Annotated in this window: 59 protein-coding genes (2 of these 59 cut by a window edge); 30 read left to right on the top strand and 29 right to left on the bottom strand. The window is 52.5% G+C overall.

Annotation, left to right across the window (positions count from 1 at the left end):
• From RW65_RS13705 to RW65_RS13645, 13 genes are all read right to left on the bottom strand, one after another.
• Positions 1 to 625, bottom strand: the 5' end (the start) of a protein-coding gene (locus RW65_RS13705) for an MMPL family transporter (RefSeq protein ID WP_039057330.1). Its footprint begins 1,700 nt before the window's first position; only the first 625 of its 2,325 coding nucleotides appear in the window; the start codon lies at positions 623 to 625; the stop codon falls past the left edge of the window.
• Positions 594 to 1,199 (bottom strand): outer membrane lipoprotein carrier protein LolA, encoded by a 606-nt coding sequence (locus RW65_RS13700; protein ID WP_039057328.1) that lies wholly within the window; start codon positions 1,197 to 1,199, stop codon positions 594 to 596. Before RW65_RS13700 ends, RW65_RS13705 begins: the two co-directional genes overlap by 32 nt.
• Positions 1,196 to 1,618 carry an acyl-CoA thioesterase gene (locus tag RW65_RS13695; RefSeq protein WP_014172038.1) on the bottom strand — a complete coding sequence of 141 codons (423 nt, stop codon included), beginning with the start codon at positions 1,616 to 1,618 and terminating at the stop codon, positions 1,196 to 1,198. The genes RW65_RS13700 and RW65_RS13695 overlap by 4 nt, the downstream gene beginning before the upstream one ends.
• A 3-nt stretch (positions 1,619 to 1,621) precedes the next feature.
• On the bottom strand, positions 1,622 to 3,313 hold the full coding sequence (locus RW65_RS13690) for a glycosyltransferase family 2 protein (protein ID WP_039057327.1): 1,692 nt from the start codon (positions 3,311 to 3,313) through the stop codon (positions 1,622 to 1,624).
• Complete coding sequence (locus RW65_RS13685) at positions 3,304 to 3,657, bottom strand: ApeI family dehydratase (RefSeq protein ID WP_039057326.1); 354 nt, start codon at positions 3,655 to 3,657, stop codon at positions 3,304 to 3,306. Before RW65_RS13685 ends, RW65_RS13690 begins: the two co-directional genes overlap by 10 nt.
• Positions 3,644 to 5,005 (bottom strand): class I adenylate-forming enzyme family protein, encoded by a 1,362-nt coding sequence (locus RW65_RS13680; RefSeq protein ID WP_039057325.1) that lies wholly within the window; start codon positions 5,003 to 5,005, stop codon positions 3,644 to 3,646. The genes RW65_RS13685 and RW65_RS13680 overlap by 14 nt, the downstream gene beginning before the upstream one ends.
• Positions 4,998 to 5,537, bottom strand: coding sequence for a COG4648 family protein (locus RW65_RS13675; RefSeq protein ID WP_156124004.1), 540 nt, complete (start codon positions 5,535 to 5,537; stop codon positions 4,998 to 5,000). The genes RW65_RS13680 and RW65_RS13675 overlap by 8 nt, the downstream gene beginning before the upstream one ends.
• A gap of 54 nt (positions 5,538 to 5,591) precedes the next feature.
• Positions 5,592 to 5,843, bottom strand: a complete 252-nt coding sequence (locus tag RW65_RS13670) for an acyl carrier protein (RefSeq protein WP_039057322.1) — start codon at positions 5,841 to 5,843, stop codon at positions 5,592 to 5,594.
• Positions 5,844 to 5,856: 13 nt separating this feature from the next.
• Positions 5,857 to 6,114 (bottom strand): phosphopantetheine-binding protein, encoded by a 258-nt coding sequence (locus RW65_RS13665; protein ID WP_039057321.1) that lies wholly within the window; start codon positions 6,112 to 6,114, stop codon positions 5,857 to 5,859.
• A complete protein-coding gene (locus RW65_RS13660) occupies positions 6,095 to 6,910 on the bottom strand; it encodes a lysophospholipid acyltransferase family protein (RefSeq protein ID WP_039057320.1) in 816 nt (271 codons plus the stop codon). Before RW65_RS13660 ends, RW65_RS13665 begins: the two co-directional genes overlap by 20 nt.
• Positions 6,907 to 7,629: a beta-ketoacyl synthase chain length factor gene (locus tag RW65_RS13655; protein WP_039057319.1), complete on the bottom strand. Its 723-nt coding sequence runs from the start codon at positions 7,627 to 7,629 to the stop codon at positions 6,907 to 6,909. The genes RW65_RS13660 and RW65_RS13655 overlap by 4 nt, the downstream gene beginning before the upstream one ends.
• Before the next feature lie 66 nt (positions 7,630 to 7,695).
• Positions 7,696 to 8,760 (bottom strand): class I SAM-dependent methyltransferase, encoded by a 1,065-nt coding sequence (locus tag RW65_RS13650; protein ID WP_039057318.1) that lies wholly within the window; start codon positions 8,758 to 8,760, stop codon positions 7,696 to 7,698.
• A gap of 66 nt (positions 8,761 to 8,826) precedes the next feature.
• Entirely contained in the window at positions 8,827 to 9,216 is a 390-nt protein-coding gene (locus RW65_RS13645; protein WP_039057317.1) for a hypothetical protein, read from the bottom strand.
• 718 nt (positions 9,217 to 9,934) lie between these two features.
• Between RW65_RS13645 and RW65_RS13640 the strand changes: the two genes are divergently transcribed.
• The 3 genes from RW65_RS13640 to RW65_RS13630 all read left to right on the top strand — a co-directional run bounded on the left by RW65_RS13640 (position 9,935) and on the right by RW65_RS13630 (position 11,019).
• Complete coding sequence (locus tag RW65_RS13640; protein ID WP_039057316.1) at positions 9,935 to 10,429, top strand: P-loop nucleotide/nucleoside kinase family protein; 495 nt, start codon at positions 9,935 to 9,937, stop codon at positions 10,427 to 10,429.
• Between the two features lie 75 nt (positions 10,430 to 10,504).
• The gene (gene yjdI, locus RW65_RS13635) at positions 10,505 to 10,735 is read left to right on the top strand and encodes a 4Fe-4S mono-cluster protein YjdI (RefSeq protein ID WP_039057315.1); all 231 of its coding nucleotides are present in this window, start codon (positions 10,505 to 10,507) and stop codon (positions 10,733 to 10,735) included.
• Positions 10,736 to 10,746: 11 nt separating this feature from the next.
• Positions 10,747 to 11,019: a GNAT family N-acetyltransferase gene (locus RW65_RS13630; RefSeq protein WP_039057314.1), complete on the top strand. Its 273-nt coding sequence runs from the start codon at positions 10,747 to 10,749 to the stop codon at positions 11,017 to 11,019.
• A gap of 55 nt (positions 11,020 to 11,074) precedes the next feature.
• Here the strand turns inward: RW65_RS13630 and uxuA are convergent, their stop codons facing one another.
• The gene (gene uxuA, locus RW65_RS13625) at positions 11,075 to 12,142 is read right to left on the bottom strand and encodes a mannonate dehydratase (protein WP_039057312.1); all 1,068 of its coding nucleotides are present in this window, start codon (positions 12,140 to 12,142) and stop codon (positions 11,075 to 11,077) included.
• 385 nt (positions 12,143 to 12,527) lie between these two features.
• Between uxuA and cspE the strand changes: the two genes are divergently transcribed.
• Positions 12,528 to 12,740: a transcription antiterminator/RNA stability regulator CspE gene (gene cspE / locus RW65_RS13620; protein WP_039057311.1), complete on the top strand. Its 213-nt coding sequence runs from the start codon at positions 12,528 to 12,530 to the stop codon at positions 12,738 to 12,740.
• 9 nt (positions 12,741 to 12,749) lie between these two features.
• Complete coding sequence (gene ymcF, locus RW65_RS23055; protein ID WP_072037759.1) at positions 12,750 to 12,938, top strand: cold shock small protein YmcF; 189 nt, start codon at positions 12,750 to 12,752, stop codon at positions 12,936 to 12,938.
• A gap of 65 nt (positions 12,939 to 13,003) precedes the next feature.
• Here ymcF and RW65_RS13615 read toward each other — a convergent pair whose 3' ends face one another.
• A complete protein-coding gene (locus RW65_RS13615) occupies positions 13,004 to 13,807 on the bottom strand; it encodes a helix-turn-helix transcriptional regulator (RefSeq protein WP_039057310.1) in 804 nt (267 codons plus the stop codon).
• A gap of 107 nt (positions 13,808 to 13,914) precedes the next feature.
• Here RW65_RS13615 and RW65_RS13610 point away from each other — a divergent pair, with 107 nt between their 5' ends.
• Positions 13,915 to 14,676, top strand: coding sequence for a class I SAM-dependent methyltransferase (locus tag RW65_RS13610; RefSeq protein WP_039057309.1), 762 nt, complete (start codon positions 13,915 to 13,917; stop codon positions 14,674 to 14,676).
• Positions 14,669 to 14,806: a hypothetical protein gene (locus RW65_RS22685; protein WP_156124003.1), complete on the top strand. Its 138-nt coding sequence runs from the start codon at positions 14,669 to 14,671 to the stop codon at positions 14,804 to 14,806. The genes RW65_RS13610 and RW65_RS22685 overlap by 8 nt, the downstream gene beginning before the upstream one ends.
• Here RW65_RS22685 and RW65_RS13605 read toward each other — a convergent pair.
• Entirely contained in the window at positions 14,793 to 15,860 is a 1,068-nt protein-coding gene (locus RW65_RS13605) for an SDR family oxidoreductase (protein WP_039057308.1), read from the bottom strand. The two genes, RW65_RS22685 and RW65_RS13605, sit on opposite strands and share 14 nt — an antisense overlap.
• Before the next feature lie 102 nt (positions 15,861 to 15,962).
• Here RW65_RS13605 and RW65_RS13600 point away from each other — a divergent pair, with 102 nt between their 5' ends.
• Both RW65_RS13600 and RW65_RS13595 read left to right on the top strand, forming a co-directional pair.
• A complete protein-coding gene (locus RW65_RS13600; protein ID WP_039057307.1) occupies positions 15,963 to 16,895 on the top strand; it encodes a LysR family transcriptional regulator in 933 nt (310 codons plus the stop codon).
• 64 nt (positions 16,896 to 16,959) lie between these two features.
• A complete protein-coding gene (locus RW65_RS13595) occupies positions 16,960 to 18,081 on the top strand; it encodes a ribosomal protein uL16 3-hydroxylase (RefSeq protein ID WP_039057306.1) in 1,122 nt (373 codons plus the stop codon).
• Between the two features lie 87 nt (positions 18,082 to 18,168).
• Here the strand turns inward: RW65_RS13595 and RW65_RS13590 are convergent, their stop codons facing one another.
• Positions 18,169 to 18,885, bottom strand: coding sequence for a nitroreductase family protein (locus tag RW65_RS13590; RefSeq protein ID WP_082022448.1), 717 nt, complete (start codon positions 18,883 to 18,885; stop codon positions 18,169 to 18,171).
• 1,048 nt (positions 18,886 to 19,933) lie between these two features.
• Between RW65_RS13590 and RW65_RS13585 the strand changes: the two genes are divergently transcribed.
• From RW65_RS13585 to RW65_RS13560, 6 genes are all read left to right on the top strand, one after another.
• Positions 19,934 to 21,262, top strand: coding sequence for a sensor domain-containing diguanylate cyclase (locus tag RW65_RS13585; protein ID WP_039057305.1), 1,329 nt, complete (start codon positions 19,934 to 19,936; stop codon positions 21,260 to 21,262).
• Between the two features lie 351 nt (positions 21,263 to 21,613).
• Entirely contained in the window at positions 21,614 to 22,636 is a 1,023-nt protein-coding gene (locus RW65_RS13580; protein ID WP_039057304.1) for a methionine ABC transporter ATP-binding protein, read from the top strand.
• Positions 22,629 to 23,297 carry a methionine ABC transporter permease gene (locus tag RW65_RS13575; RefSeq protein WP_039057303.1) on the top strand — a complete coding sequence of 223 codons (669 nt, stop codon included), beginning with the start codon at positions 22,629 to 22,631 and terminating at the stop codon, positions 23,295 to 23,297. The genes RW65_RS13580 and RW65_RS13575 overlap by 8 nt, the downstream gene beginning before the upstream one ends.
• Before the next feature lie 18 nt (positions 23,298 to 23,315).
• Positions 23,316 to 24,128, top strand: a complete 813-nt coding sequence (locus RW65_RS13570) for a MetQ/NlpA family ABC transporter substrate-binding protein (protein WP_039057302.1) — start codon at positions 23,316 to 23,318, stop codon at positions 24,126 to 24,128.
• 156 nt (positions 24,129 to 24,284) lie between these two features.
• Positions 24,285 to 25,466, top strand: a complete 1,182-nt coding sequence (locus tag RW65_RS13565; protein ID WP_039057301.1) for an acetyl-CoA C-acetyltransferase — start codon at positions 24,285 to 24,287, stop codon at positions 25,464 to 25,466.
• 476 nt (positions 25,467 to 25,942) lie between these two features.
• A complete protein-coding gene (locus RW65_RS13560; protein ID WP_039057300.1) occupies positions 25,943 to 26,623 on the top strand; it encodes an oligogalacturonate-specific porin KdgM family protein in 681 nt (226 codons plus the stop codon).
• Between the two features lie 218 nt (positions 26,624 to 26,841).
• Here the strand turns inward: RW65_RS13560 and RW65_RS13555 are convergent, their stop codons facing one another.
• Positions 26,842 to 27,867 carry a hypothetical protein gene (locus tag RW65_RS13555; protein WP_039057299.1) on the bottom strand — a complete coding sequence of 342 codons (1,026 nt, stop codon included), beginning with the start codon at positions 27,865 to 27,867 and terminating at the stop codon, positions 26,842 to 26,844.
• Between the two features lie 275 nt (positions 27,868 to 28,142).
• Positions 28,143 to 29,318 carry an oligogalacturonate lyase family protein gene (locus RW65_RS13550; RefSeq protein ID WP_039057298.1) on the bottom strand — a complete coding sequence of 392 codons (1,176 nt, stop codon included), beginning with the start codon at positions 29,316 to 29,318 and terminating at the stop codon, positions 28,143 to 28,145.
• Between the two features lie 496 nt (positions 29,319 to 29,814).
• Here RW65_RS13550 and kduI point away from each other — a divergent pair, with 496 nt between their 5' ends.
• The 7 genes from kduI to RW65_RS13515 all read left to right on the top strand — a co-directional run bounded on the left by kduI (position 29,815) and on the right by RW65_RS13515 (position 36,987).
• On the top strand, positions 29,815 to 30,651 hold the full coding sequence (gene kduI, locus RW65_RS13545; protein ID WP_039057297.1) for a 5-dehydro-4-deoxy-D-glucuronate isomerase: 837 nt from the start codon (positions 29,815 to 29,817) through the stop codon (positions 30,649 to 30,651).
• Between the two features lie 60 nt (positions 30,652 to 30,711).
• Positions 30,712 to 31,473, top strand: coding sequence for a 2-dehydro-3-deoxy-D-gluconate 5-dehydrogenase KduD (kduD, locus tag RW65_RS13540; protein WP_039057296.1), 762 nt, complete (start codon positions 30,712 to 30,714; stop codon positions 31,471 to 31,473).
• A gap of 314 nt (positions 31,474 to 31,787) precedes the next feature.
• Positions 31,788 to 33,206, top strand: coding sequence for an arabinose-proton symporter AraE (araE, locus tag RW65_RS13535; protein ID WP_039057295.1), 1,419 nt, complete (start codon positions 31,788 to 31,790; stop codon positions 33,204 to 33,206).
• 421 nt (positions 33,207 to 33,627) lie between these two features.
• On the top strand, positions 33,628 to 34,101 hold the full coding sequence (locus RW65_RS13530) for a hypothetical protein (RefSeq protein WP_039057294.1): 474 nt from the start codon (positions 33,628 to 33,630) through the stop codon (positions 34,099 to 34,101).
• Positions 34,102 to 34,305: 204 nt separating this feature from the next.
• Positions 34,306 to 34,716 carry an ASCH domain-containing protein gene (locus RW65_RS13525; protein WP_039057293.1) on the top strand — a complete coding sequence of 137 codons (411 nt, stop codon included), beginning with the start codon at positions 34,306 to 34,308 and terminating at the stop codon, positions 34,714 to 34,716.
• Between the two features lie 347 nt (positions 34,717 to 35,063).
• Positions 35,064 to 36,356 (top strand): hypothetical protein, encoded by a 1,293-nt coding sequence (locus tag RW65_RS13520; RefSeq protein ID WP_039057292.1) that lies wholly within the window; start codon positions 35,064 to 35,066, stop codon positions 36,354 to 36,356.
• A gap of 289 nt (positions 36,357 to 36,645) precedes the next feature.
• Positions 36,646 to 36,987 carry a DHCW motif cupin fold protein gene (locus tag RW65_RS13515; RefSeq protein ID WP_039057291.1) on the top strand — a complete coding sequence of 114 codons (342 nt, stop codon included), beginning with the start codon at positions 36,646 to 36,648 and terminating at the stop codon, positions 36,985 to 36,987.
• A gap of 77 nt (positions 36,988 to 37,064) precedes the next feature.
• On the opposite strand, the gene RW65_RS13510 is transcribed toward RW65_RS13515, so the two are convergent.
• From RW65_RS13510 to RW65_RS13480, 7 genes are all read right to left on the bottom strand, one after another.
• Positions 37,065 to 37,841 (bottom strand): C40 family peptidase, encoded by a 777-nt coding sequence (locus RW65_RS13510; RefSeq protein ID WP_039057290.1) that lies wholly within the window; start codon positions 37,839 to 37,841, stop codon positions 37,065 to 37,067.
• A 163-nt stretch (positions 37,842 to 38,004) separates the two neighbouring features.
• Entirely contained in the window at positions 38,005 to 39,135 is a 1,131-nt protein-coding gene (locus RW65_RS13505; protein ID WP_039057288.1) for an oligogalacturonate lyase family protein, read from the bottom strand.
• Positions 39,136 to 39,200: 65 nt separating this feature from the next.
• Positions 39,201 to 40,490 carry an ABC transporter substrate-binding protein gene (locus RW65_RS13500; RefSeq protein WP_039057287.1) on the bottom strand — a complete coding sequence of 430 codons (1,290 nt, stop codon included), beginning with the start codon at positions 40,488 to 40,490 and terminating at the stop codon, positions 39,201 to 39,203.
• 111 nt (positions 40,491 to 40,601) lie between these two features.
• Positions 40,602 to 41,729, bottom strand: a complete 1,128-nt coding sequence (locus RW65_RS13495) for an ABC transporter ATP-binding protein (protein WP_039057286.1) — start codon at positions 41,727 to 41,729, stop codon at positions 40,602 to 40,604.
• A gap of 12 nt (positions 41,730 to 41,741) precedes the next feature.
• Positions 41,742 to 42,644 carry a carbohydrate ABC transporter permease gene (locus RW65_RS13490; RefSeq protein ID WP_039057285.1) on the bottom strand — a complete coding sequence of 301 codons (903 nt, stop codon included), beginning with the start codon at positions 42,642 to 42,644 and terminating at the stop codon, positions 41,742 to 41,744.
• Positions 42,637 to 43,527 (bottom strand): carbohydrate ABC transporter permease, encoded by an 891-nt coding sequence (locus RW65_RS13485; RefSeq protein WP_039057284.1) that lies wholly within the window; start codon positions 43,525 to 43,527, stop codon positions 42,637 to 42,639. Before RW65_RS13485 ends, RW65_RS13490 begins: the two co-directional genes overlap by 8 nt.
• Before the next feature lie 501 nt (positions 43,528 to 44,028).
• Positions 44,029 to 44,355, bottom strand: a complete 327-nt coding sequence (locus tag RW65_RS13480; protein ID WP_039057283.1) for a cupin domain-containing protein — start codon at positions 44,353 to 44,355, stop codon at positions 44,029 to 44,031.
• A 172-nt stretch (positions 44,356 to 44,527) separates the two neighbouring features.
• On the opposite strand from RW65_RS13480, the gene RW65_RS13475 reads away from it, so the two are divergent.
• On the top strand, positions 44,528 to 45,220 hold the full coding sequence (locus RW65_RS13475; protein WP_039057281.1) for an aspartate/glutamate racemase: 693 nt from the start codon (positions 44,528 to 44,530) through the stop codon (positions 45,218 to 45,220).
• Here RW65_RS13475 and RW65_RS13470 read toward each other — a convergent pair.
• Positions 45,217 to 46,143, bottom strand: a complete 927-nt coding sequence (locus tag RW65_RS13470; RefSeq protein ID WP_039057352.1) for a LysR family transcriptional regulator — start codon at positions 46,141 to 46,143, stop codon at positions 45,217 to 45,219. The two genes, RW65_RS13475 and RW65_RS13470, sit on opposite strands and share 4 nt — an antisense overlap.
• Before the next feature lie 120 nt (positions 46,144 to 46,263).
• On the opposite strand from RW65_RS13470, the gene lysA reads away from it, so the two are divergent.
• Positions 46,264 to 47,526, top strand: a complete 1,263-nt coding sequence (lysA, locus tag RW65_RS13465) for a diaminopimelate decarboxylase (RefSeq protein WP_039057280.1) — start codon at positions 46,264 to 46,266, stop codon at positions 47,524 to 47,526.
• Here lysA and RW65_RS13460 read toward each other — a convergent pair.
• On the bottom strand, positions 47,504 to 48,535 hold the full coding sequence (locus RW65_RS13460) for a LacI family DNA-binding transcriptional regulator (RefSeq protein ID WP_039057351.1): 1,032 nt from the start codon (positions 48,533 to 48,535) through the stop codon (positions 47,504 to 47,506). The genes lysA and RW65_RS13460 overlap by 23 nt on opposite strands.
• A gap of 270 nt (positions 48,536 to 48,805) precedes the next feature.
• Between RW65_RS13460 and RW65_RS13455 the strand changes: the two genes are divergently transcribed.
• The 5 genes from RW65_RS13455 to RW65_RS13435 are packed head-to-tail and all read left to right on the top strand — an operon-like array spanning position 48,806 to position 53,186.
• The gene (locus RW65_RS13455; protein WP_039057279.1) at positions 48,806 to 50,134 is read left to right on the top strand and encodes a PTS sugar transporter subunit IIC; all 1,329 of its coding nucleotides are present in this window, start codon (positions 48,806 to 48,808) and stop codon (positions 50,132 to 50,134) included.
• Between the two features lie 7 nt (positions 50,135 to 50,141).
• Entirely contained in the window at positions 50,142 to 51,569 is a 1,428-nt protein-coding gene (locus RW65_RS13450; RefSeq protein ID WP_039057278.1) for a glycoside hydrolase family 1 protein, read from the top strand.
• A gap of 6 nt (positions 51,570 to 51,575) precedes the next feature.
• Complete coding sequence (locus RW65_RS13445; protein WP_039057277.1) at positions 51,576 to 51,893, top strand: PTS sugar transporter subunit IIB; 318 nt, start codon at positions 51,576 to 51,578, stop codon at positions 51,891 to 51,893.
• 58 nt (positions 51,894 to 51,951) lie between these two features.
• Positions 51,952 to 52,725, top strand: a complete 774-nt coding sequence (locus tag RW65_RS13440; RefSeq protein WP_039057276.1) for a GntR family transcriptional regulator — start codon at positions 51,952 to 51,954, stop codon at positions 52,723 to 52,725.
• On the top strand, positions 52,722 to 53,186 hold the full coding sequence (locus tag RW65_RS13435) for a GNAT family N-acetyltransferase (protein ID WP_039057275.1): 465 nt from the start codon (positions 52,722 to 52,724) through the stop codon (positions 53,184 to 53,186). Before RW65_RS13440 ends, RW65_RS13435 begins: the two co-directional genes overlap by 4 nt.
• Here the strand turns inward: RW65_RS13435 and galR are convergent.
• On the bottom strand, positions 53,159 to 54,163 hold the full coding sequence (gene galR, locus RW65_RS13430) for an HTH-type transcriptional regulator GalR (protein WP_039057274.1): 1,005 nt from the start codon (positions 54,161 to 54,163) through the stop codon (positions 53,159 to 53,161). The genes RW65_RS13435 and galR overlap by 28 nt on opposite strands.
• 604 nt (positions 54,164 to 54,767) lie before the next feature.
• Here galR and aas point away from each other — a divergent pair.
• A protein-coding gene (aas, locus tag RW65_RS13425; protein ID WP_039057273.1) for a bifunctional acyl-ACP--phospholipid O-acyltransferase/long-chain-fatty-acid--ACP ligase crosses the window boundary here: on the top strand, positions 54,768 to 56,729 show its 5' portion. 198 nt of this gene lie beyond the right edge of the window; the window shows 1,962 of its 2,160 coding nt (coding positions 1-1,962); its start codon is at positions 54,768 to 54,770; the stop codon falls past the right edge of the window.

Genomic DNA, 56,729 nt, shown 5'->3' with positions numbered 1-56,729 from the left:
CTGCCAGCTCGCCGTGCAGCAAATACCAGTAGTTTCCCTTATCATCCTGAGTAACCAGCCAGCCGTCCATTAGCCGCAGTTTCTGGCTATTTTGTGCCAGCGCCAGCTGCGAGCCGCGCATGAGCATCAGGGGATCGTTTTGTAACTCTTTGCCGCTGACGCCGGAAAAGGCCGAGTAGAGCTGGGATAAAATCCACTGTGCCTGCGCTTCGCCACCGTTTTGCAGACGGGCGCGGGTAGCTGAATCAATCAGACCATTGCGATGCTGCCAGAAGAACTCACCCCAGGCTTTTTGCCCGGCGGCGTCCATCGGGCCTTTCACCTCATTCAGTGCATGACTGTTTGTTAGCAGTTCCAGCCAACGCTGCGCCACGCGCGGATCGGCATCTTTCCCGGGGCTGACCAGCCAGACTAACTGGCGGTCGAGGCGCTGCATAAACGCATCATTAAGTGCCGGAGGGATCGCCCCGAGCGTCTGTTTCGGCAACATAGCCAGGACGCTGCTGTTCAGGCGCGCGCCGGGCAGCAGAGACAGCAGCACGCCCAGCATGATCAAGCATACCGTAGCCCATAGCAGCGCCGGGCGCAGGGATTTACGGTGCGGCAAAGCGTTGGCGTTCGTCATCGGTCAGGCTGGCGGGCGTCAGTTGGTGGTGGGAAAGGGCAATATCGGTGCGATCGCCCTGTTTGTCATTCAGACGAATCGACTCCAGGTACGTTGCGCCGCCTAAATCGAGCGTGGTGAAAATCTTATCCAGCGGTGTCGTCGTCGGCGTAAGTACCAGCGACCAGCGGCCTTCTCCCAAATCTTTAAAATCGATGCGGAAGTTCTCTTCCAGTACCTTGCGGTCGGCCTGGAACAGCGCCCGCAGCAGGTGGTTGAACTGGAACATCTGCGGATTATTTTCAGCGGTAATGGTCTGCGGCGGCTGGCTGTTGATGGTCTGCACCATCCGCTTGTCATCCAGTAACAACAACATCGGGAAAGGCGCCTTTTGATCCCACAGCAGGCCGCTATCCCGTGCGATCAGCATTTCGCCCTGGGAACGCAGCGGCTGCGGCAGATCCTTAATGGTGCGTATCTGTTCGAAATGCGCGCGCACGACAGGTTGTTCCGTGAACCGCTGCTGTAGCTCATCCAGCGTCACAGCACTCACCAGCGGGCTGAACATCAGCGCCAGTAAAGGCAACCATTTCATGGCGTAACTCCCATACGTTCAAATAAAATTGCCGGGCTGACAAAGCACATTTCGCGGCTGGCTTCTTCAACCGCGACCTGAATGGTGTAGCCAGTGGTGGTGCGTTTACCGGTTTGCGCGTCGAAAATTTGATAGGCAATCCGCAGGCGGTTTTCATACTCTTCAATGTGTGCACGCACGCGAATGCGCTGCTCGAAGGTCACCGCATCACGGTACTTCACCCGGGTATCGACCACCGGCCAGACATAGCCTGACGCCTTCATCTGGCGATAGCCGTAATTGAACTGATTAAGCAGCGCCTCGCGGGCGATTTCAAAGTAGCGAAAATAGTTGCCGTGCCAGACCACGCCCATCATATCGACATCGTGGAACGGAACGGTGATCTCTACTTCGGTCGTAAAGCGGGGATCGGTCAGCACCCTTTACTCCTTCTCTTTGGCATCCGGCAGATGCCAGAAATCGAAAAAATTAAACCAGTCCAGCGGCGACATTAAGGCGTAATGCTCCAGCCGCTGCGCATAGCGATCGACAGCCTCTTGCAGCGCCTGCTGGCGCTCCCCGCGTGGCAGCAGCAGCGGATCGGCAAAAGGCTCGCAGTGCAACGTAAGCGCGCCTTGCTGACGCAGGGCATAAATCAGCACCACCGGGCAGCGCAAAATGGAGGCCAGGATAAAAGGCCCTTGTGGGAACGGCGCGGGCTGCCCCATAAATGAACTCCAGATCACTCGCCAGTCGCCGCCGCGTTGCGGAGTGACGGCAATGCGATCGCCGACAATGGCGACCCATTCACCGCGATCCAGCTTCTCTTTGATGGCAATGGCGGTTTCTGGCCCGATGTCATTCACCGGCATCAGGTTTACGCCAGCCTCGGGTGCCATCTCGGTCATAATCTGTTTAAAGCGCTGAGCGTTATCGTTAAACACCAGCGCGTTGATGACTTTACCGCCTTCAAGCTGCGCCAGCGCCCGGCAGGCCTCGACATCGCCAAGGTGCGAAGCCAGCAGCAGTTTGCCTGGCGAGGCATCGAGATTGAGTGCGTCCTGAGCGCCGGGGGCAAAAACCACATCACGATGCAATTTTAATTCACCGCGCCAACCGGCGACTTTATCCAGCATGGCGTTGCCGAAGCGCATAAAGTGGAAAAAGCTATTAAGGCGCGCGGGAACAGGCTGGTTCCGTCGCGTCAGCTCCTGCTTCACGTTGCGAATCCATTGCTGCGAGGCCTGACGCGCCGGGCGGGCGGTCAGCCAGTAGACACCAATCACTGGCCACAGCAGCAGGGTAAATGTTTGGCGGCCAAACAGTTGCCAGACCCGCAGCATCAGGCGCATGCCCCAAAGACCTTTGACCTCGTCCTGCTGCGCCCAGTGCTGGCGACCACGGCGCAGCAGCAGCGTGGGAATGCGCGGCAGCATGCCGAAGAACAGCCGGGTGTGCATAAGCGAGATGCGTACATTGTCTTTTAATGCGTCGAAATGGGATAAACCATCCAGCGGATAGGTCACGCGGGTCGGCAGAAAATAGCTGGTGTTGCCCTGCCAGTAGAGACGGACCATCACTTCGGTATCAAAGTCCATCCGTTTACCCAGCGGCACGCGTTCGGCCAACTGCAGGGTGGGGGAAACCGGGTAGACGCGAAAACCACACATGCTGTCTTTCAGCTGCAGGGATAAGGTTTCAATCCATACCCAGACGTGCGTTATCCAGCGGCCATACAGGCGCGAGCGCGGAATGGAGTCATCGTAAATGGGCTGGCCGGAGATCAATGCCTCCGGGTGACGCTCAGCCAGCGCCAGCATGTGAGGGATATCTTCAATAGCATGCTGACCATCGGCATCCACCTGTACGGCGTGGGTATAACCCGCGCGCGCCGACTCTTGCAGCCCTTTGATTACCGCAGCACCTTTACCGGTGTTATTCACCAGACGCACCAGCGTGACCTGCGGTTGCTCTGCCGCCAGACGCTCAAGCTCCAGGCGTGTACTCTCCTCACTGCCGTCATCCACAACCAGACAAGGCAAGCCGAACGGCGCCAGGCGCGCTAATACACTGGCCATCATCGCGCCGTGGTTGTAGCACGGGATCAGTACGCAGGGGCGGAACGTTACGGACATAGGCGAATCTTCCCGCTGCTCGCCGTATGGCGCTCTGACCCGGCATGACGCTGATAGCTAAAGGTCAAGATCTGGCGTTCAGCCTGCCAGTTAAGATGCAGCGTCACCGTGGTCTCTGGTAGCAGAGGGGCCTGGAATTTCACATTTTGAATGCTGTGAAAACGGTAGCCTGGTGCCAGCAGCGTAGTGGCGTAGTGCATCACCCAGTCCAGCTGTGCAACGCCCGGCAATAACGGCTGTACGGCAAAATGCCCCTCGAACCAGAACAGGGAGGGGTCAAGGTGCAAAATAATTTCCAGCGTATCCGGCTGTGCCTGGTGGCGCTCGATTTCATGAATTTTCATGAAACAACTCCTGTAACTGCGCATAGACACGCTTATTCATACTGTTTACCGGCATTTCATCAATAACACGCCAGTAGCGGGGAACCGCGACCGGCTCAAGCCAGGGCAGCAGGGCGCGGCGCCAGGCTAATTGCTGGGCTTTTTTACCTTGCTGATGCCAGCGCTGGCGGGTCTTCTCATCAAGCACCAGCAATACACCAATCCCCTGGCGACCGCCACGGGTGATCGGTAGCGCTGCCGCTTCGCAAATACCTTCTAACTCGAGCAGGCGACGTTCGATCTCATTCAGGGATATTCGCTTCTCTTCAATTTTCACCACCCGTCCACGACGCCCGGCAATAGTAAAAAAACCGTCGCTGTCGAAGTGCAGAATATCATCCAGCTGTAACCCTTCCGCTTCATGAATGAGCGGGGAGGTCACACGGCAGAGTTCCCCTTCGCGATGGAACGCCACGCCGGGGAAGGATAGCCAGTAAACGCTCTCTTCCTGGCGATGTCGCCAGGCGAGAATTCCGGTTTCGGTGCTGCCGTAGATCTCATCCGGCCAGACCTTAAGCCAGTCATGGGTCGCAGTGACATCGCACCAGGGTAACATTCCGCCTGCGGAGATGAGCATTGCGACGGGCGGCGCAGCCAGTTCGGTATCCAGCCGTTTCAGAAACGCCGGGCTGCTAATAAAAAGGTACTTCCTGTCATCAGGGAGCGCCGCCAGCTGTTCTGCGTAATAGAGCATTGGCGCGTGCAGGGGCAGGCCCATCGCCATTGGCAACATGATGCGAAACGTCAGGCCATAAAGATGCTGTGGTACGACCGAAGCCACAACGCTGACGCCAGCCAGACGTTCGCCGAAGCGGTTCGCCAGCATGCACGCTTCACGGTCCAGGCTGGCGATGTGCTTAATCACCCGACGTGGGGTTCCTGTGGAACCCGAGGTAAAGAGTTCAACAACGCGCGTGCCGTCAATAAAGGGCAGGGGGGACCACTGGCGTTCTGTCTGCCGGGATGAGGAGACGACGATGACCCTCCCCTGAAAGCCGAGCGTTTTATCGCTCAGCACGCCGCTGAATAGTGATTGCTGTTCTTCCAGCAGCGAGACCCGGATATGGCCTGGAATGACCGGCGTTTTACCGGCATGCAGCGAGGCAAGTAGCGCCACAATAAACAGGTAGCTGTTTTCAAAGCACAGTGCCCAACGCTCACCCTCCTGCTGACGCAACACCTGTACCAGTAAGGTGACATCGTGACGCAACTGGCCAAGGGTCCAGCTGCGATCGTCAAGCCAGGCGACTGGCGTGTCGTCAGGGCGCGGAGCATTTAGCCATTGGCTTAGAGGAAGGGGGTTATTCATTGTGCTTCTCTTTTTTTATCACCCGTTGACGCACCAGCCACTCTGTCGCCATCAGTGTCCCCATCAGCAGGTAAGACACCATACCGTTCCACAGTGTCCACAGCTGCATATCGCCGTGGAACACGGTAAACAGGGCTATTGCACCGTTGCCGATGAAAAATCCGCACCACACAAGCGTCACCTTGCGAGTATAACGCACACCGGCGGGGGGCAAATTCGGCTCACGCAGACGTGCCAATCGTTCGACCAGCGGCATCGCTGTCCACAGTGAACCGCCGAACACCGCCAGCATCACAATATTGACAACTACCGGATAGAGCAGCAGCCACTGATGGGCTTTCAGCAGATAGCTTGCAGCGCAGAGCGCGATGCCTGCCAGCGCGATGCACTGCACCACATAGCGCATCGGTCCTGCATTTCGCCGTACCTGATGCAGACGCAGCACCAGCAGCAGAGCCATCAGCGGTAACAACCAATGTAGGCTGTTATGCGTCAGCCCAAATCCAATCAGGAATGGCCACGCCAGCAGCATTAATCCCGTCAGTAGTGGGATCGCCGGAAATTTTCGGCCACCACGCACGCTCTTTTACTCTTCGCGCAAAAGCTGAGCGACAGCGTCGACCACATCCTGAACGGTACGGACCGATTTGAAGGTTTCCGGTTTGATTTTTTTACCGGTTTTCTTCTGCAGGTGAACAATCATGTCAACCGCATCGATGCTGTCGAGTTCAAGATCTTCATACAGCCGAGCCTGAGGAGAGATCTCCTGCGGGTCGATTTCAAACAGTTTGGTTAGAAGCCCGCAGACTTCCTGGTAAATCGTTTCGTGTTCTGTCATAGCGGATCGCGTCTCAGGCGCGTTGAGCGTTAATAAAAGAAGCCAGCGTGGCGACGGAAAAGAAGTGTTGACGCATCTCTTCGCTTTCGGCGGAAAGCACAACGCCGTACTGATTTTTTACGGCCAGCCCAAGTTCCAGCGCGTCGATGGAGTCAAGACCCAGGCCATCGCCAAAGAGCGCGGCTTCGGTATCGATATCCCCGGCGGTTAGCTCGTCCAGATTCAGCGTACTGATAATGAGATTTTTAATTTCAAGATGAAGCGCTTGCATCATTAATTCCTGACAAAGATTGAAGGCCTGATGTAAATCGATGCTGCAGATGCCGGTTTAACTGCCTTGCAGCCAGTGCCGGTTCTTGTCTCGTTGCATCGTAAAATTCACGGATGTTCACGCGTTCGCGAACATCTACGGTGAAGAGGGGTTTTTCTGCGGGTACGTCGTACCAATGGCTTTTTTTATCCAGCAGATGTTCGCTGCAGTGGATCAATACCATCCGCAAATCGCTGTTACAGCGCACGGCGATATTCGCCGCACCGCGTTGCAAAGAGAGGGGCGCACCGAAGGTTGTCCGCGTCCCTTCCGGGAAGATTAAAAGCGTGTCGCCCTGTGCCAGACGCTGCTGGCTTGCATTGAGTAGCGTTTCGGCTTCGCTATTTATCAGGTAATCCGCTGCACGAATCACGCCGCTGACAAAGGGATTACGCAGCAGAGCGCTTTTCACCAGACAGTCGGTTTCGGGCATCACCGAGGCCAGGATCACGTAATCAATCAGCGTGGGGTGATTGGCCACTACCAGACAGCCACGATCGCGTTGCAGGGCGTCAAGATTTTCAATGCGATAGTTCAGCACCCCTGTGCCACGGGCGACGAACAAGAAAAAGCGGAAGCTGGCCGCAATACTGTGACGCGCCAGACGGCGGCGTTTGGCGCGATCGCGCTGGACAACCAGCAGCAGATTGAACCATACCAGCGACAGCAGCAGGCCGCCTACGCCAAAGAGCGCGAAGCAAAAACCGGTCATTACCAGACGCCATAACCAGTTGAGTTGGGCAGACAGGCGACTCATTCGCGTGTCCATTGCCACAGCAACCGTTCGCCAGGAACTACAAACTGCCGGTCATTGTTGAGATAACGTTGCAGGAACATCAGGCTTTGCGGCAATGCAGGTTCTTCACCGATGCTGCCGGCACGGGTTTCGCAACGCCAGGCGCTACCGGCTTCAATAACCAGCGCCAGCGCGTACGGCCAGGTGGGCATTTGCGGCGGTAAGCCAGGATGGTAAAAGTCGGGGAGCGCGCCGTCGAAATCGACCAGTAACACCCGGGAATAGCCAGCATGAAGCAGGCTTAACACTTCGCATAACGCCTGCTGGAAAGTGTCCAGCCCGGCTGAGACAGAAGACGAGACGATGGGCTGACGCGCAGAGATGGTCAGATTGCCGACCGCCGAATTGTGCACCGACATGGCAAAGTCGGTTGGCGAGACGGACTGCCCGGTCGCCAGCGCATGCAATATGCGGAAATTACGCTCAAGTTCGCCATGACGACTGGAATAGACCACGGCATCTACGGCGTGGTCGCGAAGCATGGTCAGGCCAATATCTACCGCCAGTTTGCTGCCTGAATTGAGGCGACGCGCCGTCATCATCGACAGTTCGGTCAGTTTAGCCAGCGGCGCGGCTGGGTCGATGCTAAGCGGCTGGCGTGACCACGCCTGCCACTCTGCGGCATCGCTTAGGCCTGGCGCTCTTGCCTGCCAGTCAATAATGTTAAGTGAAAATTTCATCTACGCGCGTCCGCGGAAAAACCGTAATCAAATGGCAGGCATGCCTGTGCGGGCAGTTAAACTGCTCTATAGTTCAATTTTTTGGCACATCAATAAGGTATGACCTACCCCAAGGTTGTCCAGCCGCTGTTCTACATGGAAGCCGGCCCTTTCCAGGTAGTGATAAAACTTCTCGACGCTGTAAAACCGGCTATTACCGTTCGCCATACAGGTGAAATAAAGCGAGGTAGCATTCAGACTAAACGATGCGGCTTCAAATTTTTGTGCATCCCAGAACAGTTCCATAATGCACAACCGCGCGCCAGGTTTCATAACCCGTGCAATGCGAGTCAACATGGCGACAATCTGCTCAGGAGAGAAACAATCCAGGAACTGGCTCATCCACCAGATATCAGCATCACCCGGCAATGTCGCATGGCTAAGCATATCGACAGCATGGAAGCCAATGCGATGAGATAAACCTGCTTTTTCGATATTTTCCCGCGACAGCGCTATCTGCTGAGGCAGGTCAAGGATCGTGACGGCAACATTTTCGTCATAGCGGCAGCAGCGTAGCGCCCATTTCCCCGTATTGCCGCCCACATCGTACAATTTTGTCGGCGAGGTTGCGAATACATATGGCAGCGCAGCGTCAAAAGCGGCATCAGAATAGTAATGATCAAAGGCAAACCAGCTCTCTTTTGCCGGCCCTGGTAATTGTGATAACGCGGGATAGATCGTTGGCCAGTCGCCAAATACGGCTAAGCCGGCGGGTTTTTGTTCCTGCAGAGCGTCGGCCAAATGAAATAACCCCTGGTAACAAACGTCCTGCGTAAAATCCATATTGACGCGGGTCATGGCATCGTGGAGTAAAAAATGTCCAACTTTCGCCAGGTAATAACGTCCTTCTTGATGGATTACGATCCGTCCGCTTAATCCCATATCCAGCAAAACGCTGACGGCATAATCATTCAGGGTGCTGTTCTCGGTTATTTCCTCAATACAGGCACCTTTTTTCCCTTTTTTATCAAGCCAGGAAAGAACACCCGAATTACGCAGGCAAAGCGCAGTTTGAAACAGCATCGGTGCAAAGGCGATACGTTGCGCTTCGGTAATAGCATCCAGCGCGCTGAGAGTATCCTTTTCGTACATTGTTGCAAAACCTTTTTCGGGCAAAAAAACGTTATCGGGCCATTTCGGCCCGACTTTAATAAAATATTACAGCGCTGCGCCTGCGGAAAGATTCAACTGAATATCGTTGTCGAGGTTATGCACCCAGCGGTTATAGCTTTTATGAATTCTACCTTCGGATGATTTCAGGTTCATACTGCTTTCGTATTTAATTGAATAACTTGTAGCAGAATAAGGAATACTTACTTCTACCGAGTGGTCGCGTGACTGCAGGCGACCTTTAATAACGCCTGGGCCCGCTTCAGACATAATCCATTCACGCTTCTGGCCTGCTTTCAGAATCGCGGTTTTTACCTGCTCAGCAGTGTGGCCTGTACTGACAGTGGAGTGAATTTGCTCAATGGGAGCGGTACGCGCGCAGCTTGACAAGGCACCGACAAAAACAATAGCAGCAAACCATTTAAAAATTTTGTTCATAGCAATCCCTTTAATCTATTAGATAAAACAAATTAATAAAATTTCATTTATGTTTCAGATTAAAAAATAACCTGCATTACAGTAATGCCAGTAGTTACGCCTTATACATTAAAGCGCTGTTTTTGACAATGTTGGAAAACTGCAGATGTGAAATTCACGTCGTTAAAAATAATCATCTGTGATATGCAATCTGGCAAATGACTAATAATTTTATTATTAAGTTAAAGCGATTCCAAATTAAAAGTTGGTAGTTTTAATATTCTATTAATCATAATAGCTAGCGACCTCTCACTGCTTTTTATGCTGAGCCAGTATAAAATCTTTTAATTTGTGTTAAGTCTATTGTTTTGTTGGGTGGTGTGTTATTTGAGCCTCGAATTAGTAATCATTGTAATAAGTCACGGATTGTCCTTTCCTGTTGATAGTGCTAACGGCAACAGGCCCGGCACAGATGCTTTACCGCGTAATGTGCAACGTGCAGGAGCCGTGTACCCGATATCCTTATAAAAAAATAATTTATTACCGTTACCATTGATAAAAATGAGGTGCTGGCAACGAGGCCGGATTGCTGCTACGTTTCATCTATGTCTGATAAACAATCTTTATATCAACTTATTACCCCCCTTATTCGCACCGTCATTCGACCGGTGGGATAACGCGTATCTATTTCCCGCCAGCACGGCGGGGCCTTGCTGGCAGCAACCTGCGAGGACATGTTATGAGCGAAGAATCCCCAACTACCGCCACACTCCATCTTCTGTGCGGCAAAATCGCGTCGGGTAAATCAACCCTTGCCGGCGAACTGCTAAAAACGCCGGGTACGGTGTTACTGAGCGAAGACAGCTGGCTGGCGCTGCTGTTCAAAGAGGAGATGAGCAGCGTAGAGGATTACATCTTCTATGCAGCGAAATTAAAAGCCGCCATTAAGCCGCACGCCATCGCGCTGCTGCGAGCGGGCGTTAATGTCGTGCTCGATTTTCCCGCGAATACCCTGGCGAGCCGCCAGTGGATGATGTCGATTATTAACGCGTCCGGCGCGCCGCATGTGCTCCATTATTTGGCGGTGGGCGATGAGGTTTGCATAGCCCGTTTACGCCAGCGCAACGCCGCAGGCAACCATGATTTTGCCGCCACCGACGAACAGTTTGCGCATATTACCCGTTACTTTGTCGAACCGACTGAACAAGAAGGATTTCATATACTTCGTTATTGATAACGGGCCGCAGGTTGCGTAAAAGTAGAGCGGCTATGCTTACTGTTACAACACAACAATAATAGAGGCGATGTCATGGATAAGGAGTTACTGGACGCGGGCTATCGCGTCTATACCGGCGAGAAGATTGATGTCTATTTCAATACGTCGGTCTGTAAGCACGCGGGAAACTGTGTGCGTGGTAACACGAAGCTTTTCGATCTCAAACGCAAACCGTGGATCATGCCCGACGAAGTCGATGCCGCCACGGTTGAACGTATTATTGACACCTGCCCGAGCGGTGCGTTGAAGTACCGCCACAACTAAGTGAGTGAAACATGGAAATTCTTGAAGGTCACAACAAATTTTATGTCAATGACGCCCAGGGAACGCAGGTTGCCGAAATCGTCTTTGTGCCCACGGGAGAACATCTGAGTATTATTGAACATACGGATGTTGACCCGAGTCTGAAAGGACAGGGCGTCGGCAAACAGCTGGTGGCGCGCGTGGTCGAAAAAATGCGTGCGGAGCAGCGTAAAATTATTCCGTTATGTCCGTTTGCCAAACACGAGTTTGATACGACGCGCGAATACGACGATATCCGCGCCTGAATAACAATACCGGCGACGCCGGTATTGAAGGGTGTATTTCCGCGTCAGTCTCTCTTTAATGCTGATTTTCCAGCGCTTCCCACAAACCATGCAGGTAAGTTACGCCCAGCGCGCGGTCGTAAAGGCCGTAGCCGGGACGTCCCGTTTCGCCCCAAATAAAGCGACCGTGATCCGGGCGGATATAGCCCTCGAAACCATTGTCATGCAGGGCTTTCATCACCTGGAACATATCCAGCGAACCGTAACGGGTTAAGTGCGCGGACTCGTAAAAGTCTTTATCGGCAATCAATTTAATATTGCGCACGTGGGCAAAATGTATCCGTTTGCGGCGGGTAAACTCTGCCAGAATCTGGTAGACGTTGTTATCGGGATCTTCGGCAATGGAACCGGTGCATAAGGTGATACCGTTGGCCGGGGAATTGACTGCATTGCAAATCCAGTCGAGATCGTCGCGGTTTTTCACAATCCTCGGCAGGCCAAAAATAGAGTAGGGCGGATCGTCGGGATGAATGGCCATTTTTATGCCCACTTCTTCGCATACCGGGATCACTCGTTCAAGGAAATAGACCAGGTTATTGCGCAGTTTCGTCTCATCGACATCTTTATATTTGGCAAACAGTTCCTGCACTTTTGCCAGGCGTTCCGGTTCCCATCCGGGCAGGGCGAAACCGTTGGCATTTTCCAGCACCTCTTTGACCACTTCGTCGAGGGTTTTATCGATACCTTTTTTCTCGAACGCCATGGTCAACGAACCGTCTGGCAGAACATAATTCATGTCCGTTTTCATCCAGTCGAAAACCGGCATAAAGTTGTAGCAAATCACTTTAACGCCGATTTCCGCCAGGTTGCGGATGGTTTGCTGGTAGTTCTCAATTAAGCGATCGCGGCTGGGAAGGCCAATTTTAATATCGTCATGAATATTAACACTTTCAATCACTTCCATGGTTAAACCGGCCTGATGAACGCGATCGACAAGAGCGCGGATTTTCTCTTTTGGCCACACTTCGCCGACCGGAACATCATACAATGCGCCAACAACGCCATCGACGCCCGGAACCTGCCGGATGTGTTCCAGCGGAATTTTATCTTCAACTGGCCCAAACCAGCGCATTGTCATCTGCATATTGTTACCACCTCTAAAAGAAATATTGTTAACTACCATACTAGTATTGATAATAACCTGACGGTAAGCAGATTTATGAGATCTCTGTCACACAACCTTTTTTGTCGATAATTCAAGCCATAACACGTTACCGCGGCGAAGGTGAATCTGCGTATGCCAGCAGGCTAAAAATAATTTGCGATTGAGCTTGCGCCGAAAACTTAACCGTGCGTTAATGAGTAGTCGGTTTGATAAATCATTATCTCCAGTAGTTCACTAAAGTCTTTCTCATCACTAAGTACCTCCTTGCTACTTCTGTTTGGGTCTTCGCTTTACACACTGATAAAAATAATGTCTTCAGACCATTAATGCCGTAATTCGGCGCACCAAATAGAAGGTTTTACGCATGTCTACTAAAATGATCGGTATCGTTAAATGGTTTAACGCTGAGAAAGGTTTCGGTTTCATTACTCCTAAAGATGGCGGTAAAGATGTTTTCGTACATTTCTCCGCGATCCAGAGCAATGATTTCCGCACTCTTGATGAAAATCAAGAAGTTGAGTTTACTATTGAAAATGGCCCGAAAGGCCCGGCTGCGGCCAATGTGGTACCGCGCTAAGGATTTAGAATTATTACCAATATTCATTTTCGCTGCCCGTGCTGTCACGGGTCGCAATACCGAGTTTCCAGTTTCGATGTGACTGAGAAAAATCCGGTCGGTGCCAAATGTATTTTTTGCAAAACGCCAATGATGACATTTGACACTATCGCTGCGTATGCGCAGCAGAGCCAGGCTCCGATGGAGTTTCGCAAATAAAAACAGGCCAGTTTTCTGGCCTGTTTTTTTATTGCCTGTTAAACCCGCCACGCTTTTCTAATTTGTTATCTCTTCTCTTCGCCGCTTAATGTCTCGTTCATCAACATAATCATTTTTACTGAGCGATTGCTGGTCAGTTGCCAGGTCATCTGGCGGAAGTGCAGCTCGCCTTGCTGCGGATGGTTAAAAACGCGCTCACCGCCTTCGCGCACCACAACCTGCTGGCGCGACCAGAACGTACGAAACAGCGCGCTGTCATTATTCAGGCTCTGCACAAACTGGTTTAGCTGCCGATCGTGGGGATAGTGCATCGCGTCCGCGCGCAGTTCAGCGACAATCCGGCTGGCGCGCGTTTCCCAGTCGGCCACCAGCGTTTGCGCCAGCGGGTGGCGAAACATAAAGCTCATCATATTCGGCTGCTTGTCGTTATCCAGCCAGCCGTGAAACAGCGCTCTGGCGGGGCGATTCCACGCCAGCATATTCCAGGTAAGATCCAGCAGATAACAGGGACAGGCCATTTGATCTACTGCTGCCAGCACGGAGGCTTCAACGGAGATCACTTTCTCTTCCTGCGGATCGTTTTGTAGTGCCAAATGAAAGAGATATTTGCGCTCGGCGGCGTTCATTTTCAGCACGCTGGCGATATTCGCTAAGGTTTGCGGCGACACTACAATATCCCGGCCTTGCTCAATCCACGTATACCAGGTGGTACTGATCCCGCTGAGCTGCGCCACCTCTTCACGGCGCAATCCCCGCGTACGGCGTCGTCCCTGCGCAGGCAACCCAATATCTGCAGGCGCGGTATTTTCCCGTTGCGACCGCAAAAAAGCACCTAACGTTTTCGGCCCGGCAAACAGCGTGTTTTCCATGGTGGTACCCGTTAATACCAGTATAAGTACACATATTGTACCCCTATAAAAGCAGCCGTATAGTCGCAAAAAAACAGGGTTCAATCGGGCAATAACAGGAGAAGAGCATGGCGGTAAATCATCATGAATTAACGGAAAAACAGTTTGGCGACCAGGCGCAGGCGTATCTGACAAGCCAGGTGCATGCGCAAGGCGCAGATTTGGTACGGCTGGCCGAATGGCTGAGCCACGATGGCGATGCTTCGCTGCTGGATTTGGGCTGCGGTGCCGGGCATGCCAGTTTTGTGGCCGCTGGCGTGGTGCGTGAGGTGACGGCATACGATTTGTCAGAGAAGATGCTGGCGGTAGTATGCCAGGCAGCTAAGGATCGTCAGTTAACGAATATTGCGACCGCGCACGGAGCGGCAGAAAAACTGCCGTTTGCCGACAGCAGCTTTGATGTGGTGATCAGCCGCTACTCGGCGCACCACTGGCATGATGTCGCACTCGCACTGCGCGAGATAAAACGTGTCCTGAAACCTGGCGGAAAATTTATCCTGATGGATATCGCTTCGCCTGGCCGTCCGGTGCTGGATATCTTTTTGCAAACCATTGAAGTGCTGCGCGATCCGTCTCATGTGCGCAATTACTCCCCGGCAGAATGGCTGCAGATGACGCAGCAAGGCGGCTTGTTGATTGAAAAGTTACTGACCGATCGGCTGGCGCTGGAGTATCAATCTTGGGTGGAACGGATGAATACGCCGGAAGTACTGCGCGCGGCGATCCGCTATCTCCAGGTGCAGGCATCAGATGAAGTCAAACAGCACTTTCTTGTTGGTAATGAAGGCGCATTTACCTCCGATACATTGATGTTTCAGGCACGTGCGTAAACAAGCTGGTGCGCCCTTAGGCGCACACTTTTCCTGGCGCGCATTACGCATTGGCGGGGCGAAAGAGTACCCTTTATCCCGCTATAAACATGTGCATCTGGCGGCAAACCGCGAAGTTAGCGCGGGATAATATTTTCCGCTTTCAGGCGCTCAAACAGCGTGGTAAAGGCGTCCAGCGTGCTGCGATAGCTGGTAAAGCCCGCTTTGCGGCTCTTGCTCATATCGGCGAAGGCTTCCATCGGGCGTCCCAGATCGGCATCCGTATGCCACCAGGACGCCAGCTTATCGATGTTAGCTTCAGCTAACTGATACTTACCGGCAATCTCTTTCCATGCGGCTTGCGCTTCCTGCATCCGCCCCGCCAGCGGCATCATCGTTGCCGGATAAGGCGCGGCTTCAATACCAAAATAGCTCGCCAGCTGCGGCCATAGCGCGTTCCAGCGGAACACATCACCATTCACCGCGTTAAAATCTTCGTTCGCCGCACTTTCATTGGTCGCCGCCCAGATCAGCTGCTCGGCCAGCAGACCCGCATCGGTGACGTCCGAGACGCCGTTCCACTGTTCAGGCGAGCCGGGGAAAATAAACGGCCAGCCTTTTTCGCGGCACAGCGTCGCATAGACTGCAAGCGTTAGCCCCATATTCATCGCATTGCCCACCGCATAACCAATAATGGTGTGCGGGCGATGCACGCTCCAGCGGTAGCCATATTTCTGCGCCCCGGCGAAGAGTTCATCTTCCTGGGCATAGTAAAAATTATCGACGGGCTGGCGGCCTTGCTCTTCGCGAAACGGGGTAATCGGTACTTCGCCTTTTCCGTAAGCTTCAAACGGGCCGAGATAGTGTTTCATGCCGGTCACCAGCGCGACATGCGCCCCGTTCAACCGCTCGCCCAGCGCAGCAATGACGTTTTTCACCATGGCGCCGTTGACGCGAATATTGGCTTTTTCATTCTCCTGACGCGCCCAGACGCTAAAGAACAGCGCATCGGGTTTTTCTCCTTGCAGGACTGAGCTAATCGCTGCCGCATCGGTTAAATCCGCCGTCAGGCTGGCGCAGCCCGCCGGAACCGCGCCGCGCCCGCGCGACAAACCCGTTACCTGCCAGCCTTCCGCCAGCAGTTTTTCCGCCAGCGCGCGCCCAATCACGCCGCTGATGCCGACGATTAAAGCTTTTTTCTGCATACGTTGATCCTCAATGTTGTGCCTCTTTTCAGGCTAATAGAGAATGGCATTCTTATCCTGGGTATTAATTCACACCATTCACAACCTGGATTCATCAATCTAATGAGCGATCAGCGCCTGAAAGATATCCTCCCCTTTGTCGCCAGCGTCGAAGCGGGGAGCTTTACCGCCGCAGCAGAGCGTTTGCATCTGACCGGCTCGGCAATCAGTAAAAGTATCGCCCGCCTCGAGGCGCGTCTCGGATCGCGGTTACTTGAACGCACCACGCGACGGCTGGAAGTGACCGATGCCGGACACGCCTATTACCAAACCTGTATTCGCATTCTCGAAGAGCTGGCGGAAGCCGAATCGGTGCTGGCGGCGCATCGCACGATCCCTTCCGGGCGTTTACGCCTCGCCGTGCCGAATACCTACGGTCGGCTGGCCGTGATGCCGCTGCTGATCCCCTTTTGTCAGCACCACGCGGAATTGGATCTGAGTCTGACCTTTTCCGATCGTTTTGTTGATCTGTTCGATGAGGGAATTGATGTGGCGGTGCGTATAGGGCAAACCGCCGATATGCCCGCTTCGCTAGGGTGGAAGCAGATTGGTCGTGAGAAAATGGTGTTTTGCGCCGCCCCCGATTACCTGCAACGCGCAGGCATGCCGCAAAGTGAGACGGAGTTGATGCAGCACCGGGCGATTGTTTACGAGCGGGTTGATGGCAGCACCAAACCCTGGCTATTTACTACCGCGGACGGTCATATACAGTGGCGCAACGTGGCATACCGCATGGCCCTTGGCGATGTTGATGCGCAGGTTCAAGCCCTGTGCGCCGGTTTAGGCGTTGGTCAGATGCCGACCTGGCTGGTACACCGACAAATCGCCCGCGGCGAGCTGCAGTTGATTCTGCCGCACTGTCAGCCGCCGGGGCTGGCGCTGACATTAGTGTGGCCGCGTCGTAAGCAGCTTTTGCCGAAAGTGGACGCTTTACTGACAGCATTGAGCGCTCTTGAGATTTCTCCGCCCCTTGCCGCACCCGCTCTTGACCAATGACAAGGCGAACGGGCACTGACTCTCTTTATAATCAGTGCCGTTTCCCCTTTCACTGGTGTGATTTATGGCTTACCAACTCAATCTCAACTGGCCGGAATTTCTTGAAAAATACTGGCAAAAGAAACCTGTGGTCCTCAAACGCGCGTTCGTGGATTTTGTCGACCCGATTACGCCCGACGAACTGGCAGGCCTGGCGATGGAGCCGGAAATCGACAGCCGCATTGTCAGCCATGTGAATGGTCAATGGCAGGCGTGGAACGGTCCGTTTGAATCTTTTGATCATCTCGGCGAAAAAGACTGGTCGCTGCTGGCGCAGGCGGTCAACCACTGGCATATGCCGGCAGCGGAACTGGTGAAGCCGTTTCGCGTATTACCTGAGTGGCGTTTTGACGATCTGATGATCTCCTATTCCGTACCGGGCGGCGGCGTGGGTCCGCATATCGATCAGTATGATGTGTTTATTATTCAGGGTATGGGCAGCCGTCGCTGGCGCGTGGGCGACAAACTGCCGATGCGTCAGTTCTGCCCGCACCCGGCGCTGCTGCATGTCGATCCCTTTGAGCCAATCATTGATGAAGATCTTGAGCCGGGCGATATCCTCTATATTCCGCCAGGATTCCCCCATGACGGTTTCACTCATCAAGAGGCGTTTAACTACTCTATCGGTTTCCGCGGGCCAAACGGCCGCGATCTCATCAGCAGCTTTGCCGACTACGCGCTGGAAAACGATCTCGGTAGCGAGCACTACAGCGACCCGGATCTAACCTGCCGCGAACATGCGGGCCGGATTGAAGCTTACGAGCTGGAACGTGTGCGCAATATGATGATTGAGCTGGTCAGCCAGCCGGAGCATTTCAAACAGTGGTTTGGCAGCTTTATCACCACGCCGCGCCATGAACTGGACGTCGCGCCTGAGCCGGATGATTACAGCGTTGACGAGATTGTTGATGCGCTTAAAGAGGGGCAAGTGCTGACGCGTCTGAGTGGTTTACGCGTGTTGAACGTGGACGGCAGCGTCTTTATCAACAGTGAATATCTCGATACTGCCGATGCGCAAGCCGCCGATGCCCTGAGCCGCTATACCATTATTGGCGTCAATGAACTGGGCAATGCCCTTGATAACCCCGCTTTTGCGCAGGAGCTGACCGGGCTGGTCAACCAGGGTTACTGGTATTTTGACGAGTAAGTTCTTACCCATGCGCAGTTAAGTCAGTGGCTGGCCGTTAAACGGTCAGTCACTGAGCATACTGAAAATCTGTCGCGCAAACCGCGCCTATCGGGCCACGATAAAGCGCTTTTCGTCATCGATAAAACTCTTGTCGTCGGCGGCGGCGATGATCGAACCAAAGTTCATTTCAGCCCGCAGTTTCCAGCTTTCCGGTATCTTCCACGCCTCGCGAACATCGATATCAATCAGCGGGTTGTAGTGCTGCAAATTCGCGCCAATGCTCTTTTCCGCCAGCGCCAGCCACACGGCGTACTGGGCGATACCGCTACTCTGTTCTGACCAAACGGGGAAGTTATCGGCGTAAGCAATGTACTGACGCTGTAGCTGCGTTACCACCTCCTGATCCTCAAAAAAGAGCACCGATCCGGCGGCGGCAACAAACCCGTCGAGCTTATCCGAGGTCGCATGAAAGCTCTCGGCGGGGATCACTTTACGCAGCTGTTCACGCACCATCTCCCAGAAACGATCGTGTTCTTTACCAAGCAGGATTAGGGCACGTGAACTTTGCGAGTTAAACGCCGAGGGCGCCTGGCGAATGGCCTCTTTAATAATATCGATAGCCTCATCATCGGCGATGGGCAGATCTTTGCCGAGGGTATAAATGGTCCTGCGCGCTTTCGCCAGCGAAAGGAAATCATCCACCGCTGAATGCCTTACCCTTGGTTTAAACTCCGCTTCCAGCAGGGGCTGCGGCTTGATAGCCTGCGGTGCGTCATCGGTGCGGGCCATTGTCGTTTTTAAAATTTGCTGGAACGGATCCATCGGGCGCAGCTCCTGTTATAAGCGTAGAGAGAGTTTTAGGTCATCTTATCAGAGCACAGTTCTGTCGATATCCATCCTGCAAATAGACAGGGGAAAAGAGCGTATTTACCTGACTGCTGTCGACAGGGGGAAAGGGGAGCCGCTTCTCTTTGTGCTTACGCGTGGCGCGTTCCAGAGAAGAACGGTAGTCCCACGCGATACGTTAATGAATGGCAAAGCAGCAACTATTGCCGGGGATTAACAGGTGAGAATATCCATCGCTCTTGTAGTGATTATTTAATTTGCCTGTTCATTCTCCTGCTGATTCAACAAAAAAGTTGCTCAAGCAAAAGAGATAACGAAAAATAATGCGCCTTATGGCATCTTACTGTAGGCCTGAGGGCGGATGGCAACGGGTGTTTAGTATTCACTGCCTGAACACACATTATTGTTATTTCCCCGCGCCGATAATAAATGTACGTCTGGCCCGGCTGTGCGTGACGCGCGCGTAGCGATGCCGTAAAATCGGAACAGTCGCAAAGCGATTGGTTTTGTTTTGAAGATAATGTTAATCCAAACATTTTTATACAGAGTTATATGGCAATAAAATAACGCCGCCCTTAATAAAACATTAAGAAATAGATATTTCCGAAAAATTAAAAAAATCTTACGCAATTTTGCTTAAGGCAAATTAATTTACCTCCTTAACTATATTCTTTAAAACATTAAAGTACTCGCGGTGTGGATAAAATGAATAGCTCTTTATCGTGGGGCAGCGGGAAGCGCGGCCGTTAGCCACGCGAAAAAGCCTGACGCAATCATGTACAGGGTAACTATTATTACTTCTGGTGATAGAAAGCGGCGTTTACGCCCTTTCTTACGGCGCGCAGACGCCGACGTGGTGACCAGTAAAGTGACAGAACGTAGTGATAATCTGATTCGCTTTCATTGAGTTAGCGAGCAGTTTAGCGAGACAGACAGGTATATTTTTGTGGTGAATGATTTTTGCTTTCATCACCTTCACAAGGCTTGTTGCTGTGCATAAAGCAGGCCATGCGGAAATGAAACGATGAATAATGAAAAAAAACGGCTCAATCACCGGGATGAAGACGCAAAGCATCTTTTTGAATTGTTACATAACAATTCTGACTGGGTTTGGGAGGTAGACGCGCAGGGGCGTTATACCTGGACTTCTGATGTGGTTACCGAGCTACTCGGTGTGCCGCCGGAAGAAGTGATTGGCAAAACGCCTTTTGATTTTATGCCGCCGGGCGAGGCGGAACGTGTGGCAGGTGCGTTTGGCGCAATTGTTACCGAGAAACGTGCCTTTTCCGGGCTGGTAAACCGCAATCAACGCGCCGATGGATCCGTTGTTGTACTGGAGACTAGCGGTATTCCGCTGTTTGATGAGCAGGGTGAGCTGCGGGGCTATCGCGGTATCGATCGCAATATTTCGCATCTTGGTGAGCGCGTGCTGCAGCTGGAAACTATCTATCAAACCACGCCGGTGGCGCTGTGCATGATCGATCGCGCCGGGCGCTTAGTCATGTCCAATAACGCGATGGCGAAACTGCTGGGCGATGTGCAGGAAACGGAGAGTCACTTTCAGCGCTTAATGCCGGATTACTGGCCCTTTTTTATTTCGGATTTTGCGCTGGCGGATCGGGGTGAGCCGCTGCCGTCGCGGGAGCTGAGTTTTCGCGACCGCAGTTACGATTTGCAGGCCGTGCCGGTAAAGGACGCGATGGACACGGTCATCGGGCTCTCCGTTACGTGGGTGGATATCACCGAACGCCGCCACGCGGAACATAAGCTCGCCAGCGCTAACAAAGTGTTGCAGCAATTTGCACAGCACGATCATCTGACCGGGTTGTTTAACCGCCGCTATATGGATGAATGCCTGCTGGCAGAGATTGCCCGCTCGCTGGAAGACGGTTTCCCGCTGTCGGTGTGCCTGGCAGATATCGATTATTTTAAAAATTATAACGATAACAAAGGCCATCAGGCCGGGGATGATTGCCTGCGGCTGGTCGCCCGTACGCTTGCCGTATCGCATCTGCGCAGCGGGTATAACGTCAGCCGTTATGGCGGCGAAGAGTTTTTGATAATCCTGCCGGGCACCAATCTGGCGCAGGCAAGAGATCTCGCTGAAGGCGTGCGGGGTAACATCAGCGCGCTGAATGTGCCGCATAACGCGAGCCCAACCGGGTTTTTAACCATCAGCATTGGCGTTGCAACCCTGCAGGCCGGGCAGGTACAGTCAGAGGGAAAACCGCTGCATATGATTGCCAGCGGGCTGATTCACCGGGCCGATACCGCACTTTATGCGGCAAAAAAACAGGGCCGTAATCAGGTGGTCTCGGCGCTGGAAAATTCAGTAAGAGTGTCGGGAGCCTGATGGCTCCCGGTTTTGCTTGCCTGGGCCAGCGCCTGCAGCTTCATGTCTGGCGCTTTGCCTTTATTCAGTCATTAGAAGAGAGATCCATGCCCGTAAGTGGGATGGATCGATAGCCAGAAAAAGCGGGATATACGCTATTTTTACCTGCTTATCACCTCATTCTCCTACCAGTTATGCGATATACGGCAAAAGATTGCCAAATATATTCTAAATCATCCAGGCCGTGGCCCGGCGGGATTAACGCGTTTAGTTATAATTAATGTCAATTTGGTTATTTCAAATATCACTCAGAGTGATTATTATCTTCTGGACATCCATACTGCTAAACCGCCAAACGGAAAATAACAACGCATGATCGTCCTCAGGAATATCTCTAAGATTTTTGACCAGGGAAAGGCATCGATTACCGCCGTCGACAATGTCAATCTGACGGTTGAGCAGGGGCAAATTTACGGAATTATTGGCTACAGCGGTGCCGGGAAAAGTACGCTGATTCGCCTGTTAAACGGACTGGAGAAACCGACTTCCGGCAGCGTGGTGATCAACGGCCAGGACATTGCCGCCGCACGCGGTGAAGCTCTGCGCCAGGCGCGGCTGAAGATCAGCATGGTCTTTCAACACTTCAACTTATTGTGGTCGCGCACCGTGCGCGAAAACATCGCCTTTTCAATGCAGATTGCCGGTGCGCCAAAAGCCAAAATTAACGCGCGTGTTGCGGAACTGATTGAGCTGGTTGGGCTGAAAGGGCGTGAAAACGCCTGGCCGTCGCAGCTTAGCGGCGGGCAGAAACAGCGCGTCGGCATTGCCCGCGCGCTGGCGAATAACCCCGATGTGCTGCTGTGTGATGAAGCGACGTCGGCGCTTGATCCGCAGACTACCGATCAGATCCTCGATTTACTGCTGGATATTAATCGCCGCTTTAAACTCACCGTGGTGTTGATCACCCATGAGATGCATGTGGTGCGCAAAATTTGTGACCGCGTAGCGGTAATGGAGAACGGCAAAGTGGTGGAAGAGGGCGAAGTGCTGGACGTGTTTACCCATCCGCAGCAGCCGATTACCCAGCAGTTTGTACGTCAGGTCAGCCAGTATAAAGAAGAGGAAGCGTTTAATCCTGAGCTGAATAGCGCGCTGGACGGAACGGTGATTAAGCTGACCTTTACCGGCCACAGCACGCATCAGCCGATTGTCGGTGAACTGACGCTGCGCTATGGCCTGCCGTTTAACATCCTGCACGGCAAGATGTCGCAAACGGCGCACGGCGTATTTGGGCAATTATGGGTGCATGTGAAGGCGACCCCGGAACAACTGAATAATATCCTTGCTGACCTCGGCAAGACGGATATTGCAAGCGAGGTCGTAAACCATGGTTGATTCACTCTTTCCGCATCTGAAATGGGCGCAACTCTGGGCGGCGACGCAAGAGACGCTGTATATGACCGCGCTCTCCGGTGTAGCGACTTTCGTGCTGGGGATTTTCCTCGGTCTGGCACTGTTTCTGACGGCGCGCGGCGGCCTGTTCCAGAACCGCACGCTGTATAGCGTGATTTCGATTGTGGTCAACGTCTTCCGTTCCATTCCGTTCATTATTTTGATTGTGCTGCTCATCCCTTTTACCAAAACCATCGTCGGCACCATTCTCGGAGCCAACGCCGCGTTGCCGGCGCTGATTGTGGGTGCTGCGCCGTTTTATGCGCGTCTGGTCGAGATTGCGCTGCGCGAAGTGGATAAAGGGGTGATTGAGGCGACCCGTTCGATGGGCGCGCGTTTGAGCACCTTAGTCTTTCGGGTATTGCTGCCCGAATCATCACCTGCGCTGGTGTCCGGTATCACCGTGACGCTGATTGCGCTGGTGAGCTACAGCGCCATGGCCGGGGTAATCGGCGCTGGCGGGTTGGGCAATCTTGCTTATCTGGAAGGATTCCAGCGGAACCATAACGACGTCACGCTGGTGGCGACGGTGACCATTCTTATCATCGTCTTCATTATCCAGTTCTGCGGCGACGTGATTACTTCTCTATTAGATAAACGATAATTACAGGAAACCAACAACATGAAAAAAACACTGACACTGATTGCCGCCGCCACTCTCAGCGCGCTGAGCTTCTCCTCATGGGCCGATACGCTGACCGTGGGCGCGTCTAACGTACCCCATGCAGAAATTCTCGAGCAGGCGAAACCGATCCTGGCAAAACAGGGTATCGATCTCGAAATTAAACCGTTCCAGGATTACATTCTGCCGAACACCGCGCTGGCCAGCCGTGAACTGGATGCTAACTACTTTCAGCACATTCCTTATTTGAACAGCGTTATCAAAGATCATGCGGGCGACAAAACCTATGATTTCGTCAGCGCGGGCGCGATCCATATCGAGCCGATTGGTATCTACTCGAAAAAATACAAATCCCTGAAAGAGCTGCCGCAGGGCGGGAAAGTAATCATGCGTGATGCCGTTTCTGAAGAGGGGCGTATCCTGTCCATCTTTGAAAAAGAGGGCGTGATTAAGCTGAAACCGGGTATCGACAAAGTGACGGCGCGCATTGACGATATCGTGGATAACCCGAAAAAACTGCAGTTCCTGCCAAATGTTGAAGCCGCGCTGCTGCCGCAGATGTACAACAACGATGAGGGCGATGCGGTGGTGATTAACGCCAACTACGCGATTGATGCCGGTCTGGATCCGGTTCACGATCCAATAGCCGTTGAGAGCGGTGAGAACAACCCGTATGCCAACATTATTACCGTGCACCGTGGTGACGAGAAGAAAAAAGATATCGTTGCGCTGGTTAACGTGCTGCACTCAAAAGAGATTCAGGAGTGGATCCGCACCAAATATAAAGGCGCGGTGATCCCGGTTAATAACTGATTATCCCCTCTGCGCGGTCTTAACGGCCGCGCAATCCCTTCCAGCTCCTTCACTATCCATTTTCGCTGTGATTGATCTCACCAATTTTAAACATCCACGTTAATAGTTATTAACAATGCTCTACTATGGCCGCATTGACCAACTGCGGGGATAGCGATGAAAGATGTCGTAATAGTCGGCGCGGTTCGCACGCCTATCGGCTGTTTTCAAGGCGCACTGTCACGCCATTCTGCCGTTGAGTTGGGCAGCCTGGTGGTGCGTGCGCTGATTGAGCGCAGCGGCGTGCAGCCACAGGATATTGATGAAGTGATTTTAGGCCAGGTGCTGACGGCAGGCGCGGGGCAGAACCCGGCGCGCCAGTCGGCGATTAAAGGCGGTCTGCCGAATACGGTTTCAGCTATCACCATTAACGACGTGTGCGGATCCGGGCTGAAAGCGCTGCATCTGGCGTCGCAGGCTATTCAGTGCGGCGAAGCGGACGTGGTGATTGCCGGTGGGCAAGAGAATATGAGCCGCGCGCCCCATGTGCTAACCGACAGCCGTACCGGCGCGCAGCTTGGCAACAGCCAGTTAATCGATAGCCTGGTCCATGATGGTCTGTGGGATGCGTTTAACGATTATCATATGGGCGTGACGGCGGAAAATCTGGCGCGCGAATATGGCATCAGTCGTGAGCGTCAGGATGAGTGGGCGTTAAGTTCGCAGCACAAAGCCCGCGCCGCCATTGACTCCGGCCGTTTTCGCGATGAGATTGTTGCCGTCAGCGCGGTGGGGGCGGATGGACAAACCCTGCTGGTGGATACCGATGAGCAGCCGCGGACTGACCCGAGCGCGGAAGCGCTGGCGAAGCTGGCCCCGGCGTTTGAACACAGCGGTTCGGTCACCGCCGGTAACGCCTCGCCAATCAATGACGGCGCGGCGGCGGTGCTGATGATGAGTGAAGGCAAAGCGCAGGAACTCAATTTACCCGTTCTGGCGCGCATCCGCGCCTTTGCCAGCGTCGGCGTCGATCCTGCATTAATGGGTATTGCGCCGGTGTATGCAATGCGCCGCTGCCTTGAGCGCGCCGGATGGCTGTTGGACGAGGTTGATCTGATTGAAGCCAATGAAGCCTACGCCGCGCAGGCATTATCGGTGGGTAAAATTCTGGAATGGGATGAGAAGCGGGTAAACGTTAACGGTGGCGCGATTGCGCTGGGTCATCCGATTGGCGCTTCCGGCTGCCGCATTCTGGTTTCGCTGGTGCATGAAATGCAAAAACGCCACGCTCGTAAAGGGCTGGCGACGTTATGTATTGGCGGCGGCCAGGGCGTGGCGCTGGCAATCGAACGCGATTAATCTCTCTCCTTAAGTAAAATAAAGCCTTCCGTATGGAAGGCTTTATTGTTTGTAATGATGGCTAAATTGTCCGTTTCAATTAAATTAAAATCCAAATAACACCCCTTAATAATCCATCTGAATGCTTTGGCAATACAATTTCGCCCGCGATTCAGTGCTTCATTCCCTCTGTGACAATTTAAATATATATTAATTAGCTTGCTTATTAATATTTGCTATTTTTTCATCTAACTGTTTTAAAAGGATTTTTGCAATTGTATCTAACTTTGTAATCTGACGGTTAATAAAATAATGGTGTGATCTTTATCATATTAACCGGGCTGGATAGGGCAAATATATTGATATTCATCACGCCTTTTTACATAGTTCAGCTCCATACAAATATTTACGATCGCGATCACTAAAATAAAGTTATTAAAAAAATAAAATGCAATTCCATAAAAATGGAACATAATTTTAATTCTTGAGGTAATCTCATGTTTAAGAAAACTCTGGCACTCGCTTCACTCCTTGGCGCTACCTTTGCTTCACAAGCCGTCACCGTGGACTTACGTCATGAATACATCGACAACGGTTCCAACGCCGATCGCGTTGCGGTATCCCACCGTTTCGATAATGGTTTAGGTTTTGGTGTAGAAGCGAAGTGGAAATCTGGCGGCGATGACGCGGATAAACCGTTAACGGAACTCGTGGGTAACGGCCACGAAGAGTCCATTAACTGGCGCTGGGCTGCAACTGACAATTTTGCGTTAACACCAGGCTTTAACATCGAAAGTAAAGATACTTTCTCCATCTACAAACCTTATATTCACGCGCAGTACAGCTTTGATAACGGCGTTTATATCGCTGGCCGCTATCGCTATGAATATACCCGTAACCCGGATTCCGCGACCATTGATAACAAAGTCAACAAATTTGATAGCTGGGTAGGTTGGGCGCTGGGCGATTACCGCTTCGAGCTGAACTATGTTTACGCGAAGAGCACCGAAGGTGTGACGCGTGATAGCGATAAAACCTACTCCAACGAATATAACGCCAGAGTGGCTTACAAAGTGGACAAAAACTGGTCTCCGTATGTGGAACTGGGCAACGTGGGCGTGAAAGACTCCGACGAACGCCAGACCCGTTTCCGTCTCGGTGTGGCTTACTCTTTCTGATTGTCTGAACGGTATTACCCTCGCGATAACCCCGGCGCCGTTGGCCGGGGTTTTTGCTTTTAAGTCGGGCGCAGAATGTTGTGCAGCAAGAAAACAGATTATTATGAAAGAGCATGAATATGCTAAAGGCGATCGGCCATTCGCCATACTGTAAAATGCTTTAAATTACCCAACGTAAAGGATTAAGCAAAGCGTATTTACCTTCAATGTTGAGTCAATTATTCTGGGGCTCGTTCACGCGGCGGTAGCGCGAACCTGATCCGTAATTGTTCGGCTTCCATCATGTAATCATATTCTGAGGGGATTTCTTTTGTTGTTGCCCGTATCGCTGGAAAACCCTCCTGTTCACACTCTTCCGCTGTCCACCAGTCGAGGTTGTCATTTACCCCCGTATAAAAGAGAGTGACTTTTTTTCCTCTTGGGTAATTATCCTGGTCTTCTCGATGAAGTTCAACGAGTCTGTCCAGCAGTGACATTTCTTTGAATAACAGAGCCTCTCCGGTATTGTCAAATAAAATATCTTCAATCTTCTCTTTTAACAACGCAGTAGACATGAGATTCAATTTTTTAACTTTTCGCTTGAAGGAAAATCTATCACCCTGAAATTTTATTTTCGCCTTGTCGTTACAAAATTGTGCAGACAAAACCCTCTGCACCGCATTATTAAAAGCATTGGAATTTGCATTTCGGAACATGTGCGCACCAAGCATTTCAGCCATTAAAAGCTCAGTAACATGTTTTTTTTGCTGTTGTGCTTTACTTTCAATCCTTGAAACCCACGTCAGGATTTCTCGACGATTTGGGTCTGTTGATAAAAACGGACTTACTTCAAGAAGTTCTTTTGCTTTAGCTAATTCAAAAACAAAAAGATATTTGGAAAGCATTCTTTCAAGTAAAATTTTGCATGATTCATAGCCCCAACGTTCAGGAAGAAGTTCAGTTCTAAGCCACGGCGAATTAAAATAAAATCTCTCTTCGGGTATTAAAAGACCATCGTGGCCTTTTTCTCCGGTAGCGATAATAAAACATCGGACGATATGTCTGATAAGGAGAGCAGCAGGTTTAATATGAACGTCATAGACGGGATAGGTGCAATAAACATTATTAATATCAATCAGATCATCATGTAAAACTTGTAATAATTTATTGACTGATTTGTCGGATAATTCTGGAATGTCATTTTTCTTATTAACAGCAGTGTATATCCCATGTTTTTTTGCATCGATTGTGGATTTGAATAACATATTTCCTCCATGATTCGAAGCGTTGATTAATATGTATTACAGAAAAGCAGCTTCGCCAGTAGAAAGTAGCGTATTTAGCATCGCTGCCTACGGAAGAAAGCTGAATAAAAATGAATTTAAATTAAGAATTTTACTGTGTGTAGGTAAGAGTTTTATTTGATGAGCTACAGGGGGTGATAAAAGGCCGGAAAAATGCCGACGCAGGCTTGCGAGACGAAAAAAAAGCCCTCTGGTGAAGGAGGGCAAGGCCAGTTACAGAAACACTAACTCAATTTTTATGCTTGCAACATCACGCGTTGCTCAGGAAGTTTCGCGATATAGAGCGCCGGTTTGCCCTCTTTATCGGAACTAAACAGGATCGCACTGTCATCCGGGGTAAAGGATGGATGCGGATGGGTAACCTGGCGGCTGTTCGCCACCGTCGCCCAGGAAGTATCGTGGCGCGCCACGCGGAAATAGGCTTTTTTCGCCACATCGAAAACGTATAAATAAGGATCGTTATCGATGGTATAGCCGCTGGTATCTTTCACATCGACCGGCGTACCGGAACCATCGCCCACCAGCAGCGTGCCGTCGAAGTTGCTCATCAGGTGTGAACAGGCAGGCATGGGCATCACCGCCTCGTTAATCCCGGTATCCGGATTAAAGCTGTAAACCATACGTCCCTGTTTACCTTTCAGATAAGAGACATACACCAGTGCGGAGCCGTTCGGGACCCAGAATTCATGGGTACAGCTTTCGCCTTCGGCATGATCTTTCACTTTACGCACATTGCTGCCGTCTTCATTGACCAGCCACATACGCGCATCGACCAGGTCGTGCGGGCCTTCGTGACAAAACGCGACGGTATTGTCGTCGAACGGACGGTAGATCGGGTGACCCAGCCAGTTCCTCTCTTCATGAATAACGCTTGATTCACCGGTTTGCAAATCGACGCGCAGCAGGCGGCAGTGCGGGCCTTTATGGAAGAAATCATGAAACAGCTGCCAGTCATTAAGCGGCGTCCAGTCGCTGGCGGCAATTTCAATCCCCACAAGCTTAGTGCAATCGCTGTTTGCCACCCAGGTACCGTAGCCAACCCACTCTTCCGGCACGCGATAAATCTCGCGCTCGGCGAGGGTGGTTAAATTAACTTCGCGCAGGGTGCGATCGTTCTTCACGTAATAGAGCGCGCTGTCATCGGGAGAGAGAAACCCGCCGAACGTATTGTCGCCAGCCCCTTCGGTCAGCTGCACGGCTTCGGCTTTCGCAATGTCCAGCAGGTAATAATTCCAGTGACCATCAAATTCGCCGGCAAACAACAAATGGCTGCCATCGTTAAAAAAACATTTTTGATAGAAGTAGTTACGATGACAGGTGACTTCCGGTGGTGTTAAGCGGGTGATCTCCGCGCCGGTATCCGGATCGCGGCTGATAGCGTAATTGAGTTTTACCCGCATGCCTTTCGCCATTTTTCACTCCTTTTGATGGTCCGGTGGGAAAAATGCGCCCCCAATAATGACCAGCTATGATTAAAGTTTAAAAACACGGTAATAATTTATCAAAACAATGTTTCAATATGTGTGATTGCTGACGCAATTTATAAGAAAAGCGAACTATCCGAGTGTAAAAAAACGGGGCTGAAAACCCATTTTTCGCACGGGCTTTGATTTTAAACGGAAAATCGACCCAACCACCGTCAAAACTCAAAGATCGGATTAACTCATTGTTTGCTATGCTTTATTTAAAACGGTTAACAGAGCGTAACCGTGAGCGAAACGCTGTCAACGCCAAACATTCGTGATCCTGTTTACAGATTTAAAAATAATAAGCATAAAAATTGAAACGTTGTTTTATTTCACATTGAAAACGTGTTTTAGCCGGGCTAAGATGCACGCAATGAATATACAAAACGCTATTTCTGCGTTTCGTTGATTGAATATCGGGCAACATTACCTGGAGGTTACCGTGGAAGTCAGACAAAGCATCCACAGCGCGCATGCGAAAACACTGGATACCCAGGGCCTGCGCGATGAGTTTTTAGTTGAAAAAGTGTTCGTAGATAACGAATACACCATGGTTTACAGCCATATCGACCGCATTATCGTTGGCGGCATTAAGCCGGTGAGCAAAACCGTTTCGGTCGGTGGTGAAGTCGGCAAGCAGCTGGGCGTAACCTATTTCCTTGAGCGCCGTGAACTGGGCGTTATCAATATCGGCGGTCCGGGCACCATTACCGTTGATGGTCAGTGCTATGAAATCGGCCATCGCGATGCGCTGTACGTCGGCAAAGGGGCGAAAGAGGTGGTTTTCGCCAGCGTAGATAGTACGAAGCCGGCCAAGTTCTACTACAACTGCGCCCCGGCGCATATGACCTTCCCGACGAAGAAAGTCACCCCGGCCGATGTCGCACCGGTTACCCTCGGCGATCCGCTGACCAGCAACCGTCGCACCATCAATAAATATTTTGTGCCGGATGTGCTGGAAACCTGCCAGTTAAGCATGGGGCTGACGGAGCTTGAGCCGGGCAACCTGTGGAACACCATGCCGTGCCATACCCATGAACGCCGCATGGAAGTCTACTTTTATTTCAATATGGAAGAGGACGCCTGCGTATTCCATATGATGGGGCAGCCGCAAGAAACGCGTCATATCGTGATGCACAACGAGCAGGCCGTCATTTCTCCCAGCTGGTCAATTCACTCAGGTGTGGGTACGCGCGCGTACACCTTTATCTGGGGGATGGTGGGTGAGAACCAGGTCTTTGATGACATGGACCACGTCGCGGTAAAAGATCTGCGCTAGTCGCGGGCAGCATAAAACCATGCCTGTCCGGTACAGGCGCTGATAGATTAAGGAACAAATATGATTCTGGATGCATTTTCTCTCCAAGGTAAAGTTGCGGTAGTGAGCGGTTGCGATACCGGTCTCGGACAGGGTATGGCGGTTGGGCTGGCGGAAGCGGGCTGCGACATCGTTGGCATCAATATCGTTGAGCCAACAGAAACCATTGAGCGCGTGACCGCGCTGGGCCGCCGTTTTCTGAGCCTCACTGCCGACCTGCGTCAGATTGACGGTATTCCGGCACTGCTGGAGCGTGCGGTTGCTGAGTTCGGCAAAATTGACATCCTCGTAAACAACGCCGGTCTGATCCGTCGCGAAGACGCGATCAACTTCAGCGAGAAAGACTGGGACGACGTAATGAACCTGAACATTAAGAGCGTGTTCTTTATGTCTCAGGCGGCGGCGAAACATTTCATCGCTCAGGGCAATGGCGGCAAAATCATTAACATCGCCTCGATGCTCTCCTTCCAGGGCGGTATTCGCGTACCGTCTTACACCGCGTCCAAAAGCGGCGTAATGGGCGTAACCCGCCTGCTGGCGAACGAGTGGGCGAAACACAACATCAACGTGAACGCAATTGCGCCGGGTTACATGGCGACCAATAACACCCAGCAACTGCGTGCTGATGAGCAGCGCAGCGCTGAGATCCTCGACCGTATCCCGGCAGGCCGCTGGGGTCTGCCGAGCGATCTGATGGGTCCGGTGGTGTTCCTGTCCTCTGCCGCTTCTGACTATATTAACGGCTATACCATTGCCGTTGATGGCGGCTGGCTGGCGCGTTAATTCCCGCGTTTGCTCCGCATAAAAACCTGCCCAAGGGCAGGTTTTTTTCTGCCCGCATTTTATATGTCCATATCCATTTAATTGAAAAATCCATATCCTTTTGTCTTAATTCGCATGCTATCTATAAAATATCTTTAAAATTAAATAAGTTAAAAATAGTTTATGCGTTAAACGATATTTTCAAAATTGTAAACTCCATCACAAAACCATGTGCCATAGCTTATTAATCCATATTTTCGCGTTTTACTCACTGACGCTTTTCTTCATGCTGCCTTACTTTCATAAGACGTCTTCTTCTGTGCAGGCAAAAAAATATGGCTTCTCTCAGTACTGACTCCGTTGTTTTACCGCGCGCTTTACGCGATACGCGGCGTATGAATCTATTTGTCTCCGTGTCGGCAGCGGTTGCCGGATTACTGTTTGGCCTCGATATTGGGGTTATTTCCGGCGCGCTGCCGTTTATCACCGATCACTTCGCCCTGACCAGCCGGTTACAGGAGTGGGTGGTCAGTAGCATGATGCTCGGCGCGGCGATCGGCGCCCTGTTCAACGGCTGGCTCTCTTTCCGCCTCGGGCGTAAGCACAGCCTGATGGTCGGCGCGGTGCTATTTGTTGCCGGCAGCCTGGGTTCAGCTTTTGCCGCCAACGTCGAAGTGCTGCTGCTTTCCCGCGTGCTGCTCGGGGTCGCGGTGGGGATTGCGTCTTACACCGCGCCGCTCTATCTTTCGGAAATGGCCAGCGAGAACGTGCGCGGCAAAATGATCAGCATGTATCAATTAATGGTCACGCTGGGCATTGTGCTGGCGTTTCTCTCCGATACCGCGTTCAGCTATAGCGGCAACTGGCGCGCGATGCTCGGCGTGCTGGCGCTGCCGGCATTACTCCTGATTGTGCTGGTTGTATTTCTACCGAACAGCCCACGCTGGCTGGCGCAAAAAGGGCGGCATATTGAAGCGGAAGAGGTGCTGCGCATGTTGCGCGATACCTCGGAGAAAGCACGCGAAGAGTTGAATGAGATCCGTGAAAGTCTGAAGCTGAAACAGGGCGGTTTCCAGTTGTTCAAAAACAACCGCAATGTTCGCCGCGCCGTTTTCCTCGGCATGCTGTTGCAGGCGATGCAGCAGTTTACCGGGATGAATATCATCATGTATTACGCGCCGCGCATCTTCAAAATGGCCGGTTTTACTACCACCGAACAGCAAATGATCGCCACGCTGGTGGTCGGGCTGACCTTTATGTTCGCCACCTTTATCGCCGTCTTTACCGTCGACAAAGCCGGACGTAAACCGGCGCTGAAGATTGGTTTTAGCGTAATGGCCATCGGTACGCTGATCCTTGGCTACTGCCTGATGCAGTTTGATAACGGCACGGCATCTAACGGCTTATCCTGGTTGTCCGTCGGTATGACCATGATCTGCATTGCGGGTTATGCGATGAGCGCCGCGCCGGTGGTGTGGATCCTCTGTTCCGAGATCCAGCCGCTGAAATGCCGCGATTTTGGTATTACCTGTTCCACCACCACTAACTGGGTGTCGAACATGATTATCGGCGCGTCCTTCCTGACGTTGCTGGAAGCGATTGGCGCGGCGGGCACCTTCTGGCTCTATACCGCGCTGAATATCGCCTTTGTCGGCGTCACTTACTGGCTTATCCCGGAGACGAAAAACGTCACGCTGGAGCATATCGAGCGCCGTCTGATGTCGGGCGAGAAACTGCGCAATATCGGTGTGTGAAAGCTAGCTCCCTCGGCGTTTGTGGTAATTAGCGACCCTCACATAACGCCGGGCGAGCATGCTTTCTCTTTGCGGTCGGTAAATACCGGCGCTCCTCTGAATCTTGCGGCGTTGTTTTCAGCAGAAGTGGAAACCAGCGCCGCAAGATTAAAATTTACGGCACCCACCCCGGCTATTGGCTCGCTGCAATTAAGTACAGCCCGCATTCTTCATCCTCCCACTTCCGTCATTTCTTTTGTCTCAAACCATTCATCTATACTGACTATTACACTTGTGGCACTGCAAGATGCGGCTCAGCGTTGAAAGAAAAGCTTTTAAAAGACGTGATCGTGTAAATGCGTTAATTAAAAGATTGTTCCTGCTTACACCCTGATAAAGCTCCAGGAATTAAAAAAACCTTTATTTATTCAGGAGATAATTAATGAAAATAACCGATTTCGTTTATTCCGCCTTAATTGGCCTTGTCGCCAGCTGCCGTTCCATGACGCCGATGGCGGCCATCGCTGCAGCACGCATTACCAGGCGCGAAACATCCGGCAGACTCTTGCTACTGGACCGTCCGCTATTCAAATACGGCGCGTTAGCGATGGGTGTAGGTGAACTATTTGGCGACAAGATGAAGTCAGCGCCAGACCGCACCGTGTTTTTGGGCTTGTCGGCACGCGTAGCCAGTGCAGGGATTGCGGGCGCTGCGTTGGCACCGAGCGGAAAAGAAAAAACCGGGGCAGCGATCGCTATCTCTGCCGCGGTGCCCCTTGCATATGTAACCCTTGCGGCACGCAAAAAGGCCATCGCAGGAATGGGGCAGACCAGGAGCGGCCTGATTGAAGATACGCTCATCGTTGCTGCCGGAGCCGCAGTGGTCTTCCTGGCAACGCGCTCAAAACGTCTTTAAACGCACGTATTCTTCAACGGGTCTCGGCAAGCTTTCATGAAGCAGTCATTGACTGCCTGTGGCACAGAGCGGACAGATGCCAGACCTTTGTCAGCTATGAGCGTAAAACCTCATATCCGAAGAAATGCATCACTGTTTATGTCGGGACGGATCAAGATCAAACCGTTATAACGTTTTTTTCATCGACGATTAAGAAGGGTTTTAATGGTTACGGTTGAGGAAATCAAAGCGAAGTATCCAGGCGCAGATGCCTGGCAAATGGGTGACAGCCCGCAACTGGCCAGCGAGCTTGCGGACCTGATTAAAAAAGGGATCAAAACGGCCTCCTGCGGATCCTTTGCCTCTTACCAGCAAGAAAAGTCTGCCCCGAGGATTGGGAGCTATAACATTATCCTTGATGGCCTGAATGTCCCGGTCTGCGTGATCCGACTGGTTTCAATGCGACTGGTGCGTTTCTGTGATGTTACTGAGGCGTTTGCGCGCAAAGAAGGTGAAGGCGATTTGAGCCTTCAATACTGGCAGAAAGAGCATCAACGATTTTTCACCCGCGAAGGTCATTTTTCTGAAGATATGGAGTTGATCGCAGAAGAGTTTGAAGTGGTTGAGGTGCTGTAAGCCAAAGTCCGAAGAGCCCGCCGATCTGAGGGAGCTAGCGCCCCGATTGCCCAGGTCTTTTAAATCAAAATATTTCTGACGGCCTCTCTTATACGGCAACGTATTTTCGGGAGCTAAAGCATCCGCAATGCACACATGGCTATCGCTAACAGGGAACAGTGACAGACCAGTCTACGCGCTTTCTGCAAAAGTACATACGGTGTGAAAGGAGTGAATAAAGGTGTTATGCGTCCTTTCGTAAAGGGACGCTTGCTCGCCAGAAAGGTTATCTTTTTGTGAAAATGGTGTAAGGTTATGTAACAAATAGTGTGTGCAAGTGGCGTATAACGAAAGGGGAAGGGGCGTACATGAATAATTTCAGATTGCTTTCCATCGCGTTGATTTCTCTATTATTTAATGGTTGTGCGGTTTCCCCGCCAGAAAAAGCTGAATGCGAATCCCAGTTGCAACAGTCCCAGTCTCAAGTGGCAGCCAACAATTTCAACGCCTATATTGCCGGGCGTGGAGAGATGTTGCTCAATTGCTCCGCCAGCGCTGATAGCGAACTTGAACGTAAAGCGAGCGCATTTGATGATTCCATATCGGCACAAATGGAAAAAAATAAGCAATATAACTACCTCATTGCCCGAGACAGCTACGACTTTCAGCACTCAGATTATAAAAATTATTCCCAATATCTTGAGAAGCAATTCGACTGGTATACCCGGCAAGCGCAATCTTTGAGTCAGCATGAACCAAAGAGAGCCTGGCAGGCTATGTCAGGCTTTGAAAATGAGGTGGCGAAGTATTACCGCGAGGCGGGTGCGGCAGAAGCGGAATACTTCCTGGCTAAATCTTATGCCGAAAGATATAAGCTGGGAGAGCGCTCTCCTGAATTATTAGCAAAATTCAATGACTCTCTCACTATTACACCCTTTTCCACTGCAGCAATGTACAGCACGGCAACGAGTTTAGCGGATGAGACAGGAAATAAGAAAATAGCGTCAATGCTTTCCACCCAGTTTCAGAAACTGAACTCATCATGGGGCAATGTTCCGGTTGAAAAACGGCGCTATGTCCGGGATAAGCAAACCTTCCTGTCGGTGGCGGAAAAACTTAATGCTCCCGTCAATACCCGACAAAAACAGACTTTGCTTGAGCTTGCAGGTATGCGTGATAGGGTTGATGCCGATAATCAGCAATTTGCGGAAAGACAAGAGCAAATCAGAGTACAGCAAGCACAAGACAACGCGGAATTCGAACAAAATAAAGCAGCAGAAAACGATCGTTTTAATTCTGCTGTGACTGGCGCGGCGATGGGAATGGTGAGCGAAATTGCAGGAGGGGGCAACGCAACGCAGGCCGCGCTGAATGCTACGTCTGATGTTGCCATTAATACCTCCAGCACCCCTGAACTGTTGTCAGATGCTAAGTCGGGTCTAAACACGTTGGCGCAAAATGAGAACAAGTGTGACTTCTCGACACCATCAGGTTTTAAACAGTGCTGTAAGAATAAAATCCGTGGCAAATTTAGCAGTGCGCAGCAAAGCGATGGCACGGTATCATTGGGATGCCTGCATCCGGATAAAGTTGGGACAAGGCAGGGATGTACCTATTCAGGTGATAAACTCATTGTAAATTCATGCGCTATTTCCCCTTGATAATTCAGCGTGCAAGGGGTGAATTTTAAATAACGTATGATTCGGGCAAAAGACGGACGATTCCAGCAGAGAGGGCGTCCGCTTTTCGTTGTGAGTTCAATAAATTGATGCGACCCAGTTTGAACGGCTCTTCGAATACTCACTTTTGCAGGCTGAATTTACCGGTACGAATAGCTTTAATATTCGCTAATCAGTGTTGATGCTCAACGCGTGGGCTTCGCAAATTATAATAATCGCGAAGCGTTAAAAACCTGAACAGCAGACTTTTTATTCATACGGAGTGTACAGAATGAAGATGGACGCATTTGCTTTTGGCACGACAAACTGGAGTGAAGTCGAAAGTACAGAGCACCCAGGAGAAACGGGCACCGCGTACTGGCGTACACAGTTTTTTGGTCACGAGCTCAATCAAATCCGTGTTCGCATGGTTGAGTATTCTCCTGGCTATCTGGCGGATCACTGGTGTCAAAAAGGTCATATCCTCTTCTGCGTGGAGGGTGAATTAGAAACCACTCTCGAAGATGGACGTGTATTCATCTTGAGGGCAGGAATGAGTTATCAGGTTGGCGATAATGCTGAGCAACATCAGTCAAGAACAACGACAGGGGCAAAACTGTTTATTGTTGACTGATTTATTTGCCAACCAATGAGGTTCAGGTCTGCTTATGGCACTGAGCGGATCAATCAGTTGGTTGTAAGGTACTGCGGTCAAATTATGCCTCCTGTTAGAAAGAGGTCATGCTTACGGATGTGTTCAACCATATCAGGATTACCAAGGTAGCCGATCAACCAAAAATCATTCTCTTCAGCAAGCGCTGTTGGTGAGTACGTAGCCGGGTCCATTGTCTCCTCGCTAATATATCCACCATAAGTAAAGGCCTCTATAACAAATTCTGAACAAAAGAAAGAGTTCCTGGGTCCTCTTTTTCTCTGTTTCCCAGCGAACCGCGCAGGCCATTTGTGCTGTTTTTTCAGCTCTATTAATTCAAGTATGGGGGATAAGATGGCACCCAAAAGATTATATGGTGTTTGTTGCTCAACGTGTTCTTTACAGAATGCCACAACTTTGTCACTAAGCCCTGGTAGTCCGTTGGGTTCCGCGCCAGGGCACCGACATATAGCTATATAAGGATAGCGAGCTACTACATTGGTCAGAGTATTTTCTACAACGCCCGGCTTTATTGCCTCAACCACTTTTCCATCGCCAATGTAGATCGCAACATGCACATAGTCGCCAGATGAGCCATGTGAAATTATTCCATGAGTCAGTTCATTGTCATCGCATGCGCAAAAGAGAACGTCTGCAGGGGCAAGTTCTGAAACGGTGAGAAATTTTGGCTGTGATGGGTCTAGCAAAATTCCGGCAAAGCGCCTGTCAGTTTCACATTTTGCGAAATGAAGGGGCCTGAATTTTGCATCCAACTTAGAAGTAATGGGCGCTCTGTTTCGTCTCAAGATTCTCAATTTTTTGAATAACGTTGCCATGTAAGTGCCCCTGTAAACCCTATTAGCCATAACTAGTTTTGCAAACCTGCTATGAAATTTATCCCTACGAACTGTATTGAACAAGCGTGTTGGTACTACCATTTATGGTCATTGCACGATCGGCGTTGATTAGTATCTATGTTGCGTGGCGAAGCGGACGATATCAAACCCGCGCCAGATAGAGCGCGGGCATACCTTCCGCATCAGAAGTGTAAAGCACCCACTGGTTATCGGGCGAAAACGAGGGGTGAGGGTGAGTCACCTGGCGGTCGCCCTCCAGCACTTTCCAGCTACTGTTATGCTGGCAAATCGCGTTCTGCTCCCCGCTTTTAATATCAAACACCCAGATAAAGGGATCGTTGAGATCGATCTCGCCGGTGTGATGCGGCGCGCCATCGCCCACGATCAGGCTGCCATCTTGATTGCTCATTAAATGTGAACAGGGCGGGATCGCCATCAGCTGGCGATTTTCCAGCGTCACGGGATCGGCGCTGTAGAGATACCTACAGGGATCGTTTTCCTGATGGGCCACGTAATAGAGCGCGGAACCATCGGGCACCCAGAATTCATGGGTAAAGCTCTCTCCCGGCTGATGCTGACGGACTTTGCGCAGGTTGCTGCCGTCTTCATTAATCAGCCACATACGCGCATCGATGGCGTCGCGCGGGCCTTCATGACAAAACGCCACCGTGCTGTCGTCGAACGGGCGATAAATCGGGTGACCAAGCCAGCGTTTTTCCTGCAGCAGCGTTTCGCGCTCGCCGCTTTGCAGATCGATACGGATCAAACGACACTCGGGATTTGTGAAGTAAAACGCGCGGAATTTTTGCCAGTCGGTGAGCGGCTGCCAGTCGCTTTTTTTGATTTCGATCCCCACCAGTTTTGTACAGCTGGAGTTGGCAACCCACGTGCCGTAGGCCACCCACTCATCGTCGACCTGATAGACAATCTGCTCCTCAAGGGTCTGCAGATCCACGCGGCGCAGCTCGCGGGTGTTTTTCACATACCACAGGGATGAATCATCGGCGGAGAGAAAACCGCCAAAGGTATTATCGCCCGCGCCTTCGGTGAGCTGTGTAGTTTCGTGGCGCACCAGATCCAGCAGGTAGTAGTTCCAGTAGCCATCGAACGCGCCGCCGAAAATAAGTTTCCCGCCGTCCTGAGTAAAACACTTTTGATAAAAGTAGTTGCGGTGACAAATAACATGCGGTGGCGTTAACCGGATAACTTCATGGCCAGTTTTCGCGTCTTTCTGACGGTGAAAGGTGAGAGAGAAAGTATTCCCCTTTGCCATTATCTGCTCCTTAGATAAAAAAATACCCTGCCGTAACGGGCAGGGTATGTCATGACGGTAAAATCTTAGCGCATGGCGCGTTTCAGAATTCGTTCGGCCTGACGCTGGAAGTCGGCCGCGGTTTCTTCAACGGTTTTCTGACCGTAGTCGATGTACTGAATGGCGGTACCGAACTGGGCAACAATTTGCGGATCGTCGAAGTAAGGCGATACGGAGAGTTTAGCTGGCAGAGATTGCGCCAGACGCAGGCCCGCAACCGCCGGATCGTTCTCTTTAATCGCGCCGCTGGCGGTAAGCGTTTGTACTGCCGCTTTGCTCAACGGCACGCCGCGCTCCAGACCCAGGGTTTCTACACCCTCTTTGCTGTTCAGCAGGAAGTTAATCACCTGCGCAGCCTCTTTCGGATGCTTGGTTGATTTACCAATCGACAGCATTTGCGCCGGTTTAAAGAACAGACCCGCATCCGTTGCGCCCGGCAGCATTGGGTACTCACCCAGCACCAGTTTGGCTGGCGGCTTCAGGTTGTCGGAGTATTTGGTGATGGTGGAGTTCCACATATAGGTACCGGCCCATTCACCTTCGATCCACGGCTTCATTTCATACATGTTGCTCTTACCGAACGACGCATAATATTTGGCGTCCGGCATCACGTGGTTATCCACCAGCTTTTTATACATCTGGAAGAATTCCACCCACTGCTCGTTGGTGTAGCTGAATTTCTTCGCTTTCTCATCGACGGCAGGAATGTTGTATTTCTGCACCATATAAGAGTTCAGCAGCGCCAGCGTATCCTGATGCTCCAGCACCACCGGGTAGTACTGTTTGCCCAGTTTGCTCTCAAAGGTCTTGCCCGCTGCTAACAGCTCGTCCCAGGTTTTCGGGAAGGCGACGCCCGCTTTTTTCCACTGTTCGTCATTGAAGTAGAACACGCGCGCGGTCACTGAAATGGGAATGCCGTTCAGCTTGCCGTTAACGGTAGTTGATTGCAGCTCTTTGGCATCGAACTGGCTTAAATCGAGAATGTCTTTCACCTGTTTCAGGTCATAAAAACCGTCGCCGTTTTTGGAGAAGATCGGCAGCCAGTTCCAGTTGGTCTGCATCACGTCCGGCTCGGTGCCGCCCGCGATTTGCGTGGTCAGACGGGAAAGGTGGCCGTCCCAACCGGTGTATTCAGATTTAACGGTAATGTCCGGATGCTGTTTATGGAACTCTTCCAGCGCTTTCAAGGTGACCTGATGGCGGCCGTTGCCGCCCCACCAGGACATACGCAGATCAACATTATCAGCGGCGGTTGCGGGTACAGCGCACATGCCCAGAGTTGCGGAGATGATGGCGCCGGTAAGCACTTTTTTCATTTTTATACTCCAACGTGTTTGTTTTTAAACTTCACGATTCGCGGCGTTTAATGAGCACGTCAGTGTAAAACCGACGTGCCGCCTTAACCCATCACGAAGTCGTTCGTTTATTTATAAGGAAATGTTCTGTTCTGTTTTCGCGTCAAAAATATGACACTTATTCATATCGAACTTAAAGTACACCTTCCGGTGAAGCCCCTTCGCAATCATTGGCTTAGCATCATCAGAAGGAATTCGGGCGGTCAGTTCATAGTCGCCAACTTTCAGGTAAACAAAGAACTCGTGACCCATGTTTTCTACGCGCACCAAATCGCCGGTGCCGTAATCATCTGCAAAAGGCTCATCGGAGACGGAAACAAACTCCGGACGCACGCCGAAGAACACCTCCTGGTCGGCATGGTTCGCCACTTTCTCCTGCTGACGCGCGTTGAGAGCCAGGGTTTCCTGACCGACGGTGATATGCAGCTGGCCGTCTTTGCTAACGATTTTTGCCGGTTTGATGTTCATTTCCGGCGCGCCGATAAAGCCGGCGACAAACATATTTTTCGGGAAGTGATAGAGATTATCCGGCGTATCTACTTGCATGATATGGCCGAGCTTCATCACGCAGATGCGGTCGCCCATGGTCATCGCTTCGGTCTGATCGTGCGTCACGTAGACGGTCGTTGCCGGTTTACCCGATTTTTTCAACTGCTTATGCAGGTCGGAAATACGGATACGCATTGAAGCACGCAGTTTGGCGTCCAGGTTGGACAGCGGTTCGTCAAACAGGAACACATCCGGTTTTTTCACAATCGCGCGGCCAACCGCCACGCGCTGTGCCTGACCGCCGGAAAGTTGACGCGGCAGTCGATCCATCAGCTCTTCCAGCTCCAGAATTTTTGCCGCTTCATCGACCTGTTTGGTGATCTCATCTTTCGGCATTTTGCTCAGCTTGAGACCGAACGCGAGGTTTTCGCGCACCGTCATATGCGGGTAAAGCGCATAGTTCTGGAACACCATCGCAATGCCGCGTGATTTCGGTGCGAGGTTATTCACAATCTTATCGCCGATACGCACTTCGCCGCCGCTAATGGTTTCAAGACCCGCCAGCATACGTAAGGTGGTGGATTTGGCGCAGCCGGACGGGCCGACAATCACCATAAATTCGCCATCGGCAATTTTCAGGTCGATACCATGTACCGCTTTGAAGCCGTTGGAGTAAACCTTTTCCAGTTTGTTGAAAATAACTTCAGCCATGATATTTCCCTCTTAACCTTTAATTCCGCTGCTGGTCACGCCCTGTACGAAGTAGCGCTGTGCCAGGAAGAAGACAATGATGGATGGCAGAATGGAGATACTCGCCATTGCCAGAATTTCATTCCACGGTGCGCCTTCGGTCACGTCGATGGACATTTTTAACGCCAGTGCGATCGGGTATTTATCCACGCTGTAGACATAAATCAGCGGCCCGATAAAGTCGTTCATTGACCACATAAACTGGAACAGCGCCACGGAGATAATCGCCGGTTTCAGGATCGGCACCACCACGTACCACAGCACCTGCCATGAGTTACAGCCGTCGATCTGCGCCGCTTCTTCCATATCGCGCGGTACGCCGCGTAAAAACTGAATCAGCATAAAGACGAAGAAACCGTGGGTGGCGAAAGCCGTAGGCAGATACAGCGGTAAATAGCTGTTGAGCATGCCCATTTCACGGAACATCAGGTACTGCGGGATCAGCAGCACGGTGCTGGGCAGCAGCATGGTGGCGATAAGCGTACCGAACCAGAAGTTCTTCCACGGGATCTCAAAGCGGGCAAAGCCGTAAGCGACAATGGTGGAAGAGATAATGGTGAGAATCACTTTCGGGATGACATACTTTAAGGTGTTCAGCATGTAATGACCGAAGGTGTACTCGGTACCGGTTTTCCAGCCGTTAATAAAGCCGTCCCAGGTGGCATGTTCCGGCCACAGTCCGAGAGTGGTAAAGATCTCGTGGTTCGGTTTAAACGACGCCGAGAACATCCACGCCAGCGGGTAGAGCATTAACAGACCGACAAAAAGCAGGATCGTGTAGCGGATCCACGCGCTGATCTTCTCGCGGCGCATCGTGCGCGCCACTTCACGTTCGGCTTCCTTCATGCCCGGCGTGAGTTGTTGGATATCAGCCATTTTTGCCTCCCTTATCGGCAGAGTAGAACACCCAATATTTCGACGACTTAAAGGCGACAGAGGCAAAGACCGCGACGACCAGGAACAGAACCCAGGCCAGCGCCGCACCGTAGCCCATATCGAAGTACTTAAAGGCGGTGTCGTAGATATAGAGCGAGAACAGATAGGTGTAATAGGTTGGTCCGCCGCCGGTAATGACATACGGGCCGGTAAATTCCTGGAACGCCTGCGTGGTCTGCATGATGAAGTTAAAGAAAATCACCGGCGTAATCAGCGGCACGGTTACTTTCATAAACATCTGCCATTTGCTGGCACCGTCGATCATTGCCGCTTCGTACTGGGATTGCGGCACGTTTTGCAGCGCGGCGAGGAAGATCACCATTGCAGAACCGAACTGCCATACGCGCAGCAGCGTCACGGACATCAGCGCCAGCGACGGTTCGCCAAGCCAGTTAATCGGATCAAGACCAAACACGCCGATAAAGCTGTTCAGCAGACCATCGATAGCAAACAACGCGCGCCACAGTACGGCAATGGCGACGGAGCTGCCGAGAATGGACGGAATATAGTAAGCCGTACGGAAAAAGCCGATGCCGCGCAGTTTAAAGTTGAGCACAAAGGCGATACCCAACGCGAAGGCAAGCTTCAGCGGGATCGTCAAAAAGACATAAGCAAAGGTGACGCCCATCGATTTCCAGAACAGGGAGTCTTCGGTCAACATGTAGCGGTAATTCTCAATGCCGTTAAATACCGGCGGGCTCATCAGGTCGTACTCAGTAAAACTGAGAAACAACGATGAGATAAAGGGAAAAGCCGTAAAGACTATCAGCCCGATAATGTAGGGCGATATCCAGGCCAATCCCAGCAGTCTGTTTTCATTCATACATACCTACCTGGCGAACAATGTGTAATACGGATTCGGAGAGTATCTTTTTCCCCCTGCCGGCCGGGCATCCGGGGAGAACAACAGGCTCTGTGCGTGCGCTTGATCACAATAATTAATGGAATCAATGCCTTTAGAAGCTTTAATTACCGGGAAATACTCACAATAATTCCGGTTTTAGAATGCTGTGAACGTCTGTTCCTGGTTTGTGAAACGTCGTTTTAAAATATTTTATTGGGTTTTTCAGGGGCGTCATTCGATTAATTCATGAAATGTGATCAAAGTCGAAACGATGTTTCAATAAGGTGAGGTGGGTGTCATTTTTGTCGAAAAACAACGGTGTGAATGAAAATAAATGCGCGGGGCGGGTTAAGAGTTGTCGCTAAATATATTGTAAAATGAAATGATTCTATAATTGAACGATTACCTTGCGAATTGATTTCGCGATATAAATAAAAACGCCCCCTAATTCCAGGAGGCGTTAAATAATTACGATCTCGCTCAAGGTTTTAAAAAATCTTCCCGTACCGGCGTGAAGGTGTCGAGCAGCGTACCGGCTTTTAAACAGACGCAGCCGTGCATAATGTGCGGTTGCTTATAAAGTGTATCGCCTGCGGTGACGATATGTTTCTCATCACCAATGGTAAATTCGAACTCGCCGGATAAAACGTAAGTAAGCTGTTCATGAGGATGGTTGTGCATTGGGCCGATGGCGCCTTGTTCGAACATAACTTCGACCGCCATCATTTTGCCGTCATGGGCAAGAATACGGCGGGAAACGCCGTTGCCCAGGTCATCAAGCTGCGTGTCTTTATGGAAGATAAACATCGTGCTGTCCTGTAGTGGGTATCGTTAGTGATAACGAGACAATTAATGATGATGAAACATTGTTTCAAAATAACTTATCTCAGCGTTCAATAAAAATAAACGCGAGGCCAGAGAAGTTGAAAGTCGATCACAACTTTGATTGACTGAGCGCAAAACCAGACGGAGACAAGCGATGAAAACGATAGGACTGCTGGGCGGGATGAGCTGGGAATCGACCATTCCCTACTACCGCCTGATAAACGAGGGCATTAAAGCCCGCCTCGGCGGCCTGCACTCCGCGAGCTTGCTTCTGCACAGCGTGGATTTCCAGGAAATAGAAGCCTGTCAGTCGACGGCGCAGTGGCACAAAGCCGGCGAGATCCTCTCGCAGGCGGCGGCGGGCCTTGAGCAGGCGGGGGCACAGGCGATTGTGCTGTGTACCAACACCATGCATAAAGTGGCCGGGCAAATTGAAGAGCGGTGCCATATTCCGTTCCTGCACATTGCCGACGCCACCGGGCGGGCGATTCAAAACGCGGGCATGCGTAACGTGGCGCTGCTCGGTACGCGCTACACCATGGAACAGGATTTTTACCGTGGACGGCTGGAAAAACAGTTTGGTATCGAAACCTCCGTGCCCGGTCCGTTCGACCGCGAACGTATCAATGACATTATCTTTGAGGAGCTGTGCCTGGGGACGTTCAGCGATGAGTCGCGCTACTATTTTGTGAAGCTTATTCAGCAGTTAGCCAGTGAAGGGGCGGAAGGGGTAATTTTTGGCTGCACCGAAATTGGCCTGCTGCTGCCGGAAGCCCATAGCCCGATTCGCGTGTTTGATACCGCGGCGCTGCACGCCGCCGATGCGGTGGAATTTATGCTCTCTTAAGGCTCACCAAGCATGGCCGCCAACGGTGCGCTGATAAGGGGGATCGCTGCCTGTAAGTGGAGGCTAAACGCCTCGACCAGCGCGGAAGCGGGGCGGTGCAGCGGGCGGATCAGGCTTACCGTAAACGGCACGTCAATGCTGAAGCGGCGCACGGCCACACCGCTGGCGGCGTAATCGAGCGCCGTTAGCGGGTTGACCACTGAAATGCCTACCCCTGCGCGCACCATCGCGCATACCGAGGCGGCGCTGTGGGTTTCCAGCACCATACGCCGTTTCACCTGATGGTCATTAAACAGCGCGTCCAGCAGATGTCGGTAACTGTCGGTGCGCGACAAACTAATATAGTTTTCCCCCTGGAAATCATCGGGGGTTAACACCGTTTTACGCGCCAGCGGATGATCCTGCGGCATTACGCACACTTCATTACAGGTCAGCAGCGGCGTCCGCTCGGTGCCCGCCGGCGTGCTGAGGGTTTCCGTTAAGCCGAGATCGTGGCGCTGCGCCGATAGCCACTCTTCCAGTAGCGGAGATTCTTGCGGCACGATATTCAGGCTGACATCGGGATAGCGCGCCAGAAAGGGCTGCAACAGCAGCGGTAAAAACGACTGAGAAAACACCGGCAGGCAGGCGATAGAAAGTTCACCCTGGCGAAACTCGCGCAGGCTTTCGGCGGCGCTGACAATTCTGTCCAGCCCGTACCACGAACGCTGCACTTCTTCGAACAAGCGCAAGCCCTGCACCGTTGGCTGCAGACGCCCGCGCGTGCGCTCAAACAGCTTCAGCCCCAGCACCTTTTCAAAACGCGCCAGTTCACGGCTCACCGTCGGCTGCGAGGTGTGCAGCAGTGCGGCGGCTTCCGTCAGATTGCCGGCGGTCATCACAGCATGAAAGATTTCGATATGGCGCAGGTTAACAGCGGGCATCATCAGGATCCGGGTTTGCAGGGTTAGCCATATCATTTTTGCATAGAGTCGCGATAAAACGATATTTTTTATTCTCTTTGCAGTGTGGCGTAATCAACAAAAAAGACGCCGGAGTGACCTATGCCACGCTCATTACACCAGACTGAAACCGACCTCAACGCGAATAACCTGCTGCGGCTGCCTGCCGAATTTGGCTGCCCGGTTTGGGTTTACGATGCGCAAATTATTCGTGCGCAAATCGCCAAACTGCGCGCCTTCGATGTGGTGCGTTTCGCGCAAAAAGCCTGCTCGAATATTCATATTCTGCGCCTGATGCGCGAACAGGGCGTCAAAGTCGACTCCGTTTCCCTCGGCGAGATCGAGCGTGCGCTGGCGGCGGGTTACGATCCGCAACGCCATCCGGACGATATCGTCTTTACCGCCGACGTGCTGGATGCGGCAACGATTGCGCGTGTCAGCGAGCTGGGCATTGCGGTAAATGCCGGTTCCGTCGATATGCTGCACCAGCTGGGTGACGTTTCGCCGGGCCATCGCGTCTGGCTGCGCGTTAATCCGGGCTTTGGTCACGGCCACAGCCAGAAAACCAATACCGGCGGCGAAAACAGCAAGCATGGCATCTGGTATGGCGATATGGCGGACGCGCTGGCGGTCATTCAGCGTTACCAGTTGAAACTGGCTGGCATCCATATGCATATCGGTTCCGGTGTCGATTACGCCCATCTTGAACAAGTGTGCGGCGCGATGGTGAAGCTGGTGGTGGAATCCGGTCAGGATCTGCCGGCCATTTCTGCCGGCGGCGGCCTGTCGATTCCCTATCGTGAAGGGGAAGAACCGGTCGATACCGCGCACTATTATGGCTTGTGGAATGCCGCCCGCGAGCAAATCGCAAAACATCTGGGGCATGCGGTGAAACTGGAGATCGAACCGGGACGTTTTCTTGTCGCTGAATCCGGTGTACTGGTGTCACAGGTGCGCAGTGTGAAAAACATGGGCAGCCGCCACTTTGTGCTGATCGACGCGGGCTTTAACGATCTGATGCGCCCGGCGATGTACGGCAGTTATCATCACATCACTGCCCTTGCCGCCGATGGCCGTGATTTGCAACATGCGCCTTTGATCGACACCGTGGTGGCCGGTCCGCTGTGCGAATCCGGCGATGTCTTTACTCAGCAAGAGGGCGGGAAGGTGGAAACCCGCGCGCTGCCGCAGGTGAAAGCCGGTGATTATCTGGTGCTGCACGATACCGGAGCCTACGGCGCGTCGATGTCATCTAACTACAATAGCCGCCCGCTGCTGCCGGAAGTATTATTTGATAACGGCGTGGCGCGGTTGATTCGCCGCCGCCAGACCATTGCAGAGCTTATCGCGCTGGAGCAGTGCTAAGCCTTGTGCCCGGTCCCGGCGCGACGGATTCTCGCAACACCAGCGTGCCGGTAAAGGGCGGGATCGCCGCGATCGGCTCGCTGTTGACTAATTTTATCGCCTGATCGATGGCGGTAGTGATCATGCTGTCGATGGGTAAATAAACCGTCGACAGCCCCGGCTCCAGCCATTGTGCGCTCGGCGCATCATCAAAACCGAACAGCGAAATATCCTGCGGAATGCGCAGGCCCGCTTGTCGAATCGCTTTCGCCGCCCCCAGCGCCATATCGTCGTTACCGGCAAACAGGGCGCTGAAAGTTACCCCCTGCTGTAACATTTGCTGGCACAGCGTATAGCCGCCGGTCATGGCGGAGTCACCGTATTTTACTTTGGCCGCATCCCAGCCAATCCCGTGTTTTTCCAGCGCCTTGCGATAACCCATTAGCCGCGCCTGGCCGGTGGGGGTATGAATCGGCGCGGTAATGCAGGCGATGGCGCGGTGTCCCTGGGTCACCAGGTAATCTACCGCCTGAAAAGCGGCCTCCTGCTGCTCGAAGAAAACGCATTTATCCCGCGCCTGAAACAGCTGACGATTGATCACTATCAGCGGCATCGGCGTGGCGTCAATAAGCTGTAAAATCGCTTCTTCGCTCATAAAACGGGTGTAGAGGATAATAGCGTCGCAGCGCCTGTCGGCCAGCATCTGCACCGCCAGCTCTTCCCGCACGGGCGTATCGTGACCGTCGGTGACAATCAGCTGTTTACCGTGCAGTTCTGCCCGGCGCGCCGCCTGCTGTAATAAGCAGCCAAAATAAAAACCGTCAAAGCTGGAAACGACCAACCCAATGCTGTTGCTGGTGCGGTTGGCCAGCGAGCGCGCAAGAAAGTTGGGACGATACTCCAGCTCCTCCATCGCTTTAAAAACCTGATTGCGGGTGCTCTCTTTCACCTGCCCGGTGCCGTTCAGCACCCGGGAAACCGTGGCTTTTGACACCCCCGCGCGCAGTGAAACATCCAGCATTGTGACCATAACGAATTCCCATTTCGCGTAATAAAAACAGTTTACCACACTCATTTAATGGGTAAGGGATGCCGACCGGGCTGAATCAATAGAGGAAAACCCTACGAAAACTAAGGTGGTATGCCAATGTTGTGTTTTTTCTCATTTTGGAATGCCAGTTAGCGGGTTGGGAGTCGTGTCACAGAACTTTTACATACGCGTGACTATTTTTGGTATGCCAAATGGGGCTTAGCTGTCTCCCCATATCGACAAAAAGCCCCTTTACCGAGGTGTTAACTCATGGCTCTACAAGAAAAGCTGATCGATTCTCTGGGTAGTTTTGCAACAAAATTCAACAGCTATCGCTATATCATGGCGATTAAAGCCTCGTTCATCACCCTGATGCCGGTGATCATCGTCGGTGCCTTTTCCGTGCTGATCTCGAATATGGTGCTGGATCCGAAAAACGGCCTCGCCAGCTTTCAATCACTCTCTTTCCTCGCAGCACTTAAGCCGATTACCAGCGCAATTAACTATGCGACGCTGAATTTCCTCAATATTGGCGCGGTGTTTTTGATCGGTATTGAGCTCGGGCGCATCAACGGTATTAAGACGCTGTTTCCCGGCTTGCTGGCGGTAATTTGTTTTATCTGCGTGACGCCGACCACTGTGGAAATGCTGGTGGATGGGCAGATGCATGTGGTGAAAGATGTGCTGCTACGCCAGTTCTCCGATACCCGCAGCCTGTTCCTCGGCATGTTTATCGCCATTTTGTCGGTAGAGATTTACTGCTGGCTGGAAAATCGCGACAGCCTGAAGATCAAAATGCCGGATACCGTGCCGCCGAACGTCTCCGCCTCGTTTTCCGCGCTGATCCCGGCGATTATCACCACCACGGCGATCGCCACCTTCGGCTTTGTCTTCCACCAGTTGACCGGCATGTATTTGTACGACGCCGTTTACCAGGTGGTTCAGCAACCGCTGGAGCGCGTGGTGCAAAGCCTGCCGGGCATTTTATTGCTGATGTTTGTCGCCCAGCTGTTCTGGGTGATTGGTATTCACGGCAACCAGATGATTAAGCCTATCCGCGAACCGCTGCTGCTGGGGGCGATTACCGTCAATATGAGCGCTTTTGAGCAGGGTAAAGAGGTGCCGAACATCATCACCATGCCGTTCTGGGACGTCTATATGAGCATTGGCGGATCCGGCCTGACGATTGGCCTGCTGATCGCGGTGATGATCGGCACCCGGCGCAAAGAGATGAAAGAGATTGCCAAACTCTCCATCGGCCCCGGCGTGTTTAATATTAACGAGCCGGTGATCTTCGGTATGCCGATCATGCTTAATCCGATCCTCGCGATCCCCTTTATCATCACCCCGCTGGTTACCGGATCGATTGGTTATTTTGCCACCCTCAGCGGCTTTGCCGGTAAAGCGGTGGTGATGGTGCCGTGGACCACGCCGCCATTGATCAACGCCTGGCTGTCGACCGCCGGTTCGATGGGCGCGGTCATTACCCAGCTGGTGTGCATTATCACCTCCGTCATTATCTATCTGCCGTTTGTGAAAATTGCCTTCCGCCGCGCCGAACAAGCGCAGTTGCAGGCACAAACCGCTAACAACGCCTGAGGATGGAATGAGCACGAAAACTATCGCTATACCGCCGTCGTTTATGCTCGGCGCGGCCGCGTCCGCCTGGCAAACCGAAGGCTGGATCGACAAGCGCGAGGGCCAGGATTCGTGGCCCGATCTGTGGTACAAACACGATCGCCACGTCTGGCACGAAGGCTATGGCCCGGCTGTCGCGACCAACTTTTACCAGCGCTTTCGTGAAGATGTTGAGTTGATGAAACAAGCGGGGCTGACCCACTACCGCACCTCGATTAACTGGTCGCGCTTTCTGACGGATTATGAACAGGGCGTGGTCGATGAGCGCTATGCCGCTTATTACGATGAACTGTTTGACGAGATGCAGCGTCACGGCATCGTGCCGATGATCTGCCTGGAGCATTACGAACTGCCGGGATACCTGCTGGAGACTTACGGCGGCTGGGCATCGAAAAAAGTGGTTGAGCTCTATCTGCTGTATGCGGAAAAAGTGTTTGAACGCTTTCACGCTAAAGTGAGCCGCTGGTTCACCTTCAATGAGCCCATTGTGGTGCAAACTCGCGTTTACCTCGATGCGCTGCGCTGGCCTTACGAGCAGAACACCGGCACGTGGATGCAGTGGAATCATCATAAAAACCTTGCCACGGCGAAGGTGGTGAAGCTGTTTCGCGAGAAAGGTTATCCCGGTACCGTGGGCTGTATTCTCAATCCGGAAGTGACGTACCCGCGTTCTCGCGCCCCCCATGATGTGCAGGCCGCCGAGCGTTACGATCTGTTTTATAACCGGGTATTCCTCGACCCTATGGTGAAAGGCCACTATCCACCGGAGCTGATTGCCCTGCTGGAAAAACATCAGGTGTCGTGGGATTACACCGAAGAGGAGCTGGCGATTATTGCGGAGAATACCGTTGATGAGTTGGGCATTAATCTCTACTACCCGCACCGGGTAAAAACCCCGTCCCGCGCCTGGCACCCGGAAACGCCATTCCACCCCGCTTACTACTATGAACCTTTTGAGCTGCCCGGCAGAAAGATGAACACCTCCCGCGGCTGGGAGATCCTGCCGGAGATCATCTATGAGATGGCGATGCGCATCAAAAACGACTACGGCAACATTCCATGGTTTGTCGCAGAAAGCGGTATGGGCGTGGAGAATGAAGGGCAGTTTCGCAACGCGGCGGGCACCATTGACGATGATTACCGCATCGACTTTATCGCTGCCCATTTGTACCAGACGTTGCGCGCCAGAGAAGAGGGGGCGAACTGCCTGGGGTATATGCTGTGGGCCTTTACGGATAACGTCTCGCCCATGAATGCCTTTAAAAATCGCTATGGCCTGATCGAGATTGATTTAAACCACCAGCGCGACCGGCGACCGAAAAAGTCTGCCGCCTGGTTTCGCAAGCTGCGCGATGAGCGCCAGCTTACCCTGACGATTGATGACCAATGGAAATAAACCCTCGTGAAACGAATTGTGCTGTGCTGCTCCGCCGGGATGTCGACGTCGCTGGTGGTCACAAAAATGGAAAAAGCGGCGGCGGAACGCGGCCTCGAACTGAAGATTTATGCCATTGCTGAACAGACGCTGCGGGATGAACTGCAAAGCTACACCACCGATATCGTTGCGGTGCTGCTGGGGCCGCAGGTGCGCTTTAAGCTTGCGGAAAGTCAGAAACTGGCCGGCGAATATGGCATCCCCGTTGCGGTGATCGATTCGGTGGCCTACGGCACCTTAAACGGTGCGAAAGTTCTCGATCAGGCGCTGGCTTTGCTAAGATAGCGCCGACAGGCCGGGGCGCGCCCGGCCTGAGCGATAACTCAAATTTGCAGGTGATATTGTGGAGAAGGCCGTCGTCCCGCCGGAAAAAAAACAGTACCAGGAGATTGGTGAAGATCTGCGTGAGCAGATAATCCAGGGGTATTATCCCGTGGGTTCACGTTTGCCGCCGGAGCGCAATATCGCCGAAAAATATGGCGTCAGCCGCACGATCGTTCGCGAAGCGCTGCTGATGCTGGAGCTGCAGGGTACGGTGGATATCCGCCAGGGTTCCGGCGTTTACGTGATGCGCATTCCGCAAGCGGACGAAAACGAAGAGGAGCGCTTTTTAAGCAGCGACATTGGCCCGTTTGAGATCCTGCAGGCGCGCCAGCTGCTGGAGAGTAATATCGCCGCCTTTGCCGCGAAAATGGCGACGCGTGCGGATATTGATAATCTGCGGCGTATCCTTGAGCAGGAGCAGCGCGCCATCGCCCTCAACGACACCTCCCAGGACAACAGCAAAATGTTCCACCTGGTGCTGGCGGGTGCCTCGCAAAACCAGATGCTACTGGCAACGGTAGAGAGCATCTGGCACCACATGGACAGCAGCCCGCTGTGGCAACAGTTCAACGTGCATATCGCCAGCCGTCCCTATCGCCTGAAATGGTTAGGCGACCGGCAAACGCTGCTGGCGGCCCTGCGCCGGCGGGATGTGATGGGCGCCTGGCAGGCGATGTGGCAGCATCTGGAAAATGTGAAAAAAAGCCTGCTGGAACTCTCCGATGAAGATGCCCCGGATTTTGACGGCTACCTGTTTGAATCGGTGCCAATTTTCCAGGGGAAGATCCAGTGAACATTATCCCGCTGTATGACGCTCCCCATTTCGCGGAACAGGTGGTGGAATGGCTATGGCGCGAGTTTGGCGACTCGCTGCCGCGCGACTTTTTCGCCAGCATCATTGCTCATAGCCAGACGCCGGGTAAGCTGCCGCTGACATATGTGCTGGTCGATGAGGATCAATTACTCGGTACCGTTGGGCTGTGGCGCTGCGATCTGATCAGCCGTCAGGATCTGTTCCCGTGGCTGGCCGCGTTGTATGTCGACGAGCGCGTGCGGGGCAAAGGGCTGGCGGGGCAGCTGCAGCGTCATGTTATCGCGCAGGCGCAACAGATGGGCTTTCAGGAGCTGCATCTCTATTCTGCCTGTCGTGATTTTTATGAACGTTTTGGCTGGGAGTATATCGGCGACGGTCTCGACTATCCTGACAAGACCGTACACCTCTATCGTTATTCCTGCGGCGAGATGACCGAGTGACGGCGCACCAGCGTCGGGTTAAACAGGTTGGTAATCTCCGGTAGCGGGCGGTTTTCCGCTAACGCCAGCGCCAGTTCGGCGGCCTGCGCCGCCATCGTAATAATCGGGTAACGCACGGTGGTTAAACGCGGGCGAACATAGCGTGACACCAGCACATCATCAAAGCCAATCAATGAAATCTCGCCCGGCACATCAATGCCGTTGTCGTTGAGCACACCCATTGCGCCGGCGGCCATTGAATCGTTGTAACAGGCAACGGCGCTAAAGTTGCGTCCGCGACCGAGCAGCTCGGTCATCGCCTGTTCGCCGCCGCTCTCATCGGGCTCGGCAAAGGTCACCAGCCGGTCGTTACAGGGCAAGCCGCTCTCTTTCAGCGCATCGTAATACCCCTGCAGCCGATCTTCCGCATCGGATATGGCATGGTTAGAACAGAGATAACCAATTCGTGTGTGCCCTTGTTGAACCAGATGGCGGGTGGCCAGCCAGGCGCCGTAGCGATCGTCCAGCGCGACGCAGCGCTGCTCATAGCCCGGCAGAATGCGGTTAATCAGCACCATACCGGGGATCTGCTGCATCAGCGAGGCGAGTTCTTCGTCGGGGATGACTTTGGCATGCACCACCAGCGCCGCGCAGCGGTGGCGAATTAACTGTTCAATGGCTTTACGCTCTTTCTCTTCCGTATGGTAGCCGTTGCCAATCAGCAAGAAATTCCCGCTGGCCGAAGCGACCTGTTCGACGGCTTTCACCATCGCGCCGAAAAAGGGATCGGAGACGTCACCTACCACCAGGCCCATTGTTTCACTGGACTGCTGCGCCAGCGCGCGGGCGTTAGCGTTAGGATGATAGTTGAGCGCATCCATTGCGCTTTGTACCGCCTGGCGCGAGGATTCGCTCGCTTTTGGTGAGGCGTTAATCACGCGGGAAACCGTTGCGACCGATACACCAGCCAGCCGCGCGACATCTTTAATGGTCGCCATTACGCACCTTCCTTTGGGTAAGCGTTTACACGGGGGATAGTGTTACGGAAAAGGGGAGCCTTATCAAGGAAAGCGCCCGGCGGGTATGCGCAAACGTGAGCTGACACGAAGGAATCCGCTGAAAACGTTACATGGCGAAAATTGCAAAGTAATTCAGGCACAACCTTTAGTTACACTTTGCGAAAGGCTGTTTCGATTGTCCGCTGGTGGCGGATCTCCCGGCGTGACAGAGTAGTTATCCCAGAGGTATTGATCGGTGAGCGCGGCCCTAAGGGTTGCACACTTGAATTACACCAACCTGCGCAGATGCGCAGGTTTTTTTTTGCCTGCAGTCTGTAACAGCTATCGTCATTAGACACAGCTGGTTTCACTTCGGCGTACTCTTTTGCTTTTTCGCGCTGGTAGCAAACGAAGCGGCGCGCGACAATCGATTTCCCAGAGGTATTGATCGGTGATTTATTCGGTACGCTTTTCGTACTCATTTATTGCACCAACCTGCGCGGACGCGCAGGTTTTTTTTCGCCCGCATTTCAACCCGCCACACTTCTCATGTAATCTGCCACAATTTGCAAACGCATATCATTGACTGGCAAAAGGAGTTGAAATGTTACTGGGCTTTTTCCGCGGTCTGTTCCGTCTGTTGTTTCGTGTACAGCTGATCGGCAACACACAAGCGCTGCACGGGGAACGCGTGCTTATTACCCCGAACCACGTCTCGTTTATCGATGGCATCCTGCTGGCGCTGTTCCTGCCGGTGCGCCCGGTATTTGCGGTATATACCTCTATTAGCAGCCAGTGGTATATGCGCTGGGTGAGTTCGCTTATTGATTTCGTCCCCCTGGATCCCACCAAACCGATGTCGATTAAACATCTGGTGCGGCTGGTGGGAGAGGGACGTCCGGTGGTGATCTTCCCGGAAGGGCGAATCTCCGTTTCCGGCTCGCTGATGAAGATTTACGACGGGGCCGGGTTTGTCGCGGCAAAATCTGGCGCGACGGTGGTTCCGCTGCGTATTGATGGCGCAGAACTGAGCTACTTTAGCCGCCTGAAAGGGCTGGTGAAACAGCGCCTGTTTCCGCGTATTACCTTACATATTTTGCCGCCAACCCATCTGCCGATGCCGGATGCGCCGCGCGCCCGTGACCGCCGTAAGCTGGCGGGTGAGATGCTGCACCAAATCATGATGGAAGCGCGCATGGCGGTGCGCCCGCGCGAGACGCTGTTCGAAGCGCTGCTCACGGCACAATATCGCTATGGCGCGAATAAGCCCTGCGTTGAAGATATCAATTTCACCCCGGACAGCTACCGCAAGCTGCTGACCAAGACGCTGTTCGTGGCGCGTATTCTGGATAAATACACTGCGCCGGGCGAAAAAATCGGTCTGATGTTGCCAAACGCCGGTATCAGCGCGGCGGTAATTTTCGGCGCGATAGCCCGGGCGCGTATCCCGGCGATGATGAACTACACCGCTGGGGTAAAAGGGCTCAGTAGCGCCATTACGGCGGCGCAGATTAAAACTATCTTCACTTCGCGCACTTTTATGGATAAAGGCAAACTCTGGCACCTGCCGGAACAACTCACCCAGGTGCGCTGGGTTTATCTTGAAGATCTGAAAGGTGATGTTACCTGGGAAGATAAGCTGTGGATTTTCCGCCATCTGCTGACGCCGTTGAAAGCCCAGCTGCCGCAAAAACCGGAAGACCCGGCGCTGATCCTCTTTACCTCCGGCTCTGAAGGCAATCCGAAGGGCGTGGTGCATAGCCATAAGAGCCTGCTGGCGAACGTCGAGCAGATTAAAACCATCGCCGACTTTACCGCCAACGACCGCTTTATGTCGGCGCTGCCGCTGTTCCACTCTTTTGGCCTGACGGTGGGGCTACTTACCCCGCTGATGACCGGTGCACAAGTATTCCTGTACCCGAGCCCGCTGCACTATCGCATCGTTCCCGAACTGGTGTATGACCGAAACTGTACGGTGCTTTTCGGGACCTCGACTTTCCTTGGCAACTATGCCCGTTTCGCCAATCCTTATGACTTCTTTCGCTTACGCTACGTGGTGGCCGGCGCGGAGAAATTACAAGAGAGCACGCGCCAGCTATGGCAGGACAAGTTCGGTCTGCGCATTCTGGAAGGCTACGGCGTAACCGAGTGCGCGCCGGTGGTCTCCATCAATGTGCCGATGGCGGCAAAACCTGGTACCGTGGGCCGTCTTTTACCCGGTATGGATGCGCGTTTGATGTCGGTGCCCGGCATTGAAGAGGGCGGACGGCTGCAGCTGAAAGGGCCAAACGTCATGACCGGCTATCTGCGCGTGGAAAATCCCGGCGTGCTGGAAGCGCCGGTGGCAGAGAATGTGGCTGGCGAAATGGAAGCGGGCTGGTATGACACCGGCGATATTGTCCGTTTCGACGAGCAGGGGTTTGTGCAGATCCAGGGGCGGGCGAAGCGTTTTGCTAAAATCGCTGGTGAAATGATCTCGCTGGAAATCGTTGAACAGCTGGCGATGGCTGTTTCGCCAGAGAAACTGCACGCGACGGTGGTGAAGAGCGATGTCAGCAAAGGCGAG

The organism is Enterobacter sp. Bisph1, assembly GCF_000814905.1.
Classification (GTDB): Bacteria; Pseudomonadota; Gammaproteobacteria; order Enterobacterales; family Enterobacteriaceae; genus Kosakonia.
Note: the sequence above shows the minus strand (reverse complement) of the source record. Positions and strands in the feature narration are given on the sequence as shown.

Coding starts and splice junctions, on each gene's coding strand:
- RW65_RS13640 (WP_039057316.1), top strand. CDS start 9,935: ATGAGCGAAGAATCCCCAACTACCGCCACACTCCATCTTCTGTGCGGC.
- RW65_RS13565 (WP_039057301.1), top strand. CDS start 24,285: ATGAAAGATGTCGTAATAGTCGGCGCGGTTCGCACGCCTATCGGCTGT.
- RW65_RS13560 (WP_039057300.1), top strand. CDS start 25,943: ATGTTTAAGAAAACTCTGGCACTCGCTTCACTCCTTGGCGCTACCTTT.
- RW65_RS13460 (WP_039057351.1), bottom strand. CDS start 48,535: ATGGTCACAATGCTGGATGTTTCACTGCGCGCGGGGGTGTCAAAAGCC.
- RW65_RS13655 (WP_039057319.1), bottom strand. CDS start 7,629: ATGAAATTTTCACTTAACATTATTGACTGGCAGGCAAGAGCGCCAGGC.
- RW65_RS13550 (WP_039057298.1), bottom strand. CDS start 29,318: ATGGCGAAAGGCATGCGGGTAAAACTCAATTACGCTATCAGCCGCGAT.
- RW65_RS13605 (WP_039057308.1), bottom strand. CDS start 15,860: ATGCAGAAAAAAGCTTTAATCGTCGGCATCAGCGGCGTGATTGGGCGC.
- RW65_RS13685 (WP_039057326.1), bottom strand. CDS start 3,657: ATGAAAATTCATGAAATCGAGCGCCACCAGGCACAGCCGGATACGCTG.
- RW65_RS13470 (WP_039057352.1), bottom strand. CDS start 46,143: ATGCCCGCTGTTAACCTGCGCCATATCGAAATCTTTCATGCTGTGATG.
- RW65_RS13580 (WP_039057304.1), top strand. CDS start 21,614: ATGATCGTCCTCAGGAATATCTCTAAGATTTTTGACCAGGGAAAGGCA.
- RW65_RS13455 (WP_039057279.1), top strand. CDS start 48,806: ATGGCTCTACAAGAAAAGCTGATCGATTCTCTGGGTAGTTTTGCAACA.
- RW65_RS13645 (WP_039057317.1), bottom strand. CDS start 9,216: ATGAACAAAATTTTTAAATGGTTTGCTGCTATTGTTTTTGTCGGTGCC.
- RW65_RS13610 (WP_039057309.1), top strand. CDS start 13,915: ATGGCGGTAAATCATCATGAATTAACGGAAAAACAGTTTGGCGACCAG.
- RW65_RS13555 (WP_039057299.1), bottom strand. CDS start 27,867: ATGTTATTCAAATCCACAATCGATGCAAAAAAACATGGGATATACACT.
- RW65_RS13630 (WP_039057314.1), top strand. CDS start 10,747: ATGGAAATTCTTGAAGGTCACAACAAATTTTATGTCAATGACGCCCAG.
- kduD (WP_039057296.1), top strand. CDS start 30,712: ATGATTCTGGATGCATTTTCTCTCCAAGGTAAAGTTGCGGTAGTGAGC.
- RW65_RS13450 (WP_039057278.1), top strand. CDS start 50,142: ATGAGCACGAAAACTATCGCTATACCGCCGTCGTTTATGCTCGGCGCG.
- RW65_RS13485 (WP_039057284.1), bottom strand. CDS start 43,527: ATGAATGAAAACAGACTGCTGGGATTGGCCTGGATATCGCCCTACATT.
- RW65_RS13615 (WP_039057310.1), bottom strand. CDS start 13,807: ATGGAAAACACGCTGTTTGCCGGGCCGAAAACGTTAGGTGCTTTTTTG.
- uxuA (WP_039057312.1), bottom strand. CDS start 12,142: ATGCAGATGACAATGCGCTGGTTTGGGCCAGTTGAAGATAAAATTCCG.
- galR (WP_039057274.1), bottom strand. CDS start 54,163: ATGGCGACCATTAAAGATGTCGCGCGGCTGGCTGGTGTATCGGTCGCA.
- yjdI (WP_039057315.1), top strand. CDS start 10,505: ATGGATAAGGAGTTACTGGACGCGGGCTATCGCGTCTATACCGGCGAG.
- RW65_RS13675 (WP_156124004.1), bottom strand. CDS start 5,537: ATGCTGCTGGCGTGGCCATTCCTGATTGGATTTGGGCTGACGCATAAC.
- RW65_RS13680 (WP_039057325.1), bottom strand. CDS start 5,005: ATGAATAACCCCCTTCCTCTAAGCCAATGGCTAAATGCTCCGCGCCCT.
- RW65_RS13515 (WP_039057291.1), top strand. CDS start 36,646: ATGAAGATGGACGCATTTGCTTTTGGCACGACAAACTGGAGTGAAGTC.
- RW65_RS13490 (WP_039057285.1), bottom strand. CDS start 42,644: ATGGCTGATATCCAACAACTCACGCCGGGCATGAAGGAAGCCGAACGT.
- RW65_RS13510 (WP_039057290.1), bottom strand. CDS start 37,841: ATGGCAACGTTATTCAAAAAATTGAGAATCTTGAGACGAAACAGAGCG.
- RW65_RS13585 (WP_039057305.1), top strand. CDS start 19,934: ATGAATAATGAAAAAAAACGGCTCAATCACCGGGATGAAGACGCAAAG.
- RW65_RS13700 (WP_039057328.1), bottom strand. CDS start 1,199: ATGAAATGGTTGCCTTTACTGGCGCTGATGTTCAGCCCGCTGGTGAGT.
- araE (WP_039057295.1), top strand. CDS start 31,788: ATGGCTTCTCTCAGTACTGACTCCGTTGTTTTACCGCGCGCTTTACGC.
- RW65_RS13690 (WP_039057327.1), bottom strand. CDS start 3,313: ATGTCCGTAACGTTCCGCCCCTGCGTACTGATCCCGTGCTACAACCAC.
- RW65_RS13505 (WP_039057288.1), bottom strand. CDS start 39,135: ATGGCAAAGGGGAATACTTTCTCTCTCACCTTTCACCGTCAGAAAGAC.
- cspE (WP_039057311.1), top strand. CDS start 12,528: ATGTCTACTAAAATGATCGGTATCGTTAAATGGTTTAACGCTGAGAAA.
- RW65_RS13480 (WP_039057283.1), bottom strand. CDS start 44,355: ATGTTTATCTTCCATAAAGACACGCAGCTTGATGACCTGGGCAACGGC.
- RW65_RS13530 (WP_039057294.1), top strand. CDS start 33,628: ATGAAAATAACCGATTTCGTTTATTCCGCCTTAATTGGCCTTGTCGCC.
- RW65_RS13665 (WP_039057321.1), bottom strand. CDS start 6,114: ATGCAAGCGCTTCATCTTGAAATTAAAAATCTCATTATCAGTACGCTG.
- lysA (WP_039057280.1), top strand. CDS start 46,264: ATGCCACGCTCATTACACCAGACTGAAACCGACCTCAACGCGAATAAC.
- RW65_RS13500 (WP_039057287.1), bottom strand. CDS start 40,490: ATGAAAAAAGTGCTTACCGGCGCCATCATCTCCGCAACTCTGGGCATG.
- RW65_RS13520 (WP_039057292.1), top strand. CDS start 35,064: ATGAATAATTTCAGATTGCTTTCCATCGCGTTGATTTCTCTATTATTT.
- RW65_RS13590 (WP_082022448.1), bottom strand. CDS start 18,885: ATGGATCCGTTCCAGCAAATTTTAAAAACGACAATGGCCCGCACCGAT.
- RW65_RS13495 (WP_039057286.1), bottom strand. CDS start 41,729: ATGGCTGAAGTTATTTTCAACAAACTGGAAAAGGTTTACTCCAACGGC.
- RW65_RS13600 (WP_039057307.1), top strand. CDS start 15,963: ATGAGCGATCAGCGCCTGAAAGATATCCTCCCCTTTGTCGCCAGCGTC.
- RW65_RS13525 (WP_039057293.1), top strand. CDS start 34,306: ATGGTTACGGTTGAGGAAATCAAAGCGAAGTATCCAGGCGCAGATGCC.
- RW65_RS13595 (WP_039057306.1), top strand. CDS start 16,960: ATGGCTTACCAACTCAATCTCAACTGGCCGGAATTTCTTGAAAAATAC.
- RW65_RS13575 (WP_039057303.1), top strand. CDS start 22,629: ATGGTTGATTCACTCTTTCCGCATCTGAAATGGGCGCAACTCTGGGCG.
- RW65_RS13670 (WP_039057322.1), bottom strand. CDS start 5,843: ATGACAGAACACGAAACGATTTACCAGGAAGTCTGCGGGCTTCTAACC.
- RW65_RS13650 (WP_039057318.1), bottom strand. CDS start 8,760: ATGTACGAAAAGGATACTCTCAGCGCGCTGGATGCTATTACCGAAGCG.
- RW65_RS13570 (WP_039057302.1), top strand. CDS start 23,316: ATGAAAAAAACACTGACACTGATTGCCGCCGCCACTCTCAGCGCGCTG.
- RW65_RS13475 (WP_039057281.1), top strand. CDS start 44,528: ATGAAAACGATAGGACTGCTGGGCGGGATGAGCTGGGAATCGACCATT.
- RW65_RS13660 (WP_039057320.1), bottom strand. CDS start 6,910: ATGAGTCGCCTGTCTGCCCAACTCAACTGGTTATGGCGTCTGGTAATG.